Below are 57,671 nucleotides of genomic sequence, written 5' to 3'. Positions count from 1 at the left end.
ACCGTGATTGTGGTGACTGCCCACTATACGGCCTATAGCTATATTGAGCCGTTCGTACAGGTTGTCGCGGGCTTCAGCGCCAACTTTGCCACCGTTCTGCTGCTGATCCTGGGCGGCGCGGGGATTATCGGCAGTGTCCTGTTCGGAAAGCTGGGCAATCGACACGCGTCCGCGCTTGTAAGCGGTGCGATTGGCCTGCTGCTGGCGTGCCTGCTGTTACTGATGCCTGCGGCGGGTAGCGAAAGCCATCTGGCGATCCTCAGCCTGTTCTGGGGCGTGGCGATCATGATTATCGGTCTGGGAATGCAGGTCAAAGTGCTGGCGCTGGCACCGGATGCCACGGACGTGGCGATGTCGCTCTTCTCCGGAATTTTTAATCTGGGAATTGGGGCCGGCGCGCTGGTGGGAAATCAGATCAGCCTGCATGTGTCGATGTCGGCCATTGGCTATCTCGGGGCTGTTCCGGCGTTGATCGCACTGATCTGGTCGGTGCTGATCTTCCGTAAATGGCCGGTCGCGATGGAAGAACAGACCAGCCACGGTTGACGATGAGTTTGCCGGGTAAGGCGTAGCCGCCACCCGGCACTGTTCTCAATGGTACGTCTTCACAATCTCCAGCACGCCGTTAATAATAAACTGCACGCCCATACAGACCAGCAGGAAGCCCATCAGACGGGAGATAGCTTCAATCCCCCCCTTGCCTACCCAGCGCATAATCGCCCCGGAACTGCGTAACGATCCCCAGACGATAAGGGCGATAAGCCCAAAAATGAGCGGCGGCGCAACGGTGATAACCCAGTCAGGGAAAGTCGAACCATCACGCACCGTTGAGGCGGAACTGATGATCATCGCAATTGTCCCCGGCCCCGCCGTGCTCGGCATGGCTAACGGCACAAAGGCGATATTGGCGCTCGGTTCGCTTTCAAGCTCCTCCGATTTGCTTTTCGCTTCAGGTGATTCGTGCGCTTTTTGCGCCGGGAACAGCATCCGGAAACCAATAAAGGCCACGATCAGCCCGCCAGCAATACGCAGGCCAGGAATGGAGATGCCGAAGGTATTCATCACCAGCTGCCCGGCATAATAAGCCACCATCATGATGGCAAAAACGTATACGGAGGCCATCATCGACTGCTGATTGCGCTCCGCACTGTTCATGTTCCCCGCCAGCCCCAGAAAGAGTGCTACCGTCGTTAACGGGTTCGCCAGCGGCAGCAATACCACCAGCCCAAGCCCCACTGCCTTAATCAAATCCAACATAGTGCACCGCAGTCCTTATCCTTATTCAACACCGCAATTATAGGGGGAAACCCTCGTCCGGAGCCATCCGCGTAACGTAACTCTCATTGTCCCGCGCAACCAATAACCTCAGATTATGTAACTGATTTAAAAGCGTACTGAAAAAGTTCCTGAAGCGTTTTAGCAATTCGTGGCATCGGCTGATTCATTCAGTTGACTTATACTTGCCTGAGCAATAATATCTGGCGTGACTAAACTACTTGCCAGGGCAACCATTGTGAAAAGCACCAGTGACCTCTTTAACGACATAATCCCACTGGGTCGTCTTATTCATATGGTTAACCAGAAAAAAGATCGCCTGCTCAATGACTACCTGTCACCGCTGGATATCACCGCAACACAGTTCAAAGTGCTGTGTTCCATTCGCTGCGAAGTGTGTATCACGCCGGTTGAGCTGAAAAAGGTGCTCTCTGTCGATCTGGGTGCGTTAACCCGCATGCTGGATCGTCTCGTCTGTAAAGGATGGGTCGAACGAAGCCCTAACCCGAATGACAAACGTGGCGTACTGGTGAAACTGACCAGCGATGGCGCGGCCATGTGTGAGCAATGTCATCAATTAGTAGGACAAACACTGCACCAGGAACTAACAAAAAACTTAACGGCAGATGAAGTGGCAACGCTTGAGCTTTTACTCAAGAAAATCCTGCCGTAAACAGAAAAAGAGGTATGACGATGTCCAGACGCAATACTGACGCTATCACCATTCATAGCATTTTGGACTGGATCGAAGATAACCTGGAATCTCCGCTCTCTCTTGAAAAAGTGTCTGAGCGTTCAGGTTACTCAAAATGGCACCTGCAACGGATGTTCAAAAAAGAGACCGGTCATTCATTAGGTCAATATATTCGCAGCCGCAAGCTGACGGAGATTGCCCAGAAGCTGAAAGAAAGCAATGAGCCGATCCTTTATCTGGCAGAGCGTTATGGTTTTGAATCGCAGCAAACCCTGACGCGTACGTTCAAGAACTACTTTGACGTGCCGCCTCATAAGTACCGTATTACCAGTATGCCGGGTGAGTCCCGTTATCTTTATCCGCTAAAACATTGCAGTTAATCATCGCCTGTTAAGACGTAACCGAGGAAATCATGAAATTTATCGTCTCCGCCGCCCTCACCTTGCTGGTGCTGGTTTCCGGCCAGAGTTTCGCGGAGCAAACCCCCAGTGCGGGGCAGCAAAATAATCGTGACACCATGATTATGCCGTCCACGCAAAGCCAGTCTCCCTATGACTTCAATCACATGGGCGCTGGCAGCGACAAATCCGACGAATTAGGCGTGCCGTATTACAACCACGACCTGTAATTCGTTTTTGCCCCGCTATGGCGGGGCTTTTTTCTGCCTTAACTCCGCACTCGCGTCGCCCGACGCACCCGTAAGCCAAAGACGTTGATATACAGCCCGGCCATAATCAACCCCGCACCAGACAGTTGCAGCGCGCTGAGCGTTTCGTCCAGTAAAAGTGCGGAGCTGGCAAGCCCGACCACCGGCACCAGCAGCGATAACGGCGCCACGCGCCAGGTTTCATAGCGCCCGAGCAGCGATCCCCAGATGCCGTAGCCAATGATTGAGGCGACTAACGCCAGATAGACCAGCGACAAAATGGTCGTCAGGTCGATCTCCACCAGGCTTTTCAGCATAACCTGCGGACCGTCCAGAATAAACGACGCGGCCATAAACGGCACAATGGGGATCAACGCGCTCCAGACCACCAGCGACATCACTGCCGGACGCGCCTCGTGCTGCATTATTAGCTTGTTGAAGATGTTGCCGCACGCCCAGCTCAGCCCCGCCGCCAGGGTCAGCATAAAGCCCAGCAGGGCGACATGCTGACCGTTAAGGCTGCCTTCTATCAGCACCAGCACGCCAAAGACCGCAAGGCTTATGCCCGCCAGCTGTTTGCCCTGCAAGCGCTCGCCAAAGACAAACGCGCCGAGAATAATGGTAAAGAACGCCTGCACCTGGAGCACCAGCGAAGCCAGACCCGCAGGCATACCGAATTTAATGGCGCAAAAGAGAAACGCAAACTGACCAAAACTGATGGTCAGGCCGTAGCCCAGCAGAAGCTTAAGGGGAATTTTCGGACGGGCAACGAACAGCAGCGCCGGGAACGCCACCAGCAGGAAGCGCAGACCTGCCAGCATCAGCGGAGGCATGTTGTGCAACCCCATTTTGATGACCACAAAATTGAGTCCCCACACCACCACAACCAGCAACGCCAACAGCCCGTCTTTACGCGTCATCTTCCGCCCCTGAATTATTAAATTTTTGTAAACACTTCAAGGTAACAGAAAAAATAGCCCCGCGAGAAGATCATTAATTCTGGTACTGAGGCGAAGCACTTGCGGATAAATTGGGTGCTATACAAGCTGCCGATCCCGTGATAATCCTGTAATAACACAACAAAAAAAGCATAAGCATTTGTCGGGCAGGAAAATGAAACCATCTCTCAGGCGCTCAACCGCAGCGCTGCTGGCGTCGTCATTGTTATTAACAATTGGCCGCGGGGCAACGCTGCCCTTTATGACCATTTATCTCACGCGCGTGTACAACATGAGCGTGGAGAATATTGGCTACGCCCTTACCGTGGCGTTGACCATAGGCGTGGTGTTTAGCCTGGGGTTTGGCATCCTGGCGGATAAGTTCGACAAAAAACGCTATATGCTGATCGCCATCGTGGCCTTTATTGCCGGGTTTGTGGCCATTCCGCTGGTGAATAACGTTACGCTGGTGGTGCTGTTCTTTGCCCTGATTAACTGCGCCTATTCCGTATTCTCAACGGTGCTGAAAGCATGGTTTGCCGACGTGCTGACCACCAGCGAAAAGGCGCGCGTGTTCTCGCTCAACTACAGTTTTCTGAATATCGGCTGGACCATCGGGCCGCCGATGGGCACCCTGCTGGTGATGTACAGCCTGCAACTGCCGTTCTGGCTGGCGGCCTTCTGCGCCGCACTGCCGCTCGGGTTTATCCATTTCTTTGTGCAGAAAAGCGTAGCGTCTGACAGCGTGGAAGAAAAAGCGCCGTGGCAGCCCTCGGTGCTGCTGAAGGACCGGGCGCTGTTCTGGTACACGCTCTCCGGCCTGCTGGCGTCCTACGTGGGCGGATCGTTCGCCACCTGCATTTCCCAGTATGTCCTCGCCGCGTTTGCGGACAGCGATTTCGCAGAAAAGGTGGTGGCCGTTGTGCTGCCCGTCAACGCGGTGGTGGTGGTCACCCTGCAATACGCCCTTGGCCGCAAGATCTCCGCCAGCAACATCCGCCCGCTAATGACTGCCGCGACGCTCTTTTTCATCCTCGGGCTGGGTGGGTTTATGCTCTCGGGGGAGAACCTGATTTACTGGGGGATCGCGGCGGCGATTTTCACCCTGGGTGAAATTATCTATGCGCCGGGTGAATACATGCTGATCGACAATATCGCCCCGCCGGGCATGAAGGCGAGCTACTTCTCCGCGCAGGCGCTGGGCTGGCTGGGAGCGGCGGCGAACCCAATGATCACCGGGCTGATCCTGACGCATCTGCCGCACTGGTCGTTATTTATTATTATGATGGCCGCCATCGTCGCGGCGTGGCTGATGATTTTGCGCGGGATGCGCGTGAAAAGTGAAAATAGCGTGTCGGGTGGCGCTGCGCTTACCCGACCTGGAAAACCCTAATCTTAGGCCGGGTAAGGCGAAGCCGCCCCCCGGCAAAACCAACAGCCTAGTGGTGCAACATCTCTTCCACCACCTGCTCTTTGTACATCTCATTCGGGTAATAGGTCGGCCAGTTATCCATCTCCTTCAGCAGCGCCTCGTGGGAGGTGTTGCCCATGAAGATATGGAAGTGTGAAGAGGCTTTCGGCCCGATGGTATGGTCGCTGAACTGCACAAATTTCGGCGCCTGGCTCGCGTTATCCTTACACTCAAACAGGTAGCGAACGCCCTTTTTCCCCGAAGCATAGGTCAAAATTTTGTAGCCGCTGTAGTCGTAGCGGCAGCTGCTCACCGTCTTACCTCGGTGGAACGCCATCACGTTGTTTTCAATACCAATGGCGTCCACGTCCGTGGCGTAACCCTTGCGGTAGTAAGCTTTCACCTCGTCAGCGGATTTGTCACCCTTCTCTGCTTTCTTTTGGAAAACCGGATCCAGCGAACCATCAAGCAGGAACGGATAAACAGACTGCCAGGTCCCGTCCCAGTCAGACAATTTTCTGTCCCTGACGTCTTTATCCTCAAAGACGCCGTTCGCCGCCTTCTGTTCCGCCTCCGTCATCTGATGACCGTGCGAATGGGCAAAAAGCGAGCCGCTTACCAGCAGCGTTCCCAGAGTCAGCGCAATTTTTCCAGCATGTGCAGCCAAAGCAAAACCCTCATTCCATGTTATAAGAATGAGGATGTTATAGTATAACATCTCAGATCGCAACCAGTCCGCGAACGCCCTCCTGCTCCATATTTTCCCCGCGCCCGTGCTGGACAATACTGCCGCGCGACATCACCAGATAGCTGTCGGCCAGCTCCGCTGCAAAATCGTAAAACTGCTCCACCAGCAGGATCGCCATATCCCCCCGGTTTGCCAGGCTGCGGATCACCTGGCCGATCTCTTTAATTACCGACGGCTGAATACCTTCCGTAGGCTCATCCAGGATCAGCAACCGTGGACGGCTCGCCAGTGCCCGCCCAATCGCCAGCTGCTGCTGCTGACCACCGGAAAGATCGCCTCCGCGACGGTGCTTCATCTCTTTCAGCACCGGGAAAAGCTGCCATATCTCCTCCGGTACGCCTTTTGCACTGCGCGCGGAAAAGCGCGACAGCCCCATCAGCAGATTTTCCTCAACGGTGAGACGGGGAAAAATCTCGCGCCCCTGCGGAACATATGCCACGCCGGACTGCACCCGCTGGTGCGGCTTACTGTGGGTGATGGTTTTCCCCTGCCAGACCACTTCCCCGGTTTTCACCGGGATCAGCCCCATCAGGCACCTCAGCAGGGTGGTTTTGCCCACCCCGTTGCGCCCCAAAAGGCAGGTGACTTCACCGACGGCCGCTTCAAAGTTCACCCCGCGCAGAATATGGCTTCCGCCGTAGTACTGATTCAGCTCGTTAACCTGCAACATGCGTTCTCCTTAGCGTCCCAGATAGACGTCAATCACCTGTTCATTGGCCTGTATCTCGCGAAGCGAGCCTTCTGCCAGCACGCGCCCCTGATGCAGCACCGTGACGTGGTCGGCGATGGTCTCAACGAAGCCCATATCGTGCTCAACCACCATCAACGAATGTTTACCTGCCAGGGTGCGGAACAGTTCGGCGGTGTATTCCGTCTCGGCGTCGGTCATGCCGGCGGCGGGTTCGTCCAGCAGCAGCAGATGCGGGTCCTGCACCAACAGCATGCCAATTTCCAGAAACTGCTTCTGCCCGTGGGAAAGCAGCCCGGCGCGGCGATCGCGCTCGCTGCCAAGCCGCAGCAATAACAGCATTTCGTCAATGCGGTCGCGCTGTTCGCCGCTGAGCGTGGCCCGCAGGCTCGCCCAGACGGACCTGTCGGCCTTCATGGCGATTTCAAGGTTTTCCCATACGGTCAGCGCTTCAAACACCGTCGGCTTCTGGAACTTACGCCCAATCCCCTGCCGGGCAATGGCCGCCGGTTCAAGGGTTGTCAGGTCGATGGACTGATCGTAAATGGCTTTACCACTTTTTGGCCGGGTTTTGCCGGTGATCACATCCATCAGCGTGGTTTTGCCCGCACCGTTAGGCCCAATGATGCAGCGCAGCTCCCCGACGCCGATATTCAGCGAGAGATCGGTCAACGCTTTAAAGCCGTCGAAGCTGACGTTAATGGCCTCAAGCTGCAATACCGGATCGGTCTGCTCGCGGTAACGATCGCCCGGCAGCTGGCGGGTAAAGAGTCCTTCAGAGGGCTGCATTATTTCTCTCCCTTACGCAACAGACCGAACACGCCACGCGGTAAAAACAGCGTGACGGCAATGAAAATCAGCCCCAGAAACAGCTGCCAGTACTCCGGCATCGCCACGGTGAAAAAGCTCTTCGCACCGTTGACCAGCGCAGCGCCGATCACCGGGCCCACCAGCGTGCCGCGGCCCCCCAGCGCGACCCAGATGGCCGCTTCAATGGAGTTGGTTGGCGACATCTCGCCCGGGTTGATAATACCTACCTGCGGAACGTACAGCGCCCCCGCCAGGCCGCACAGCACGGCAGAGAGCGTCCAGACCAGCAGCTTGAAGCCGCGCGGATCGTAGCCGCAAAACGTCAGGCGGTTTTCCGCATCGCGCACCGCCGTCAAAATGCGGCCATACTTACTCTTCGCCAGCGCGTAGCCTGTGCCCAGAGCCAGAAGCAGCAGCATTACGGTCGCGATAAACAGCGCGATCCGCGTCGTGGTCGCCGTGACGGAAAACCCGAGCAGCGTGGTGAAGCCGGTGAAGCCGTTATTGCCGCCAAAGCCGGTTTCATTGCGAAAGAAAAGCAACATCCCCGCATAGGTCAGCGCCTGGGTCATAATGGAGAAATAGACCCCTTTGATCTTCGAGCGGAAAGCAAACCAGCCGAAGACCAGCGCCAGCAGGCCGGGGACCGTCACGATTAAAACCAGCGCCCAGGCGAAATGCTGCGTCCCCCACCAGAACCACGGCAGCTCGCTCCACGACAGAAACGACATAAATGCGGGCAAACCGTCTCCAGCCGCCTGGCGCATCAGGTACATGCCCATCGCATACCCGCCCAGAGCGAAGAATATGCCGTGCCCAAGCGAGAGCATGCCTGCATAGCCCCACACCAGATCGAGGGCCACGGCGACAACCGCGTAGCAGAGGATTTTGCCGACGAGCGTCAGCATCCACGTGGAGACAGCCAGCGGATGCGTGGAAGGCAACAGCGCGAGAAAAGGCAGCACCAGCAGCGCCGCAATCAGCAGGCTGCCGACAATCTGCGTGGTACGCGGTGCGCTGCGCGCCAGTGTTAAGGTCATTGGCTGGCTCATCAGTCTGTCACCCTCCCTTTCAGTGCGAATAACCCCTGCGGACGCTTCTGGATAAAGAGAATAATCGCCACCAGAATCAGGATTTTGCCCAGCACCGCGCCCATCTGCGGTTCAAGAATTTTATTGAAGATGCCAAGTCCAAAGGCCGCCGCCACGCTACCGGCGAGCTGACCGACGCCGCCCAGCACCACCACCAGGAACGAATCGATGATGTACCCCTGACCCAGCTCCGGCCCCACGTTCCCCAGCTGGGACAATGCCACGCCGCCCAGCCCGGCGATGCCGGACCCGAGGCCAAACGCCAGCATATCAACCCGCCCGGTCGGCACGCCGCAGCAGGCCGCCATGCTGCGGTTTTGCGTCACCGCCCGCACGTTCAGGCCCAGACGCGTTTTGTTCAGAATCAGCCAGGTGAAAAACAGCACCAGCAGCACAAAGCCGAGCACCACAATGCGGTTCCACGGTAGCGTCAGGTTGGCGAAAACCTGCACGCCGCCGGACAGCCAGGCCGGGTTCGCGACCTCAAGGTTCTGTGCGCCAAAGGTCATGCGCACCAGCTGGATGAGCATCAGGCTGATCCCCCAGGTGGCGAGCAGCGTTTCCAGCGGGCGGCCATACAGATGGCGTATCACCGTGCGCTCCAGCACCATGCCGATACCTGCCGTCAGGCAAAAAGCCACCGGCAGCGCTATCACCGGATAGAGCGCCAGCCACTGAGGCATCCACTGCGCCATCATCTGCTGCACCATCCAGGTGGCATACGCCCCGAGCATCAGCATCTCGCCGTGCGCCATGTTGATCACGCCCAGCAGACCATAGGTGATAGCCAGCCCGAGGGCGGCCAGCAGCAGCACCGATCCCAACGACAGGCCCATAAAGGCCTGCCCCAGCAGTTCGCCCCACATCAGACGGTGTTGGATACGGTCCAGGCTTTCGGTAGCTGCGGCACGCACCCGCGCATCCGGTTCGGTTTGCGCCTGGGTGAGCGGTGCGAGCGTGGCCTGCACGTCCGGATCGTCAGACTGTCCCAGCAGCTCAACCGCCTTCAGCCGTATTTCAGCCTGTGGGCTCGTCAGCTGAAGGTTTGCCAGCGCCAGCATTAGCGACTGCCGGGTGACATCGTCCGTTTCGCGACCGGCGCGCTGTTGCAGGAAGCCGAGCATCTCCGGCTGGGCATCACGCTGAAGCTGCCGCGCGGCATGACGTCTTTCCGTGACACTGTCACTGACAAGCTGATGGGTCGCCAGCGCCGTGAGGGTCAATACGCGCAGCCGGTTGGTGAGGCGCACGGCTTTGGTTGCCCCTTCGGCAGTTTTTGATGCCCCCAGTGCAACCATGCCGCCGTCGATGCGGGTAAAAGCATGCTTCTGGCTGTCGGTATAAAGATTCTCGGTTTGCAGCGCCTTAAGCAGCGGCAAACGTGCAGGTTCCGGCGCGGCCGCCCACCGGGTCAGCATAGCGGTCTGCTGGCTCCGGGTGGCGGCAACGAAATCATCGGCATCCGATGCCTGCGCCATCCCTGGCAGCAGTCCGGTAAGCCACACAATCGCAATAATGATGCGCATGGCGTTCATGACGTCTCTCCCTGGGTGTTGGCTTAGTTGCTGGCGGTTTTCATCGGCTGGTCAGGCTTTTTGTCGTTCCCGGCGATAAACGGGCTCCACGGCTGAGCGCGTACCGGCTGTTCGGTCTGCCAGACGACGTTGAACTGGCCGTTACCTTCGATTTCGCCAATCATGACGGGCTTATGCAGGTGGTGGTTGGTGGCATCCATGGTCAGCGTAAAGCCGGACGGCGCGCTGAAGGACTGGCCCGCCATTGCCGCGCGCACTTTATCCACGTCGGTCGTACCGGCTTTCTCAACCGCCTGCGCCCACATATGGAGGCCAACGTAGGTCGCTTCCATCGGATCGTTGGTGACAACGGTGTCGGCATTCGGCAGCTTGTGCGCTTTCGCGTAGGCTTTGTAGGCCGCGACGAAGGTCTGGTTGGTCGGGTTATCAACGGATTCAAAGTAGTTCCACGCCGCCAGGTTACCCACCAGCGGTTTGGTATCAATACCGCGCAGCTCCTCCTCGCCGACCGAGAACGCCACCACCGGCACGTCAGTAGCTTTCAGCCCCTGGTTCGCCAGCTCTTTGTAGAAAGGCACGTTGGAATCACCGTTGATGGTGGAGACCACCGCCGTTTTGCCGCCCGCGGAGAATTTCTTGATATTGGCAACGATGGTCTGGTAATCGCTGTGACCAAACGGGGTGTAGACCTCTTCAATATCTTTATCTTCCACGCCTTTTGAGTGCAGGAAGGCACGCAGGATCTTGTTAGTCGTGCGCGGGTAAACGTAGTCCGTACCCAGCAGGAAGAAGCGCTTCGCGCTGCCGCCGTCTTCGCTCATCAGGTACTCCACCGCAGGGATCGCCTGCTGGTTGGGTGCCGCGCCGGTATAGAAGACGTTAGGCGACATCTCTTCACCTTCGTACTGCACAGGATAGAACAGCAAACCGTTCAGCTCTTCAAAGACCGGCAGAACCGATTTACGCGAAACCGACGTCCAGCAGCCAAACACCACCGCGACCTTATCCTGACTCAGAAGCTGGCGGGCCTTTTCGGCAAACAGCGGCCAGTTGGATGCCGGGTCGACCACCACCGGTTCCAGCTTTTTCCCCAGCACGCCGCCTTTGGCGTTGATTTCATCGATGGTCATCAGGGCGACATCTTTCAGGGGTGTTTCTGAGATGGCCATCGTGCCGGACAGAGAGTGCATAATCCCAACTTTGATGGTGTCTGCGGCCTGGACGCCAAAGCTCATGCCCATGGCGACGACGGATGCGGACAGGGCGAACGCTTTAATAAGGGTACGACGGTGCATATTTTCACTCCTGAAAAAGAAAGCTGTGCGAAGACGTCCGTTACCGCCCGGACGCAGAAAAAGTAACGTCAGTTTCAAGAGAGCAAAAAGAGTGCCAGGTTGCAGAGGCTAGATTTTAAAGGGATGCGAGAGAAGGATGACGGGAAACGACTCAGAATGGTACAGCGCTGCACTGTAATAATGCAGCGCTGTGGAGGGCGTTACCAGACGTCGCTGGCGATTTGCGTCACCAGGCGAACTTTATCCCACTGCTGGGCTTCGCTCAGGCTGTTACCCTCTTCCGTGGAGGCAAATCCGCACTGCGGGCTGAGGCAAATCTGCTCTTTCGCGACGTATTGCGCAGCTTCTTCCAGACGCGCTTTCACCCCTTCAGGGTTCTCCAGTTCGCCGTGCTTGGTGGTAATGAGCCCCAGAACCACCTGCTGTTTGCCCGGGCGCACAAAACGCAGTGGCGCGAAGTCGCCGCTACGATCGTTGTCGTACTCCAGGAAGAATGCGTCGACGTTAACCGTGCCGAACAGCACCTCTGCCACCGGCTCATAGCCGCCCTCTGAAATCCACGTTGAGCGGAAATTGCCGCGGCAGACGTGCAGCCCAACGGTCAGGTCGTCCGGCTTGCCTTCCAGCGCTTTGTTCAGCACGTTGGCATAGATGCGGGCCAGTTCGTCGGCATCATCCCCCCGCTCCCGGATCTGGCGGCGCTGATCTTCCGAACAGAGATAGGCCCATACGGTGTCGTCCAGTTGCAGATAGCGGCAGCCCGCGTCGTAGAATGCCCGAATGGCGTCGCGCCAGGTGGTTGCCAGATCGTCAAAGTAGTCGTTCAGGTCCGGATAGACCGTAGCATCAATATCCTTGCGGCCACCGCGGAAGTGCAGCACGCTCGGGCTCGGAATGGTCATTTTCGGCTGCGCGTTGCCGCTGATACTTTTAAGGTAGCGGAAGTCTTCCAGCATAGGATGATCGCCGAAGCCCAGTTTGCCCGTGACGCGCACGCCGTGGGCTTTGGTCTGCACCCCGTTGAACTGAATGCCCTGCTGAGCGTCATAACGCTCCACGCCCTGAAGCCCGTCAAAGAAGTCGAAGTGCCACCAGGCGCGGCGGAACTCGCCGTCCGTCACCACGTGCAGGCCGCAGGCGCACTGCTGCTCAACGACGTGGCGAATGGCCTCGTCCTCGACCGCGCGAAGCTGCCCGGCATCGATCTCACCGCTGGCAAATTGCAGGCGCGCCTGTTTAATGGAATCCGGGCGTAAAAAGCTGCCGACTACATCGGCGCGGAACGGGGCGTGGTGTCGCTGCATGGAAATCTCCTTTGTCTGTCGGCGTTAATTGCCCACAGTGATAATTCATCTCTTGAATCTTTAGACATCTGGATGTCTAAACGTCCTAAGAAGATGTCACACCCCCTGCCTCACGACAAACGAGAAAATTTCATCGGTGTTGAAAAAAATTCATGTTCCAGAACCGGATGATGACGATCCTGCAAACGCGAACTGCTCATCCTCCCAGCCGGTCATGCCCCCGAGCATAATCTTGACCGGCAGACCGAGACGCGCCAGCTTCAGCGCCGCCCTGTCCGCGCCGTTGCAGTGCGGGCCAGCACAATAGACGACAAATAGCGTGCCCGCCGGCCACGCGTTCATCCGCTCTGCGGTAATCTGGCTCCAGGGTAAATGCTGCGCGCCGGGCAGATGACGCCGGGCAAAATGCTCGGGCTTCCCGACGACGTGCAGCAGAGCGAAGTCCTGCTCACCGCTGGATATAGCGTGTTGCACATCGGCGCAGTCCGTCTCTACGCTTAAGCGTCGCAGAAAATGCCCCACGGCTTCCTGCGGCTCGGCAGCCGGAAATTCAGTAACATAGCTCATAAATCTTCCTCATTTATGGTGTTTGTGTTAACACTACTCTATCCCTTAATACAGCCCATGAATGCCTCCGCCTATGCCAGAAAACAGCAAAAAGATGACAAACTTAAGACACACTCCTCCGCGCGCGGTCGTGCTGGCGTATGACGGTTTGTGCACCTTTGAGTTTGGCGTGGCGGTAGAAATCTTTGGCTTGCCGCGCCCGGAGATGGGCGACGACTGGTATCGGTTCGCCGTGGCGAGCGTGGATGAAGGCGAACTCCGGGCAACGGGCGGGATACGCATTCTGGCCGATGGCGATCTGCACCTGCTGGAGACGGCGGATCTGATAGTCGTACCCGGCTGGCGAGGGCTGGACGAACCCGTACCCGAGGCGCTCTGTCAGGCGTTATGCGCGGCGCACGCCGGCGGCTGTCAGCTGCTCTCAATCTGTTCTGGCGTTTTTGTGCTGGCAGCCACGGGCCTGCTCAACGGGCGGAAGGCGACCACCCACTGGCGTTACACGCAGGCGCTGAAATCACGTTTTCCCGCCGTCACTGTGGTTGAGGATGTTCTGTATCAGGACGAGGGGGATATTCTTACCTCCGCCGGCAGCGCGGCGGGGATCGATCTGTGCCTGCACGTGGTGCGCCGGGATTACGGTATGGAGGCGGCAAACCGCGTGGCGCGTCGGCTGGTGATCCCGCCCCACAGAGACGGCTCGCAAACCCAGCAGCTAAGCCGGCCGGTGGCTCAACTGCGGGAAAGTCAGCGCCTGGGACAGCTGTTTGATTATCTTCATCAGCATCTTGCCGTGCCACATACCGTCGGGTCGCTGGCCCTGCGGGTTGGCATGAGTCAGCGTACCTTTCTGCGCCGTTTCCAGGACGCGACCGGAACCACGCCCGCACGCTGGTTATTGAGGGCGAGATTGCAGCGGGCGAAGGATTTTCTCGAAAATAGCCGACTCAGCATCGACAATATTGCAGAACAAACCGGTTTTGGACTCAGCGCCACGCTGCGCCACCATTTCCGCCAGCAATATGCCCTTTCCCCGACGCAATATCGAAAGCGGTTTTTGCAGCCGACCCGATAAAAAGGCAAAAAAAACCGCCATATTCTGGCGGTAAATGCTTGCATGGATAGATTTGTATTTTGGTATCTACGCTCCGGTATTCCATACCGGGATGTGGATCACCTGCAATCTACCACTGTGAGCCTCAACGAAGCATAAACGAATCGATTAACCCGCTTTGGTATTAATTTGCAGATAACGCATCAGCCCCTGCTCGGCGCTCTGGCGGGCATCATCATTAATCGCTTCGAGATAGAACGCGCGAGAGACTCCGTACGGTGCCTGCTCGGATGGGTAAACGGCAAACTGAAAGGTTTTCCCCCTCGCCTTGTTGGTGCAGCCCAGCTCCCAGCGATCTTCACTTACCTGGGTGCTATTACATTCGACGCGGCCGTAATCACTGGTTAAATACGATCCGACGCGGCTTTTCGCTGACTGAATATATTCTGGTTCTTCGTTTGAATAGATGCTGGCAGCAGCACCCACAGCAACCACTACGCCCAGAAGTGATAGCACGATTATTTTTTTCATTTATTAGATCCAATCCTTAGCCAGAAAAATCTTATTGTAAATGATTTCCCCATAAATCTAGCTGCTCTTTTCATACCAGAAATGGGAGTTTACAACGTCAATATTGCTTTTAAGAATAGTCTCAGATGCGCTGTATTGCGATCACAAATTTTGACAGTCTGTTTTCTCAAATTTGAACAGTCAAATAATTACTCTATGAAATTATCCCTACGATAACCCTGCCGTATTTTCGGGGGGATGAAGGATGTTCAGAAAAGGGTTGTCGCTAGTGCTGCTGATAAGCGCTCTGTTCTCAGGGCAGATTATGGCGGAGCACAAAGGACATGAATTTCTGTATGTGAAAAACGCCGACCATCAGCTTCGTCATGAAGCTGACAGCGACGCGTTACGCAGCGAGGCAGAGGAATCTGCGGAGGGGTTGCGCGAGCGACATTCCTGGCAGAAATCGCGCAAACCCGATACCCACTTTCCGGGTTAGCTGCCTTTACGCTTCGGCAGGGTTTTCATCAAGTCGTCAGGGCTGACGGAGGCCACAATGCTGCCAGGCGACGGCATTTTGAAGATGTGATTCTTCATCTTACCGATAACGTGCATTTCACACGGACGGCAGTCGAATTTCAGCGTCAGCACTTCGTCGCCATTCACCAGCTGCATCGGCGTTGCTTTCCAGCTTTTGATATTGCCTTTCGCCTGCTTCGGGCAGAGGTTAAAGGCAAACCGCAGGCAGTGTTTGGTGATCATCACCGGCACGTCGCCCTTCTCTTCATGGGCTTCATACGCGGCGTCAATCAGCTGCACGCCGTGTCGATGATAAAACGCACGCGCTTTATGGTTATAAACGTTCGCCAGGAAGGAGAGATGCGTGTCCGGGTAAACCGGCGCAGGCACCGCTTCGGCCTTACGGCTGCCGCGCGGATAGTTTGCCAGGCGCGCGTCATCCAGCATCTCAGCCGTTTCGCGACGAAACTGATTCAGCAGGCTGTTCGGCACGAACAGCGCATCGGGCAGATTCACCTCAATATTACGCGCGTAATAAATGGTCTGACCCAGCTTCGCCACGCCGTCCTTCAGGCTGTTCAGCGCTTTCTCCGCGTTGTTCGCTACCTCGAACATGCCGTCGAGGGTATGCCTCACGCTGATACCGTCTTCACAGGTCATGGTCAGGATCAGCTGCTCTTCCCAGCCCCCCAGCGCGATATCCACCGCAATGCGGCGCTCGCTGGAGGTCTTGAGCAACGCCTGCTGCCAGTTGTGGTCCAGGTTACGGTTCAGCGCCGCGTTGGGACGGGCTTTGTAGAGATCGGCAGGCATTTCGTTCGGCCAGACCCGATAGCGGTTTTCGCCGGTTTTCTCCACGGTATTGGCGCGGAAACCGACCACTTCACGTTTAATCATCACGTTGAGACCGTCGCCGTTCGCCAGCGGCTCTGTAACCTGAACGTCTAGATGGTCCTTCGCCACCTTCAGCACTTCACCCACCGGCAGGCCGATAAACTTCGGTGAGTCAAACGCGCCGATGTCCCCTTTGCGCGCATTCACAAAGTAATCCGTGCTGCCGCGGTGGAAAGTTTTGTCCGTGGACGGAATAAAGAAATGCTCCGTACGTCCGGCGGAGGCGCGGGCCAGATCAGGGCGATCGTCGATGATGGCATCCAGCATCTGACGATAATGGGCGGTGATATTTTTCACGTAGCTCATGTCCTTGTAGCGCCCTTCAATTTTGAAGGAGCGCACGCCGGCGTCGATCAGCGCGCCGAGGTTCGCCGTCTGATCGTTATCTTTCATCGACAGCAGGTGTTTTTCGAACGCCACCACGCGGCCCTGATCGTCTTTCAGGGTATACGGCAGACGGCAGGCCTGAGAGCAGTCGCCCCGGTTAGCGCTGCGCCCCGTCTGGGCGTGAGAGATATTACACTGCCCGGAATACGCCACGCACAGCGCACCGTGGATAAAGAATTCAATAGTGGCGTCGGTCGCCTTGTGAATATCGCGGATCTGGTTCAGGTTCAGCTCGCGCGCCAGAACAATCTGTGTGAACCCAACGTCCGAAAGGAACTTTGCCTTCTCAACGGTGCGGATATCGCACTGGGTGCTGGCGTGCAGCTCAATCGGCGGGATATCCAGTTCCAGCACGCCCATATCCTGAACGATCAGCGCGTCAACGCCGGTCTGGTAGAGATCGGTTATCAGACGCTGCGCGGGCTCAAGCTCATCATCATGAAGAATGGTGTTCAGGGTCACGAACACCTTCGCCCCGAAACGGTGGGCGAACGGCACCAGTTCGGCAATATCGCGCAGGCTATTGCTGGCGTTATGACGGGCACCGAAGCCAGGGCCGCCAATGTAGACGGCATCCGCACCGTGAAGAATGGCTTCACGGGCAATGGCGGCGTCGCGGGCCGGGCTGAGCAGTTCAAGATGATGGGAGTGCAGGCGCATACTTCGTCGTTATCCGTTATGGTCAAAATGGCGGCTATTGTAGTCAGAAGTCTGTGTCAGTGAAACCGTTTTGCGACGCTTTAGCGGGGATAATGGATTAGAGAGTGAAAATGGACCGTCCGGGCGCTGCTGTTGCGGTACGCGTGCGGTTTGTCGCCGGCAAAACGCACCCCAGAATCAGCATAAATCGTCCGCCAGATGCCGTCGATCTGCATCTCCAGTTCACCGCTTATCACCACCACGTGTTCAATCACCCCGGCTTCGTGCGGGGTGGATTCGCTCAGCGCGCCGGGCGACAGCGTGATGGAGAAATGATCAAACCTGAGCTGGTCGTCCCAGGGGAAAAGCGGCTTCACCACCATCGCCTGCTGCTGCGGATCAAATACCGCCTGCGGGTCGCTCTCTGGGGTAATAAACGCCGAAAAAGGCACGTTCAGCCCGGTGGCGATTTTCCACAAGGTGGAGACCGTCGGGCTGGACTCGTTGCGTTCGATTTGCCCAAGCATCGCTTTCGACACGCCCGTCTCTTCGGCCAGCTTCGACAGGCTCCAGCCCCGCGCCTGACGCAGCGCTTTCAGTGTAGTGGCAAGGTGTTGCGTAATATCCATGGTTCCTCCCGTTGTGCGAAGCATACCACTTGTACGCTATAGCGCACAGTGATACCTTACGCCGGACGTTATAACGCACAACGGAGTTCCCATGCGATCGACTGCCCCTCTCTTTCCTGCCGTACTGGCCGGTTTTGTTGCCGTCCTGGTGGGCTATGCCAGCTCTGCCGCCATTATCTGGCAGGCCGCCGCGGCGGCAGGCGCAACCCCACAGCAAATCGGCGAATGGATGACCGCGCTGGGCCTCGGGATGGGGATCAGCACGCTTGCGTTATCGTGGTGGTACAAGGCGCCGGTGCTGACCGCCTGGTCAACGCCCGGCGCGGCGCTGCTCGCCACCAGCCTGCATGGCGTCACGCTGGCGGAAACCATCGGGGTATTTATGTTTGCAAATGCGCTGATCCTGCTGTGCGGCGTGACCGGCCTGTTTGCCCGGCTGATGAAGCTGATCCCGCACTCGCTTGCCGCCGCTATGCTCGCGGGCGTGCTGTTACAGTTCGGCCTGAAGGCATTCAGCAACATTGAGGGACACCTTTTTCTTTGCGGCAGTATGCTGGCCGCCTGGCTGGTGGCCAAAGCCGTGGCTCCCCGTTACGCCATTGTCGTCACGCTGCTGGTGGGCATTCTCGCGGCCTGGGCCGGAAGTGACGTTGTCACGGATAAGATGACGTTATCGGTTATCATGCCTCATTTTATTGCCCCTGCGTTCACGTTTACCAGCATGATAAGTATCGGATTGCCCTTCTTTCTGGTGACCATGGCGTCGCAGAATGCGCCCGGCTTCGCCACCATGCAGGCTTCGGGCTATCCGCTGGCGGTCTCACCGCTTATCGTTGCGACCGGCGGGCTGGCGCTGGTGTTATCCCCCTTCGGCGTCTATTCCATCTGCATCGCCGCCATCACCGCCGCCATTTGCCAGAGCCCGGACGCCCACCCGGATGCCAGTAAACGCTGGCTGGCCGCGGCGGCCGCAGGCGGGTTTTATCTGCTGGCGGGGGTTTTTGGCGGCTCGATTTCCGGGCTGATGGCTGCCCTGCCGCTGAGCGGGATCCAGACGCTGGCCGGGCTGGCCCTGCTCGGTACGATTAGCGGCAGTCTGTATCAGGCGCTGAATCATGAAGCGGAGCGCGACGCGGCGATCGTCACCTTCCTGATGACCGCCAGCGGCGTCACGATCCTGGGGATTGGCTCCGCCTTCTGGGGGCTGGTACTGGGTGGGTTATGTTACGCGGTCTTTTCACGCCTTCCTCGCGCGTAACTGGGACGGCGTCATCCCCGTCATGCTGCGAAAACGGTTACTGAAGTGGCTGGCGGAGTTGAATCCGCAGGCCAGCGCGATGTCGGTGAGCGGCGTGGTGGTGTGCTGCACCAGCGCTTTGGCCTTCTCCATGCGGCGCTGCATGACGTACTGATGCGGCGCCAGCCCCATCGACTGGCGGAACATTCTGGCGAAGTGATACTCGCTGAGTGCGGCCTGACCCGCCAGCTCCGCCAGCGTTAAGGGTTGCGCCAGATTTTCCTCGATAAAGGCCACTACGTTACGCAGCACAAACGGCGATAACCCGCCGGTGACCACCGGTAACTTCCACTGTACGCTGGAATAATGCTGGACTAAATGCGTCAGCAGTAAGGTCGACGCGGTGCTCAGGGTGAGCTGATTGGCGTTTTGCTGCCAGTCGCAGCCCAGCAAAAACTGACGATAGAGGGCGGTGATTTTCGGATCGCTGCCAAAGATTTTTTCATCCAGCGTCAGTGATAGCGGACGTTTATCCCAGATTTTCTCCCCCACGTCCCGCAGATGTTCATCGGTGCAGTAAAGGTGGACGAACGACAGGTCGTCACGAATATCCCACGTGGATTCGCTCTCTTCGGGCATCAGGCAAAAACGATCCGGCCCGCCGCCATTTTTCCAGCCACCGGGGGTTTTTTGATAGCTTTCATAGCCATCCGCCACGTACAGGCTGAGCGTATGGTGGTTGCTTTTTACGGTGATCGTATCGTGCTTGTTGTACCACGCCGCCAGTTGAATGCCAGAATTGAGCGCGACGGTTTCCCGCAGCACCGCATTTTGTTGGCGTAACGTTTCAAAGGTGTCGTAAACGAGAGACATGGCCGTAAACAGGTGATTAATCAGACTGTCAGTCTATGAAGTGTTGCAGCCTGTTACCAGCGTTCGCGTGAGAAAAAAGCGCAAGAATGTGCAAGTCCGGCGCAAGCGAATGAAAGCCGCCCGCCCGCGCTTTCGTCACACTGGTGTTTTTCGCGGTATGAGAAGAGAGAAACCATGAACGCATTACTCTATGGGCTGGTCGTTGTTATCTGGGGTACGACCTGGATCGCTATTTTTCTGCAACAGGGGCCGGTTCCCGCCCCGGTTTCCATTTTCTGGCGCTTCGCCGTGGCCAGCGCCACGATGATGATTGTCCTCCTCGCCCTTCGCCGCCTGCGCAGGCTGGCGCTGCGGGATCACCTCTACTGCCTGCTTCAGGGCTGCTGCGTATTCTGCTTCAACTTCTGGTGCTTTTACACCGCCGCCGCCCATATCAATACCGGCCTTGAGTCGGTGATCTTCTCGATGGCCGTGCTGTATAACGCCATCAACAGCTTTATCTTCTTCGGCCAGCGGCCGCCCGCACGCTTCTGGACGGCGGCAGCACTGGGGCTTATCGGGATCATCACCCTGTTCTGGAACGATCTGCTCGCCAGCGGCTGGAGCGCGTCGTTGCTCACCGGCATTGGGCTTTCCGCCCTCGGCACCTACGGCTTCTCGCTGGGGAATATGATCAGCATGCGCCATCAGCGCAACGGGCTGGAAACCATGACCACCAATGCCTGGGCGATGCTGTATGGCACCGTCGTGATGGGCCTTATCGCTCTCTTCAGGGGCGATAGCTTTATGCCGGAATGGACGGTGAGCTACGTGGGGGCGCTGCTGTATCTTGCGCTGTTTGGCTCGGTGATTGCCTTCGGAGCCTACTTTACGCTGGTGGGCCGCATTGGTCCCGGTAAAGCCGCGTACAGCACCCTGCTTTTCCCGCTGGTGGCCCTGTCAATTTCAACAATCTACGAGGGCTACGTATGGCATCTTAATGGGATCGCAGGCCTGCTGCTGATTCTGGGGGGAAATATGGTGATGTTTACCAAACCGGAAACCTGGTTCCGACGCCTGCTAACGGCATAGAAAAACGGCCTGCGAAGGTGCAGGCCGTGTTGATTATTTTGCAGTCTGATGAACATCAAACATGGTGGCATCCGTCGCCATGTCATCCACAACCTGTTTCAGCGTGGCGAAGCCTATCGGCGTATTTTCATTTGCCAGCTCTTCACCTTCACCTTTACGAACAACTTTAATTACCGGCTTGTTCGTGGCCGCATCGATCAGCTCGCCTTCAAAGAACAGATGCGTATCCGTGGTGCGATGGCCAGTTGCCATCTGCGTTCCCGCAACCAGCAGCGCGACAGGAATCACTTCATAGAACTGCAAACCTTCTTTGTCCGAGCTCACACCGGTGATGGCACCACGGAAGATCAGGCTATGTTTGCCTGGCGTCGTGACAATCGGCTTACGCTGGCCAATCGCGGTTTTCAGTTTGGTATTGGTATAACTCAACACCTCATCAAGCGTTTTTTGCCCAAGCTGAGTGGTCGGTTTTGGCGCCGGGTAATAGGTAATCGGCGTCCAGATAATGCTGTCGTAATTCGCCTCATTGTAGGAAGGATCAACCCAACGCAGGGTTGGCTTCCCGGTTGCAGATGTCATCTCCTGCAAGCCTGAGTAATCTTTTAAAAAGCCCGAATACTGCTCGGGGGCTGCGACTTTTGACGCGCAGCCTGAAAGGGCCAACAGGCCAGAAAGCACTGCAACTTTAAAAAAAGTCTGAGTACGCATGATGGTATTCCATGTTATCTGCAAGTATGCACTTGAAGTTATAACAAAAAAGGAGGGAACGTGGTGTGGCAAAAAATGACGAAGACAGCACAAATAGCGAAAATAGTGCCCGGCTGAAACCGGGCAGTATAACTATTACTCTTTCAGATCCACTTGCCAGAAGAGGTGCTTACCGAAGGGATCGATTTCATAGCCCGTGACCTCTTTACGGACCGGCTCAAAAATGGTCGAGTGGGCAATCATCACCGCCGGCATTTGATCGTGCATCATCTGCTGCGCCTGCTTGTACAGCGCCACGCGTTTTTCGCGATCGGTTATCGATTTGGCTTCGGCGATCAGGTTATCAAAAGGCTTATAACACCATTTTGCCGAGTTCGACCCGCCGTTGGCGGACGTACAGGTAAACAGCGGGCCGAAGAAGTTATCCGGATCGCCCGTCGCCGTTGTCCAGCCCATCAGCGCGGCCTGATGTTCCCCTCCTTTTACGCGCTTCAGGTATTCGCCCCATTCATAGGTCACGATTTTGGTCTGTACGCCTACTTTCGCCCAGTCCGCCTGGATCATTTCAGCCATCCGTTTCGCGTTCGGGTTATAGGGCCGCTGCACCGGCATTGCCCACAGTTCGATGCTGACGCCGTTAGCAAATCCCGCCGCTTTTAGCAGCGCCTTCGCTTTTTCAGGATCGTATTCGTAGTCTTTCAGCGCGCTGTCGGCACTCCAGACGCCAGGCGGCAGCAGGTTTTTCGCCGCCGTGCCGGTTCCGTGGAACACCGCGTCAATGATGGCGGGTTTATTAATCGCCATCGCCAGCGCCTGGCGCACCTTCAGATTATCCAGCGGCGGCTTTTGCGTGTTAAACGCCAGGAAACCGGTATTCAGGCCGGCCTTGCTCATCAGGTTAATGTCTTTGTTAGCTTTCATGCGCGGCAGATCCGCCGGGTTCGGAAACGGCATCACCTGGCACTCGTTCTTCTCAACTTTGGCAAAACGCACCGAGGCGTCCGGCGTGATGGTGAACACCAGACGATCCAGCTTCGATTTCCCCTGCCAGTATTGCGGGAAGGCGGTAAAGAGGATGCGGGAATCCTTCTGGTACTGCGCCAGCTTAAACGGACCGGTGCCAATCGGCTGCATATCGACCTTTTCTGGCGTGCCCGCTTTCAGCATGGCATCGGCATATTCCGCCGACAGGATGGAGGCAAAATACCACGCCAGGTCAGCGACAAACGGTGCTTCTGGGTGCGCCAGGGTGAAGCGCACGGTGTGCTCGTCAACCTTGTCGATGGCCGTTATCAGGCTGCCAAACTCCAGGCTTTCAAAGTTGGAATAGCTGCCGTTCGAGACGTTATGGTAAGGATGATTCACATCCTTCTGGCGCATAAACGAGAAAATCACGTCATCCGCGTTGAAGTCGCGCGTCGGCGTAAACAGCTTATTACTGTGGAATTTCACACCTTTGCGCAGGTGGAAGGTGTAGATCTTGCCATCCTCGCTCACCTCCCAGCTTTCGGCCAGGCTCGGCACCAGCTCGGTGGTGCCGGGCGTGAAATCGACCAGACGGTTATAAACCGGTACGGCGCTGGCATCCACGCTGGTTCCCGAGGTGTATAGCTGAGGATTGAAGTTTTCCGGCGATCCTTCAGAGCAATACACCAGCGTTTTTGCCGCGACGGTGGAACTGACCGTAAGCGCAGCCAGCGCCAGCGTTATCGTTGTGAATGTGCTTTTCATCATTATTTCCTGTCTTTTTAATTCGACGGCTAATTACTTCTTTTGCCGTTCCATAAATAACATTAAAGTGATGGCGCAAACACATGAAAAATAAATACAGAAGGAAACACTATGGGCTCTGAACTCTCCAGACAATTAACCCGTCGCTTTTTTCGTTATCTCGCCATTACCAGCCAGAGCGATCCAAAAGTGAAAACGTTGCCCTCCACGCCGGGCCAGCACGACATGGCGCGGGAACTGGCGAACGAGCTGGAAAAGCTGGGGTTGGACGACATTGTGATTGATGAATTCGCTACCGTTACCGCCGTGAAAAAAGGCAATGTCGCGGGTGCGCCGCGCATTGGTTTTATTACCCATATCGACACGGTGGACGTCGGTTTATCTCCGGATATTCATCCGCAAATATTAACGTTTAGGGGTGAAGATCTCTGCCTGAATAAAGAGAAAGGGATCTGGCTGCGCGTCAAAGAGCACCCGGAAATTCTGGCTTACCCTAATGAAGAGATTATTTTCAGCGACGGAACCAGCGTATTAGGCGCAGATAATAAAGCGGCCGTCACCGTGGTTATGACGGTACTGGAAAACCTGACGGCCGAGCATAAGCATGGCGATATTGTGGTGGCGTTTGTGCCTGACGAGGAGATTGGCCTGTGCGGTGCGAAAGCGCTGGATTTGAAACGCTTCGACGTCGATTTTGCCTGGACCATCGACTGCTGCGAACTGGGGGAAATTGTTTATGAGAACTTCAACGCGGCAGCGGCTGACATTCGCTTTACCGGCGTAACGGCCCACCCGATGTCCGCCAAAGGGGTGCTGGTCAACCCACTCCTGATGGCCACGGACTTCATCAGCCAGTTCGATCGCCAGCAAACTCCGGAATGCACCGAAGGGCGCGAGGGCTACATCTGGTTTAACGGCATCCAGGCCGGGCAAAACGAAGCGGTGCTGAAAGCCAACATCCGTGATTTCGACAAAGAGGGTTTTGCCGCCCGCAAGCAGCAAATTGCCGATGTGGCGGCGCAAATAGCGGCGCAGCACCCTACGGCAAAGGTGGACGTCCGCATTGAGGACACCTACAGCAATATCAGCAACGCGATTGGTGAAGATCGCCGCGCCATCGACCTGATGTTCGAGGCAATGGAATCGCTCGGTATCGCGCCTAAGCCAACGCCGATGCGCGGCGGCACGGACGGCGCAGCGCTGTCAGCCAAAGGCTTGCTCACCCCGAACTTCTTCACCGGCGCCCATAACTTCCATTCAAAGTTTGAGTTTTTACCGCTGTCGTCGTTCGAGGCGTCCTACCGCACCGCCCTGCAACTCTGTCTGCTGGCCGCGCGTTAAGCGGGCTTGCGCGCAAGCATCGTGGCGAAGCGCAGCTTGATACGGTTCCCGTTGGCATCGGTACGGTGGAGTTCACCCACCTCTTCGTTGTACTTGAGCAGCTCCCAGCCTTGGTAATAGTTGCTCAGTTCACCGGTTTTGAACGCAAACGGGAAGCCAACGGTACACGGATAATCCTCGGTATCCATCGCCGCAACGATCAGGTTATAGCCGCCCGGCCTGGTGCAGCGCTGCATATTGGCGATAAGACCAGGGATGGTTTTCGCCTCAAGGAACATCAATACGACGGTAGAAAGAATAAAGTCATATTCGCCGTCAAAGGTCAGGCTGTTCAGATCCTGAATCGCCGTGTGCGGATTCGTAATCCCTTCCGCCGCCTTAATGCGCTCGATGTTATCGATGCTCATCGGGTTTTTATCCCACGCCGTCACGTCATAGCCGTTGGCCGCCAGGTAAAGGCTGTTACGGCCATTTCCGCAACCGAGATCGAGCGTTTTACCCGGCTTAACAATATTCGCGCTATGTAACACCTCTGAGTGCGTGCGGGTCAGACCATATTTCTCGGTAAAGTAGTTTTCATCGACAGTCATTGTTTTTCCTCAGATTGCATAAGCAGTGCCTTATCAGCGCGCACCAGAAGTTTGCCCTGCATCAGCAAGATAAAAGTACGGACCAGCAGCATCGCGATGATGACGTTGGTGAAAATAAACAGTGGAACAGCAAGGGCGTGAAAGAACCCTGAAGGGCTGCTTTGCCCAAGATGCAAACCGGTGGTCGCCAGCGCCGAGACCCCGAACGAGAAGCTCCAGAACGACGCGTTGAACGGCTGCGACAGATACCACGGCATCAGACGCAGCATAAACAGCAGCTGCAACAGGCCATAGCCAAACAGCATTTTGGCGAAGGTGTCCGCTTCGCCGCCGTTGACGCTAAGCCAGGCGCTACAGGCCACCAGGGCTGGCGCAAGCTGGATCCCGAGCGAGGTACGAAGCGCTGCGGGCAGTTCGCCGGCGCTGCGCAGGCGCTGCAAAATGACCGGCTCCAGGCTCAGCCAGGAAAAGACGCCGGCGCCAAGGAACACCAGTCCGGCATCGTGGAAGCCCAGCGCGCCGCAGGCCATCGCGCTAATAAAATTGTTCGCCACCGTCGGCAGATAGAGGCCCGGCGTTGTCGCCTCTCCCGGGTGCTTACCGCGCCACAGCCCGGCGCTTTGCCAGGCGGCATACGCAAGCTGGATCACCACGCCCACACTAAATAACACCAGCGACACCGGGCGGTACCACGGCACGAAGCCGATGGCCACCAGCATCGTTGTGGCGGGAAACAGGCTGACAAAACTGCTCATCACCGGATGTCGCATCTCTGCCAGCACGCTGCGTGGAAACCGTACCGCACGGGTGAGAAACGCTACGCTCAAAAAGAACCAGATCGTCACCGCCAGCGCCACCAGGATCTCTCCCGGCCAGCGCGTAACCGGCCATACAGTGCTGGCATAACGCCAGGCGAACCCCATGCCAATGGTACCCAATACCATGCCAAAGTACCCGGCGGGCAAGTTAAGAACGCGTTGGTTTTCATTATGCATTTTTTTTAATCTTTAAAATGTATTTGAAATGCCATTTTAAGGGGTTTCCCGTGTGGACGCCAGCACTTCGACAAGCCAAAAGTTTGCTACGTTTAGTGAAAGGCTTTTCAGGGATCAGACGATGACAAAATATCGGCTTAGCAATGAAACCCGTATGTGGCGCTGGCAGGACGGGACCACGCCGTGCACAACGCCCCTCAGACAGATCGTTGCCGTGGACGATTTTAACGATGTTGTCCGCGGGACAAAAGGCGGTTGGGTTGAGGATGAGAACGCCCTCGCACAGGACGGGGATTGCTGGATTTACGATGAAAACAGCGTGGTCTTTGCCGGTGCCCGTGTATCCGGTAATGCCCGCCTTACCCAGCCCTGCATCGTAAGCCACCGCGCACACGTTAGCGGCAACAGCTGGCTGGACGCCGCCGAGGTGAGTCACGGTGCGATAATAAGTGACAACGTCACTATTCAGCACTCTACGGTGCGCGGGGAATGCCGCATCGCAGATGATGCGCGGGTGCTGCATAACAGTATGGTGATCGCAGCCAAAGGGCTTACGCCCGACCGCGAGCAGATCCTGCAAATCTATGACAGCGCAACGGTCAGCCAGTCGCGTATTGTGCATCAGGCGCAAATTTACGGCGATGCCATGGTGACCTGGGCCTTTGTAGAGCATCGCGCGGAGGTGTTCGATCGCGCCATTATTGAGGGCAACGCGCTTAATAACGTCTGGGTGTGCGACTGCGCCAAAGTGTACGGCAATGCCCGCCTGCTGGCCGGTTCAGAGGAAGATGCAATCCCGACGTTGCGGTACAGTTCACAGGTCGCGGAAAACGCCCTCGTCGAAGGCAACTGCGTTATTAAACATCACGTGCTGATAGGCGGCGAGGCGTGGTTGCGCGGCGGGCCGATCCTGATTGACGACCACGTCGTGATTCAGGGCCGGGCGCGTATCAGTGGCGATGTATTGATTGAGCATCAGGTGGAAATTTCAGACGATGCGGTTATCGAGGCGCTTGAGGGTGAAAGCATTCACGTCCGGGGATCGAAAGTGATCAACGGCGACACGCGGATCACCCGAACACCGCTGCTGGGGGCACTATAGCGGGAAAAGCCTGGCGTAAAGATTCACGTCATCGTAGCGGCCATTGAGCATTTCCGCTTCCCGCAGGCATCCTTCCAGCGCAAAACCGTTGCGCTGAGCCACACGGTTACTGTTCTGGTTATCTACGCGACATTTAATGACAAAGCGGCGGATCTCGCCGCGCTCAACGTAATAGCGCATAAACGCCTGGAGCGCCTGAGAGAGAATGCCCTTCCCCTGATGCGCTTCGTCGAGCCAGTAGCCAATGTACCCGGCCTTGTTCGCAGGCTCGATGGCGTTAAAGGAGAGCACGCCCACCAGCGCGTCGTTCATGAAAATCAGGAACATTTTGGCGTAACCGCGCTCGTGCAGCATCTGGTTGCTCTGCACGTTGCGTCGCGTGTCCTCTTCGCTGCCGACATGCTGCGCCCAGTCAAAGGCGGTTTGCAGCCAGGTTTTGTTTTTAATCACGAGGTTATGCAGATCGGCGGTATAACGTTCTTCGACGGCTCGAAGCTCAATATCCTGGTTTACGGGGATAATTTCTGAAGACATAGAACCTCTTATTAATTGCCGGGTGGCGCTAACGCTTACCCGGCACAATCCCAAAATGATTAGCGCATAATCCGGTCGTCAACGTAGTTACGTTTGTCCGGCGCTGGCGGGAAGTATTGATACAGCCAGGTCTCGCTGATGGCGTCGCCCTGACAGCGCAGGAACAGGCGCATATCGACCGGCTCGGTAGAGTCAGAGGTTGGATACCAGTCAAACAGGATGCGATAGCCGTCGAACGGCTCAACGTAGAGGATCTCCACCTGCTTCGCTTCACCGCTGGACAGCGTGATCACCGGCTCAATGCCCTTCGGTGCGGCGGCCTTCAAATCGCCCCCGACGAAGTCAATGGCAAAGCGACGGGCCCACACTTTCGGGTAATTTTCACCCGGCGCCCAGCCCTCCGGGAAGCCTCCCATACCGGTACGTGTCGCGTAGACGTTTGCCAGCGGCGAACGCACCGGTGGCTGCGCGCTCCAGTAGAGACGGTATTTGAAGTCCAGTTCGTCGCCCGCTTGCACCGTCTTCTCCGGCTGCCAGAAGCAGACCACGTTATCGAGCGTCTCGCCGGTTGTCGGGATCTCCATCAGGGCAATGGAGCCTTTGCCCCAGTTATTGCGCGGCTCGACCCACAGGCTTGGTCGCTTGTTATACCAGCCCATGACGTCCTGATAATGGGAGAAGTCACGGTCAAGCTGCAATAAACCAAAGCCTTTCGGGTTCTTATCCTGAAACGCGTTAAATTGCAGCTTTTGCGGGTTGTTCAGCGGTCGGCAGATCCACTCCCCGTTGCCGCGCCACATTGCCAGACGGTCTGAGTCGTGGATCTGCGGGTGAATGGTGTCGCACATGCGGCGCTCGTTGTTGCCGCAGCTAAACATGCTGGTCATCGGCGCGATGCCGAGCTGCTTGATCGCTTTGCGCGCGTAGAGGTGGTTTTCGACGTCCATGATCACCTGGCTCTTCTCGCAATGGATCACGAACTTATAGGCACCGGTAATGCTCGGGCTGTCCAGCAGCGCGTACACGGTAAAGGTGGTATCACCCGGCTTAACGGTTTCAAACCAGAAGGAGGTGAAGTCCGGGAACTCTTCCGGGGTGTCGGTAAAGGTATCCACCGCCAGGCCACGCGCGGAAAGGCCGTACTGGTAGGTATCATCCACCGCACGGAAGTAGCTCGCGCCCAGGAACGAAACGATATCGCGTCGCGCCAGCTCCGGCGCTTTAAACACGCGGAATCCGGCAAACCCGAGGTCGCTCTGCCCTTCCAGCTGGCGGGTATCCACGCCCGTATCGCCGTAGCTGAACAGCTCAGGTCGGAAGTGGATCTCGCGCGCCTGAGAGGTGGTTTGATCCAGCGAGTACATGCGCACGCGGCGGCGGAACCCCATACCCATATGGAAGAACTGGGCGTCCAGCTGACGACCTTCAATGTTATTCCACAGCGACTGCTTCTCATCGTAACGAATGGCGTTGTACGCCTGCGGCGTCATGGTGGCCAGCGTTTCCGGCAGCGGACGCGGCGCGCCGCCCCACGGGGTTTTCGCCAGATCGTGCGCCATGGATTGCAGAACGGAGAAGTCAAAGCGGCGGCTCTGACCGTCGGCAATATCGGAATCAGCAGCATACGCCGCCTGGGAAAACAGAGAAGCAAGGCCAGAAGTGCCGCTCAGGGCAGCCATTGCCAGGGAACCTTTGAGAAAACGTCTGCGATTCATGCCTGAGAAAACGTCCTTATGGTCGTGTGAATGAGTTTCGCGCGCAGCGAAATAACGGCAAGAAAGAACGCACAGCCTAAACAAAAACGGTTAAGAATCCAATTGTTGGCGGGTGATTATCTGAACAAACCAGGAAATATTTTCTGTCGACCAGAACGGCCTGAAAGTGGTGTAAAAAACAGTAAATACACGAAATCATTCATGCTGGATCAAGGCGGCAAGTCTGAGAATCCCCAGGAGCTTACTCAAGTAAGTGACTGGGGTGAACAGACGTAGCCAACGCAGAGGCAGCCTGAAGGATGAAGTGTATTTAAAAGTGTCCCGGCTGGACATCAACAGCCGGGACCAACGAGGCGGTTATTTTACGCTGACATCGATACCCGGGAAGTACTTATCAGCCAGTTTAGCGATCGTGCCATCGGCACGTACTTTATCAATGGCGGCATCAAGCTGCTTTTTGGTGGCCTCATCCCCCTTACGCAGCCCAAAGCCGATACCACTGCCGAGGATCGTGTCGTCTGACACCGGTTTGCCGATAAAGCCAAACCCTTTACCCTGCGGCTTGCTGAGGAAACCCGCCTGCCCGGCCGCTGACATGACCAGCGAGGCGTCGATGCGGCCATTCAGCAAGTCTCCCCACGCCATATTCTGATCTTTATAAGACACCACGGTGACACCGTGCTTTTCCCAGTGCTCTTTGGCGTAGGTTTCCTGAATCGAACCCTGGAGAACGCCGATGGTTTTGCCCTTCAGCCCTTTCGGCGTGGCCTCTACCGCAGAGCCGGCTTTGCCCACCAGCTGGGAGGGAATGCGATAGATGGGCTGAGTAAAGTCAATGCTCTTGCGACGCTGCTCGGTGATGTTCATCGCCGAGTTAATCGCGTCGAACTTTTTCGCCACCAGACCGGGGATCAGCGCATCAAACGAGGTTTCCACCCAGCTGCACTTCAGCGCGGCGGCTTTGCAGATGGCATTTCCCAGCTCTATGTCAAAGCCTTCCAGCTCCCCTGACGCATTGCGGCTTTCAAACGGCGGATATTCCGCCTCCAGACCGTACCGCAACTCGGTGGCGGCGATTGACGAAAATGAACACAGCAGCCCCATGCCGACAACTAACGCGCGTAATTTCATCTTAAACTCCTGAACGTGGTGTGATCCGACACAGGGCCTGGGCACCTGCCCGTAACGTCGCCTCATCTTTCGCAAAAGAGAGACGAATCAGTTTATTGTCCGTGCCATCAGCATAAAACGCCGACAGCGGAATAGTGGCAACCCCGCACTCGACAATCAGCCTTTTCACCATCTCGCTGTCGCGCTCGTCGCTGAAGCCACTGTAATCAGCCAGCAGGAAAAACGACCCTTTGCTCGGCAGCAGCGTAAACGGCGAGTCGGCCAGCAGGCTTTGCAGCAGATCGCGCTTGCGCTGATAAAACGCCGCCAGCGACAGCCAGGTTTGCGGATCGGCCATATGTTCTGCAAACGCGTACTGCATTGGCGTATCGGCAGAGAACATTAAAAATTGATGGACCTTACATATCTCATCCATCAGCTCCGCGGGCGCCACACAATAACCCACGCGCCAGCCGGTCACGTGATAGGTTTTTCCGAAGGAAGAAATTATCACGCTGCGCTCCGCCAGCTGCGGGTGCGTCGCCATCCCGTGGTGTGGCTCGCCGTCAAAAACGACGTGCTCATACACTTCGTCAGACAAAATGATGATGTCGGTGTGGCGCGTCAGCGCCGCCAGCTGGTGCAGATCGGCGGCCGAAAATACCTGTCCGCTCGGGTTGTGCGGCGTGTTGACGATGATCATCCGCGTGCGCGGGGAGATGGCCGCCCGCACGTCGTCCCAGTTTACGGCAAAATCGGGTACCGTCAGCTTAATGGCGATCGGCTTCGCCCCTTGCAAACGGACAATCGGCGCATAGCTGTCAAAGGAGGGCTCGAAATAGATCACATCATCGCCAGGATGAACCAGCCCGCTGATGGCCGAGTAAAGCCCTTCGCTGGCGCTGGCGGTCACCAGCACCTCACTGTCCGGGTCATAGTGCGTACCGTAGAGTGTGGCAATTTTGTCCGCGATGCGCGCCTTAAGCGGCTGTAGCCCGGTCATGGACGCGTACTGGTTATGCCCTGCCTCCATGGCGCGGGTCACGCCGGAGATCAGTTTTGGGTCGCAGGAAAAATTCGGCGCACCCTGAGAAAGGTTGATCGCGTTATGCTGGGCAGAAAGCTGGCCGATAACGGTAAAAATGGTGGTTCCCACATCCGGCAATTTGGAGCGTGTCTGCACCGGCGTTTTCAAAGTCATCCTCTGTCCCTTCTCATGGTGAATGCATAACTATTCAAACAACAACTTCGCTGTCGGGACAATCGAATTGTTGTCATAATAGCCATGACAAAAACGCATAGCTAAGGTGAGATATGTCGCGTCGTTCATTTCCGCTTAATGCCGTAGAGACTTTTTTAGTGACCGCGCGTCACCTGAATCTGACCCATGCCGCAAAGGAGCTTTGCCTGACGCAGGGGGCGGTAAGCCGTAAAATCGCCGCGCTGGAAAGCTGGTTCGGCTTCCCGCTGTTCGAACGCCACGCGCGCGGCCTGCGTCTCTCATCACAGGGAAGCGCCCTGCTGCCGGAGCTGCAATCTGCGTTTGAACATCTGCTGAACGTTGCCGAGCAGGCGCGGACGCACCAGACCGTGATCCGCCTGAAAGCGCCAACCTGCGCGATGCGCTGGCTGGTGCCGCGGCTGCTACAGGTGGAGCGTGAACAGCCGGATCTGCAAATTGCGCTGACCACTACCACCGATCATAACGTCAATTTTAAAACCGAATCCTATGATGCGGCGATTGTGTTCGGGACACACATGAGCGCCGGCGATCTGCTGTTCGAAGAGGCCTTAACGCCGGTAATGAGCCCGCTGCGGGCCGGCTCTGCGCTGGAAACACTCACTTTCCTGCACCCGACGCGGGACAAAACGGACTGGACGCTGTGGCTGGCGAAACAGCCGCGCCCGGCGCCAGCTATGCTCAAAAATCAACACTTCGAAACGATGGATTTGGCTATTACCGCCGCTATTCAGGGGCTGGGCATCGCCATAGCGGATGAAACGCTGGTGGAGGAGGACGTGCGCGCCGGACGGCTGATGCGGCCTTACGATACGAGCATAAGAACCGGGGCGAGCTACCGGCTGGTATTCCGCGACGCACCCGGCCCGGGGAACGGGCTGGATGCGTTTCGCGCCTGTATGCTCAGTCGAGGCTGACGTGGTGTTTCATCACCCGTTTGAAGAGGCTCATACGGGCACGCATGAAGCGGTTTTCAAGCCGAAAGCCTGCATGTTTATTCACACCAATGCGTAACAGCACGTCCCGCCCTTTCCGGCAGGCGGGCCAGCGCGTCGGCCCCGGCAGGCTGTCACGTTTCCCCGCGTCCCGAGCGAAGCTCACCCAGTAGTCCGCCACCCGAGCCGCGAAGGACAGATCACGTTCGTTCACGTACTGTCGCGAGGGCTCAACCTGTCCGAGGGTATCGAACACGTAAGGCACTTCGTTGCCGTGCCATGCGCCGTTGATGTACGTCGCGTGCTCGGCTTCGGCCACATAATCAAACCAGTATCGCCAGCACAGGCCACCCGCTCGCTGCTGCGCCTGCATCACCACGTAGCCCATGGTGGTGAATGCCATGTCGCGGCACACCTGCCTGCCGAGCTCCTCATCGCCCTTCACGCCCGGATAAAGCAGCTTGATCAGCCCCAGACCAAAGCGCTGCTCGCGGCGGAGCTTCTGGATCTGCCCGGCCAGATCGACGCCGAACACCGACATCACGCTGGCTTCGTCGCTGTTCGACCCAATCATCACCGGCACAGGATGTTGACGGGCCGCGAAGAAGACGTCGAGCATGGCTTCAGGCAAAACGCAGTCGCCCACGATGGGCGCAGGCGCGATATTCAGCGGCGAGGTCAGCGGCCAGAACGCCTCCGGCGGGATCGCGCGAAGCTGTTCTGCGGTGGCGTTTTCCAGGCCGAAATGCGCGGCAATCGCTTCGCCTTTACGCATGGCCTGCTCGCGCGGGGTGTCCGGCAGCGTGTACCCGCTTTGCACAATGGCTTTATGGAACAGCCCTCCCGCAAGCGGGGACGCCATCAGCGAGAGTACGCTGCGCGCCCCGGCCGACTCGCCAAATACTGTGACGTTATCGGGATCGCCGCCGAACGCGGCAATATTATCGCGCACCCATTCCAGGGCCTGGATTTGATCGAGCAACGCAAAGTTATGCACTACGCGCTCTTCTTCACCCTCCAGCGCCGGATGGGCAAAAAAACCGAGGTGCCCAAGACGGTAATTTATCGTCACCACCACCGCGCCGCGCTTCGCCAGCGCCCTGCCGTTATACGGAGGCAGACCGCCAGCACCGAGGGTAAATCCCCCACCGTGCAGCCAGACCATCACCGGAAGCGGCGCGGCGCGCGCGATCGGCGACCAGACGTTAAGGTACAGGCAATCTTCAGAGAACTGACCGGGATCGCCGCCGCCCAGCTCCTGGCAGCTTTCGCCGCTCTGCCAGCTGGAGGCAGAGAACGCCGTCGCCGGGCGCACGCCGTCCCAGCGCGCGGGAGGACGCGGCGAGCGCCAGCGCAGGGAGCCAACCGGCGGGGCCGCATAGGGAATGCCGCACCACACGTGCGTATCGTCTTCAGTAAAACCAATCAGTGCGCCGTGGCGCGTTTCAACCACAGGGGCGGAGGGATTTTCCATAACAACCTTCTTTTTCCATCACACCCCAGCAGAGTAACGGTTTCAGAGCAAACCGCAACGCTGTTTGCTGCGCACTTCTGCCTCGTGGTAAAGGGAAAACTCGTCGTGTACCGCACAGCCGAGCGCGGCTTCGAAGGCCTGGCGGCTGGCATTGCCGTGGCTGCGCGCCTGCGTTTCATTGCCGAGATTTGACTGGAATATCCCCGCCGCGCTGACGGGCAGAAAATCTTCATAGGTGATCGGCTGCGCCACAACCCAGCCGCGCTCGATCAGCGGCTGCGGATCGTCGCCCGGACGAAACGCGTGGCGATGCGCCTCCCCCGTCGGGGTCAGACGGTAGCGGAAATAGGCCAGCGCCTGACGACGCAGAAAGATTTCGCTGTCCGGGAAGGCGCTGAAGATCTCGCGCAGATGAAGCTGGTGGGTCAGGTTGTCTTTGCCGGTCCCGGCCTGGTTTAGCAGGCTGTCGTACAGCTCGCGTCCTTTTGGCGTAAGCGCCACGCCGCGCTGCTCAATTTCACCGAAACGCGCGGTATGGGTGCCCTGGTCTTCTCCCGCGAAAAGCACCGGCTCTTCCAGCGCCTTGAAGCTGGTCTGGCGCAGGAGGATCGGCACCTCGCGACGCGGTGGGCCTTCAATCAGAATTTTAGGCTCAATGCCGTACTTCGGCATCAGCTCCTGCACCCGGTCGATATCCAGCGTGCGCGGCGTAAGATGGTTAATATGGCACCCCGGGAAACAGACCACGTCGGCAATCAGGCGATGTTCGTTGCTCAGCGCCAGATAGGTTTCCCGATCCACCGTGGCATGGCGATGCCAGCGGAAGGTTTCTAAGGCTTCCTGCACAAATTCACGCGCCTGCGCCCCGGTAAAGTGCCCCTGCGCATCATGCAGGTCGATCAGTTCAAGGCAGCGCGGCGTAAAGATATTGCGTCGGGAGAGGATCTCCGCCGCCTTTTCGCGCAGCGCAACGTTTTCTATCAGCTCCAGGCGCAGCAGGGAGGTAAAAATGCGAAACGGATTACGGCACAGCGCCGCATCGTCCGTGGGACGAAACGCCGTCGAGTGGACAGGCACGCCCGCCTGGGAGAGATCGTAATAGCTGACCGGGTGCATGCCCATAATGGCGAAGATCCGGCGCAGGGTGGAAAGTTCCTGCGCGGTGCCAACGCGGATCGCACCGTGACGTTCAACATTCAGGCGCGCCAGTTCGTCTGCGTTTGCCAGTTGTTCATGTAAAAGGGGGTTATTTTCCAGAACCGCCAGGTTAACGTCCGCCACCAGTTCCAGCAAGGTGCCGTACTGCGGAACTTCCTGCTGGTACATCGCCGACATAGCCTGCGAAAAGTGTTCCCGAATATCATCAGCCGTGATGGTGTTCGCCATGATGTCATGCCTCCAGTGAATACTACCTGGAGTGTAGAGAAGCCCGTTCCTTTCGTTGGGAAGAATTTAGAAATTGTGATCCAGGCAGACGAGTGGTCAAGGCGTGGGCGTTTTCGAAAAACAGTTGTAACTCAAACAGATCAAATGTTAAAAATATTTTGCTATCAGGTTATCAAATTCAAACATCTTAACTTGTCACCCGCGTCGCTCTGTTTTTAACATCGCCTATGGAAAAAAATGGTCTGTTCAGTCAGCGCATACGCTTGCGCCATTTGCATACTTTTGTGGCCGTCGCTCAACAGGGAACGCTGGGGCGAGCGGCTGAAACCCTTAACCTCAGTCAGCCTGCACTCTCCAAAACGCTGAACGAACTGGAGCAGCTTACCGGAACGCGCCTGTTCGATCGCGGTCGTCTGGGCGCTCAGCTTACCCTGGTGGGTGAACAGTTCCTGACGCACGCCGTTAAAGTTCTTGATGCGCTCAATACCGCTGGTCAGGCGTTAAATCGTAAAGAGGAGCCGGCCAGTGATATCGTGCGCGTGGGCGCGCTGCCGACGGCGGCGCTGGGTATACTGCCTGCGGCGATCGGCCAGTTCCACCGCCAGCAAAAGCACGCCACGCTTCAGGTCGCGACCATGAACAACACCATGCTGCTGGCGGGCCTGAAGTCAGGGGAGCTGGATTTGGGCATTGGTCGAATGTCCGATCCGGAACTGATGAGCGGTCTTAATTACGAACTGTTGTTCCTGGAATCACTGAAGCTAGTGGTGCGTCCGAATCATCCCCTGTTGCAGGATACCGTCACCCTGAGCCGCGTAATGGAGTGGCCGGTGGTGGTTTCACCGAAAGGAACCGTTCCCCGTCAGAATGCGGAAGCATTGCTGCAAATGCAGGGCTGCACGCTGCCGTCAGGATGTATTGAAACGCTTTCTGCGTCGCTTTCGCGCCAGCTGACGGTGGATTATGACTACGTGTGGTTTGTGCCGTCCGGCGCGGTGAAGGACGATCTGCGACGCGGCGTGCTCACGGCGCTGCCGGTCACATCGCCCGGGGCGGGTGAACCGATTGGGATCCTGACGCGGGTGGATGCCCCGCTCTCTGAAGGCGCCCAGGCGCTGCTCAGCGCCATTCGTAAATCAATGCCTCTCTGACCGTAAACGCAGGACCCGCCGCGAGGGCGGGTCTGTTTTATTCAGAACGTTTCCCAGTGATCACCTGAAACGGCCGCCGCCGGGGTTAAGGGCGCGGGCTTGACTGCGGATGCAGCCGCGGTGGTCCGTCCTGCGCGCGTCCCGTTGAGACGAAACGCACCGACGGCTTGCGTCAGGCGTGCGCCCTGCTCTTCCAGCGAGGCCGCCGCCGCCGAGGCTTCTTCCACCAGCGAGGCATTTTGCTGCGTCACTTTATCCATCTCGGAAATCGCCTGGCTCACCTGAACAATACCGCGGCTCTGCTCATCGGACGCCGCCGCAATCTCGAGCATGATATCGGTGACGCGTTTCACCGCCTCGACGATCTCATTCATGGTATTGCCCGCCGCAACCACTTCCCCGGAGCCCTGATCGATAAGCGACACCGATTCATTAATCAGGCTTTCAATCTCTTTCGCCGCGTTCGCGCTGCGGCTTGCCAGCGTGCGGACTTCGCTCGCCACTACCGCAAAGCCGCGCCCCTGTTCACCCGCACGCGCCGCCTCGACCGCCGCGTTGAGCGCCAGAATATTGGTCTGGAACGCGATGCTGTTAATCACGGCGGTAATTTCGGAGATCTTCTTCGAGCTGGTGGAAATATTACCCATGGTTTTCACCACGCCGGAGACCATTTGTCCCCCGCGGCTGGCCTTACCGGAGGCATCTTCCGCCAGCTTACTGGCATGATGCGCGTTATCGGCGTTCTGTTTCACCGTTGCGGTGAGCTGCTCCATGCTGGCCGCCGTCTGTTCAATGGCCGCCGCCTGCTGCTCGGTACGGGATGAGAGATCGGTGTTACCCGCAGAAATCTCGCTGGTTCCCCGGTAGATCTCCTCCGCTCCCTGCCGCACGGTGCCCACGGTGGTAACCAGCGCGTGCTGCATTGTTTGCAGATCGCGCGTCAGGCGGCCAATTTCGCTGCGCCCGGTCGGTTCGTCCGGCAAGGTCAAATCACCTTTTGCGATATTTTCGATACGCGCAGCGGCGCGCTGGAGCGGGCTAATCACCGTGCGGCGCAGCACCACGAAGGTGATGACGGCCAGTGCCAGCGCCAGGCCGAAAGCGCCGAACATAAATACCAGTCCCAGCCGGGTGCGGGTGTGAGCCTGTGCCGTTAGCGCGTTCGCGCGTTCGGTGCGGATTTTAATCGCCTTCAGCAGCACCGCGTTATAGGCATCGTCCAGCGGACGCGCGGTCTCATTTTCGTGGTTGATTATGGCTTCAAACATGCCGTTTTTGGCATATTTCAGCATCGGCTGCATGCCGGCAATGTAGGCGTCGTAGCGGGCTTTCAGATCGCCATCCAGCGCTTCATCAGCCGGGGTGCGAACGGAGCGCTTCATATAGGAAGCAAATCCATCCTGCGACTGTTTGAGGCGGGTTTCGGCTTCAGCGATGTTTTGCTTCATCGCCTCCATTTCGGCAATACGGCTCGCGGCCCCCGCGTGGATCATGTTGATACGGGCCGTGCGTAAATGGTTCGAACTGTTTGACAGCCCGGTGCGCACCTGGATTTCCGCCGTGACATCCTGCTGATCGTTATCGGCCTGGAGCAGGAAATACCCTGCCAGACCCGAGCTCAATGCAAACAGGAGAATAATGCCACCGAGAATGGAGGAAAACAGCGGAACCAGCCGGATGTGATGCAAGAAACCAAGCTTGTGCTGCGTCTGCATCGATGTTGTGTTGTCCATGACCGTCGACTCTCTTATAGGTAAGATGCGTAAAAACACGCCTGTAAAAGAGTCATCGGCACGGACGGGGATAAAATTACGCCTAAAAGCGCCAGACAGGTCACACTTTAGAAAAGATTGGGGAAGAAATGCCAGCGGCAAAAACCGCTGGCAGAATAATCAGTTGTCGCCGAAATGGATAACGGTACGAATGGATTTTCCTTCGTGCATCAGATCAAAGGCTTCGTTGATCTGATCCAGCGGCAGGCGGTGCGTAATGAACGGGTCGAGCTGAATTTTGCCGACCATCGCATCTTCTACCATGCCAGGCAGCTGAGTTCGGCCCTTCACGCCGCCAAATGCCGAACCACGCCATACTCGCCCCGTCACCAGCTGGAACGGACGGGTTTTGATCTCCTGACCCGCGCCGGCCACACCGATAATAATGCTTTCGCCCCAGCCCTTATGGCAGCACTCCAGCGCTGAGCGCATCACGTTGACGTTGCCGATACATTCGAAACTGAAGTCCACGCCGCCGTCGGTCAGCTCAACGATCACGTCCTGAACCGGCTTATCGTAGTCTTTCGGATTGATGAAATCGGTCGCCCCCATTTCACCTGCGAGCGTGAATTTCTCCGGGTTGGTATCTACAGCAATGATACGTCCGGCTTTTGCCTGTACCGCGCCCTGGATGACCGCCAGGCCGATCCCGCCCAGGCCGAACACCGCCACGGTGTCGCCCTCTTTCACTTTCGCCGTATTATGCACCGCACCAATACCGGTCGTTACGCCGCAGCCGAGCAGACAGACTTTATCCAGCGGGGCCTGCGGGTTAACTTTCGCCAGCGAGATCTCGGCGCACACCGTGTATTCGCTGAATGTGCTGGTACCCATGTAGTGATAAACAGGCTCACCGTTGTAGGAGAAACGGGTGGTGCCGTCCGGCATAAGCCCCTTGCCCTGCGTGGCGCGTACGGCCTGACAGAGGTTGGTTTTGCCGGACTTGCAGAACTTACACTCGCCGCACTCTGCGGTGTACAGCGGGATCACGTGGTCGCCGGGCTTCAGGCTGGTGACGCCTTCACCCACTTCCACCACCACACCGCCCCCTTCGTGGCCAAGCACCGCCGGGAATACGCCTTCCGGGTCGTCTCCGGACAGGGTAAACGCGTCGGTATGGCAGACGCCGGTGTGGGTAATTTTGATCAGCACTTCGCCTTTCTTCGGCGGAGCAACATCAATTTCAACGATTTTCAGCGGCTGGCCTGGGCCGAACGCGACGGCTGCGCGAGATTTCATGATGTCTTTCCCTTGTTGTGAGGTGTGTGGGTTTATTTTAGATAAGAGCGCAGCAAATGGCCGACTTCCGCCATCCGAACTGCCCGCTGGTCCGGGGTGGTCTCCCCCGTCACCAGCTCATCTTTGAGGTGAATTTCGACCATTTCCCCCATCAGGCCATTGGCAGCACCGCGCACGGCGGCGATTTGCTGCAAAATGGCGAGACAGGGATCGCCCGACTCCAGCGCGCGCTCAAGGGCATCAACCTGGCCTCGAATGCGGCGGACGCGGGTCAGAATACGTTTTTTATCTTCGGGTGAATGCGGCATACGCCCTCCTGATACTATAGAGGGGTATGGTACCTCGTATGCTATTGCTCTGTAAACCACAAGAAAAAAACGCTGAAATAAGCAAACAGCCTAAACGGTGCAAATGATATTTACGGTTTACTTTTGCCGCTGCGAAACCTATTTAGCTCGTAATGTTAAAAATCCACACTTATATGGCACGATGTGAACAGAAATAACATTCTCGTCACCTAACATACCTGCTACAAACAAAATGGTGGTGTTAATGATTGTACTAAAAAGCTTTTTATTCTTCGTTGGCGCGGCGGCAGCTTGCGCACTTATTATACTGTGTCTTTGGGTTGATATGCGGTTTGTTGGTCATGATATTCCGGAATTATCACTGACGGAAATTATGCAGGAAACGGTATTAGCGACCGTCGTCTTTCTCCATTTTCGTCTGGCAAAAATGGACGAATCCATGCGTTACTGCAATATTCTGGTGGGCGGATTTTTCCTGACGATGTTAATTCGGGAACTGGATGCGCTTTTTGATCTTCTTGCTCACGGGAGCTGGGTATGGTTCGCCCTGATTACCGCTCTGCTGGCCTTAATTCGTCCCGTTATGCATATTCGCGCTACCCTGGAACAGCTGGCAAAATACACCCAGTCCCCCTGGTATGGCATTTTGTTGAGCGGCCTGCTGGCCGTGCTGGTCTTCTCGCGACTCTTTGGCATGCAGGCGCTGTGGCACACCATCCTGGAGCATGGCTATATTCGTGTCGTGAAAAACGCCGTGGAGGAAGGTTCGGAATCGTTCGGCTATATGCTGTGCCTGGCTGCATCCCTTGGCTATTACGTTACCTTTCGCGCTAACGAACGCCAGAAATAATCCCTCGTCCCGCTGCGTATAAAAAGACGGCGAGGGAAATATCCATCATCTTCCCCCTTCGGGAGTAATGGTAGCCGTGTAAGAAAGACATATCCTAAAAATGAGTCATCGGATGCCGATTTTAGTGAATTCCCTCTCACTCTTGCAAACAGCGGCTATCCTTAGATTGTCAACAAAAGGAGGTAAGAATGTCTGATTTCGACACTGATAAAAATGCACAATACGCTGGCGATAAAGCCAAAAACAAACTTGATGAATTGTCCGGCTCTGCACAGCAGCAGTTTGGTGAATTCGTTGATTCGCCTAAACACCAGGTGAAGGGTGCTGCGAAAAAATATGCTGCCCAGGCCAGTGACGCCGTCTCGGACGTGACTGAAGCCGTCAGAAACAACCCGTTAACGGGCTTAATCGCTGCGGGTGCGGTAGGTATCGTTCTGGGACTTCTGCTGGGACGTAAATAATTTCAGGCCCTCCGGGGCCTTCTTTTTTCCCTCTTTTACCGCTTACTTCCCCCTAATTTTGATAGTTCTCATGGCGAAAGCCCGATCCTTACGAAAAACTTGTACAATTTATGTGTACAGATTTAACTGAATGGTATAAATTCGATGCCAGTGATGTTACAAAATTGTTTGTCAACGGTGGAAAATTATGCGTCGCAACCATGCTCCTTCAACAGCAGAAAGCGCTATTACTCTGTATTTTAACAAGGATAACGTGCCAACACAGCAGGAAACCCTTGGTGCCATCGTCAGTGAGATCATCAAAGAAAATGTACAATTGAGCAGAATGACAATTTGTACAAAGCTGCTGCGCAGAATCGAAGAATCAACGTCTGACGTTGAAAAAGCGCACTATAACGGTCTGATTGCCCTCTTCTTCGAGCGTTAACCTGAACACTGTTTTTTAACTTACTAAGTTAGTCATGCTGAGTGAGAATAGAGACTCTGGATGCGATGACTAACCCCATGCTACAGCCTGGCGCGTGTAGCAGAGTGAGATTGAAGCTATGCATAGAACTAAATTTGAACGACTTAAGGATGACCTTATCGGTGAGGCCGTTTTATCCATCATAAAAGAGAACGGACCCATTACCTTTGCGTCTCTTGCTAATCGCCTGCGGGCAATGGCTAACGTTGAATCAAATGATGAACGTAAAAATGCATTGATTGCTGCTGAAGATGAAGTGCGCCAGCGGGTAACCGGCGTATCGCACGATCGTGGAAGAGTGATGGGCGACTATGAAATTGGTCGCATGCGCTCTCTCTTCAGCCACACTACGCTTCTGACACCAGACAAGAAACACTAATTTTAACCGACACGGTGACCACCATGAGTAAAGCGATGACGCAGCAGACGTATAATTTTGAAGCACTGCACGATAAAGGACTGGCAGAACATTTCCTTAACGCCGGAAGGCATCTCAATGGTGAGGCTGAAGTGTTGGGCTCAGCAATACGCTGTATTCTGCTTACCGGTGACAATCTCTCGAATAAAGAGATTATTCTGCAACTGATTCACGCCCTGGAAATTACCGATGAGCCTGAAGCCTGCGATGTCATTCGTAACACGCTTGAAATTGTTGTCGGTTTTACTCGCGATGATATCTGAGAAGTCATTATTGCGGCGGTGAGTGCCTGTTTTTTGCGGGTGGTCGAATACTTAAGTATGTCGTACTACCCGCATAGTGAGGCGTTTAACTGAATAACCGTACCATCCGATCCAGCTCCTCTTCTTTCACTGCCCGTGAAAGGTAATATCCCTGAAATCGCTTAACGCCTAACGCGACAAGTTTTTGAAATTTTTCCTCGCTATCGACGCCTTCCGCAATGCATTCGGTTCCCGTCATGTCGCTATAAACCTGTATCGCTTTTATAATGCTATAGTCTTTGTCGTTAGCCATAAAGTGCTCAACAATATCGCGGTCAAGCTTCAGTCCATCGACATTAATCTGTCTGATGGGCAACATTACATGATATTTTGAAAAACAGTCATCCAGAAAAAGCCGACAACCCTCGGCGCGTAAACGCTGGAGGGTTTCGGGAATATTTTTATCCTTTGTTACGTCTATCGTTTCAGCGAGTTCAAAGACCAGCTTCTCGGCCCACTGCGGTTTTAGTAACATTTCGACGGCCTTTTTTGCCATCCCCGGCAGCGCATTTCCCGAAGCAAGCTGAGGAGGAATATTAACTGAAAAATAATATTTCCCATTGTATTTATTGATACCCGACACAGCCGCATGGATAACAAGCGCCGTCAGCTTGAGCCATATTTCACTGTTTTTTATCCCTCCCAGGAAATGGGCGGGCTTCAGGATCTGACCGTTTTTATTCCAGCGCAAGAGGATTTCAAACCCAACGCTTTTTTTATCACCATCCGTAATAATTTGATAAGCAGCAAAGATTTCTCGCTTATGTAACGCCTGTAATACATCTATTTCCGTTTCCGAAAACGCCTGTGATTTATTCTTTACTGCACAGACTTCATTCCTGAACACGCGCGCGTCGCTAAACCATACCCGAATAAGATACAGTTTACCTAAACCCACCTTCCGATGGGTATAAATCGTTTTATCTGACAGCCCTAACCTTTCACACTGCTCTTTGATCGAAACGCCCCGATAAAAATTCAGCAATACGGTTAACTCGCGATGTGTTAAACCATGCAGACTTTCTTTACCCTCTTTATCCGGTACGTTGCGCAGCAAGCGTAATGGGTCGGTACGCACGTCTGCATTATTTCTTACACAGCCCATTATTTCTGTAATATTCGCTATCCGAATAGTAGAAAGTTTTTTTGTATCATTAACGAGACTTCTCAATGTTGCATAAAGCCATCGCTCAGGTATTGCACCATACAGGGTGACGCTGTAAATTACCGGCAGTGCATTCAGAACGGACACCAGCCGCTTCAGGCTTTCCAGAAAGGCAGCAACGTCACGACCCAGAAAAACGGAAACCACAGGCGATTGATTTTCCATCATTTTTTCAACGTCAGCAGAACATATTTCATCCTCTTCGAAATGGAGCCTCGTGACGTTTACGCCACAGGACTTAAGGAGCAAGCTATACCCCTCGAAGGTGAAACCGCAGGCTGAAATAACAAATCGTTGCTTGTAGCAAGCATCCTGCATAAAAGGTAAAGTTTGAGACATAACCTGCTCCTGAGAATGTAAACACCATTCCCGCATGTGATGAAAGCTCATCTTTTTTTCGCATTGAATAATTTTACCGCACCCCCTTTGGTTAATAAACCGTTATCATTGTTATACGCAGGAACATCTTTGCGTTAATCAACCGACTCATCCATATGCATCATAAATATTACTTTCTTTGCATATAACGACAGTAACCAGGGCTTTCTCAAGGTATAATGAAAATTCCGAAAAAGAAGTCCGGATACTTCATCTCATCGGCTCAGACATAAAAGAGAAAATGCTATGGATAATCACATCTCATCCAGAGCTTTGCTACATCGACGGGATGTCATTAAAAACAACCCGCGATTTAGTGAAGCTATAAGAGAACACTACAGAATCAATGACGCCATTTATAAAAAGCAGCCCTTATTCTACAAAACGATGCTTCAGGAATCACGGTTCAACATAATACTGTCAATGTGTTGTTTTGTTTTTGGTAATCAGGCTGAATCGGTTTCCGAGATTAAGGCGCTATGCTCTCGTTATAATATTGCCAGCCCTAACAGCGTTATTGCGATCATCACCATACTTAAAACCACCGGGCGAATTAAGACCTGGCGTTGTACCGAAGATCGGCGAAAAACAAAAATCGCCCCTACAGAAAAAGGGCTGGATGAGCTTAAGCGCTATATGTCCGGAGCGTTTACCCCTGTAAGCATTCTTTATCCGGCATTTAATATTGATGTTAACCTGATGGACAATGAAATTCTGAGGCACAACTTTTTCCGGCGCGCCGCAGAATATCTTTTCCGCGGATTAACATTCAAAAAAGTGCTTCCGGAGGTAGGCTTGTTCATCGATAAAGATGGTGGCCGAATGATTATGCTTTATCTCTATTTGCAGGCCATTAAAAATAAAACCGCACACGGCGCCACGATAGCGTATTCAGCCAGCACGCTGGCAAAAGAATTTTTCGTTTCGCGTATTCATGTTAACCGGATTATCAAATCGGCGCAGGAGGCAGGTTATCTTAAAGATCGCGGCGATGGCCGGATGTCGGTTTATCCGGCCTTTATCGAGCTTGTCGAAAATTATACCGGACTCTATTTTGCGTACGTCACGCATTACATCAACGTGGTACCGAAAGAACGGCGCCATGCTCTTAACATGACGCCTTCACTCTAAGTCTTACCGGCGTTCGGTTTACTGAACGCCTTTTTTATCTCTCGCGCAGCGCCTCTTTTGCCTTATTCAACGGTTTCAACAGATAATCGAGGACCGATTTACTGCCGGTTTTGATATCGACCGTGGCTATCATGCCCGGGAAAACCGGAAAGGCTTTTCCCTGCTTGTTCGTCAGATGGTTACTGTCTGTACGGATATAGACGCGATAATAATAAACATCCCGTTTCACCTCATCCTGAAGGGTATCCGGGGAGATCATCGTCACCTGACCTTCCAGCCCGCCATAGATCGAGTAGTCGTAAGCGGTAATTTTCACCAGCGCTTTTTGTCCAGGATGGATAAACGCCACGTCGCGCGGCGAAATTTTCGCTTCGATGACCATCCGATCGTCAAGCGGCACCAGGCTCATCAGCTTGCCGTTCGGCGGGATCACCCCGCCCACCGTCGTGACGTCAATGTCCTTTACGATGCCGCGCACCGGGGCATTGAACGTTAAGCGGGTCAGCGAGTCTTCGCGCCCTTTCATGACGGAGCGCTGGGCTTCGATCTCCGCATTCGCCTTCGCCAGCTCTTCGCGCGCGCGGACGTAATACTGGTTTTTCATCTCGGTAATTTTATTCTCAAGCTCGTTCTTCTGGCGCTCGAGACGTAACACCTCCACTTTGCTGGCTGCGCCCTGAACCACCAGCGGACGGGTCAACGCCAGCTCGCGCTGCACAAGTTCCGCTCCCTGACGCAAACCGGCCAGACCTTTCTCCAGGCTCTCGCGGCGTGACTGATAAAGCGCCGTTTCCTGCTTAACCAGTTCGACGTCATCATCCAGCTCCGCCGGGAAGGTCAGCTCCGTGTCGTTAACTTCGGCCTTCAGGCGCGCGGCGGTGGCCAGCGCGGCGTTTAACCGGGATTCACTTTCCAGCACGCTGGATTCGGTTTTGGTGCGGTCGAGCTGTGCAAGCTGCTGACCGCGCTCGACGATATCGCCTTCGCGAACCAGCAGTCTGTGGATAATGCCGCCTTCCAGGGACTGAATCACCTGCTCGTGGGAGGACGGGATCACCTTGCCGCTGCCCGTGGTGACCTCATCCAGTTCGAACAGGCTGGCCCAGATGATAAATACCGCAAGCAAAGCGAACAGCGTCCATGCCACCAGCGACGATCGCGGCAGACGGGGTTCCTTCAACCGGCTGTTAAAGCGGGAGAAATCATTCATGCCACGCCCTCCGTTTTCAGTTTGACGGTGCGCTGCGGCGCCCGCTGCGGGGCCATTCCGTGCTGGCGCAAAATGGCATCACGTGGTCCGTCCATCACCACGCTGCCGTTTTCCAGGACGATGATGCGGTCAACCAGGTCCAGGATCGGCAGCCGATGCGTCGCCACCACCAGCGTCCGACGCTTGCCCAGCCACTGGTGCAGGTGCTGAATAAACTGCTTCTCGCTGACCTCATCCAGCCAGGCGGTGGGTTCATCCAGCAGCAGAATGTTCGGGGAGGTGATCAGCGCGCGGGCCAGCAGTAGCGCCTGACGCTGTCCGCCTGAAAGCCCGGCTCCCCCTTCGTTGATGATATAGTTCAGCCCCATTTTCTGCTTACGCACAAACTCCAGCGCGCCGCTGTTGACCAGCGCCTGATGGATTTCCTCGTCTGTCGCCAGCGGATTGCCCATCAGGATATTGTCACGCACGGAGCCGAAGAACAGCCGCGCCTGCTGGCTGAGCAGCTGCATGTCGCGGCGCACGTCAGCCGGGTCAAGGTGATTCAGGGCAATATCGTCCAGCAATATGCTGCCCTGCTGCGGCTCCTGCATTCCGGCCAACAAATGCAGCAAGGTGCTTTTCCCCGAACCATTACGCCCGAGCACCGCCACGCGCTCACCGGCGCGAATGTGCAGTTTGCTGATGTTCAGCACGGTGAGTTTCTCTTCTTCGTCATAGTAGAAGCCGACGTCTTCCAGCCGGTAATCCCCGCGCAGGTGGGCTTTGTGCACCTTCTTCCCGTGCTGGGGATCGTCAATCGGACGCTGCATCAGGTCGTCCAGCCCCTTTCGGGCCACCTTTGCCGACTGCCAGCGCGACAGCACGCCAGAAATCTGCGACAGGGGCGCGATGGTGCGGGACGCCAGAATCGAGGTTCCCACCAGCGCACCCGTGGTCATGTCGCCGCTGATGACCAGGTAACACCCCACAAGCAGCACCACGGCGTAGACGATAGACTGCACCTCCTGGGTCCAGGTCAGCAGCAGCCCCGTCAGCCAGCGCTGTTTCATGCCGACGCTCGCGGCCACGTCATTGGTGTTATTCCACTGGTTCTGGAACCGCTGCTCGGCGCGCATCAGCTTGATGTCTTCAAGGCCCTGCACCGCTTCCACCAGCGTGGCGTTACGAATGGCAGATTCTCGCATCCCTTCGCTGGAAAGTTTTCCCAGCGGGCGTTGCACCAGCAGGCCGGGAATAAGCAGTAGCGGCACGGCCAGCAGAACGACCAGAACCAGCGGGCCGCCAATCATCCACAGAATGAATACAAACAGCAGGAAGAACGGCAGATCGGAGATGGCCGCAATGGTGGTGGAGGTGATCAGCTCACGCACCGACTCCAGCTCGCGGATCTGGGCGATAAACGACCCTGTCGATTTCGACCGCGCGCCGTTTTTAATCCGCAGCGCGTGGGCAAACACGCGCTCGGAAATACGCAGGTCGGCGCGCTTCCCCACCACGTCCGAAATATGCACGCGCAGCATCCGCATGATGAATTCAAACACGATGGCGAGCATGACGCCGCCAAACAGCACCCACAGCGTGGCTTCCGACTGCGACGGCACCACCCTGTCATACACCTGCATGGAAAAGACCATGCCGGAAAGCGCCAGCACGTTGGCGACCAGCGCCACCAGCATGATGTCGCCGTAACGTCGCCAGTCTTTCAGCGCCAGCTGCCAGAACCAGTTTTTCTCATAGGGTTTGATGTAATCATCCACCCGCGCGTCCGGCGTGGACTCCAGCGGACGCAATACCATCAGCCCCTTTAAGCGCGAACTGAGCTCGTCGCGCGTCAGCGTCGTCTCCAGGCCGCCGTCGCCGCTGAACTGCACGCTGACGTTCCCTTCGTTGTCCATACGGTTGATGACCGCGATTTGCCCGCCGGTGAACTCGGCCAGCAGCGGTAAGCGCCACGGATCGAGCGATACGGCTTCAGCCGCCACCCAACGCATCCCCAGCCCAAGCTGGCGCGCCATCTCTTCGAGCACAAGCTGGCGCGGAGACTGACTTTCATGGTTAATCGTGACCCGAACATGCTCTGCTGAAAAATCCAGCCGATAATACTTCGCGATGATAAGCATGCCCTGCAACCAGGGTTCGTACTGTGGATGTGTCTTCATAATGCTACGTCCTGTTCAGGGCGGTAATTTCGTCCTGAAATGATACCTTTACGGAATGATTTAAAACGGAACGCTTTCTAAACGAACCCGCAAAATAATCTTGTGAAATATAGGGTTATGGCTAGTGATGTAAAGAAACGCAAAAAGCCGCGAGGATCGCTCCCCGCGGCACTGTTTTACGCAATTAACAGCTGATGATTAGCCAGCAGCGTTGCCAGATCCGTCTGCACGCCGTTCAGCGTCAGCAGCGGGGTTGAGGAGAACTGACCGCCCGCCCCGTCCAGGTCAACATGGATCTCAGTATTGCTGCCGTTCTGCACCACGCGGACGTAGTCGGTGATGTTGCCCGCGCCGCTGTCCAGCGTCGCGACGCCGTTCACGTAGCTCGCCGAGCCGCTGCCGGTATAGCCGCTTTCGGAGAGCAGTTCGCGCAGATCGATACGGTCCGTATCCGCAGTTCCTTCCCAGGTGCCGACGGTAAAGCCATTGACCACATCGCTGCCGTTACCGCCCGTCGCATCCGAAGCGTTGATCAGCTTGTAGAGCAGCGTATCCTGGCCGCCGTTGCCGATGTTGAAGGTGTCGTTACCGCCACGGCCTTCAAAGAAGTTATCCGCGGTATTGCCTGTAAAGACATCATCACCGTTTCCACCAGCCAGCCCTTCAATGTTGACAAACCGTGCAGAACCAAAACCTGTATCTTGCATACCGGTCTTACTGAGGTCGATATTCAGCGCTGTCGAGCCAGCGAGCTTGTAATCGACAATATCCATCCCCCCTTCGGCGGACCAGACGTTCACATCGGATACCACGCGGCTACCGCCGCCACCGTTATAGATATGCGTACCGGCCGTTGCGTATAACGTGTCGTTATAACCCGTTCCTACAATACCTACGGAATTGCTTCCATCCGTTGCGGCCTGGGCGCTATCGACGACTGCATCCCCATTTTCAGCGGTCAGCACATAGGCATGGTTCTTCTCTACCGCTTTGAGACCCGCCCAGGAAGCGTTGACGTTCTCGATGGTATTCGTTGTCCCGGAAGAGTCGAAACTGACGGACGAAACACCGCCAAAGTCATTACCATTAGAAAGCAGTACAGCGCTGTAAGACTTGCTCGCATCAAGACCGTAGAAATACACCAGCCCTGTCGAGTCGTTCATGTTCACGCCGCCCTGCGGGTTAATGACCTGTGAACTAACAACCTTACCGGTACTCTCGTCTACCAGCAGTACCGTATTGCCATAGAAGGCGTTAATACCGTTGGCGTCAGAAATACGCAGAATGATGCTGGTTCCATCGTTGATGGTGCTGGTATTTTCGATGTACTCCGTCTTGCCACCCGCCGCGCGGAACACAACCAAATCGCGATCGCCGTCATAATCAAGGTCGAGCGCAAGTGCTCCCGTGGTGACGTTAGTGCTGCCCTGATTTGCGCCCGTTAACAGCGTTTGCGACGACCATTTAACCTGACCAGTACTGGCGTTCACACCGTTGTTAAGCCAGAGCATGCCGATATTGTTGGCGTTAGTGGCAACTGTGCTGCCCGCTGCGCCCGCAATCTCGATCAGATCCATCTTGCCATCACCGTTCCAGTCAACCGCCAGCGAGCTCATGCTGTTTACGCTGTCGCCGAAGGTCTGAACATTCGATCCAGTTCCCACGCCGTTAGCCGCCGCGGTTAAATTCCCGGCACCATCGTTGTAGAAAACGGCACTGGTGGCGTTACCCTGACCGGTTAGCCCTCCCACAAAGAGATCCATATAGCCATCGCCGTTAAGGTCGGCCCAGGTCATTGTGGTGTAGTAGTTACTCGTCGTCCCCTGGTTTCCATAGAAAACCCCCGTCACAATCTGGGTATTGGTCAGCGTATAATTACCGTTAGCATCCACGCCATTGGTCGCTACCACCAGACGGGTATTCACGCTGCTGGAGCCGCCGCCGGAGGTAGAGTTGCTGCCTACCGTGCCGTGATACACAATGTCGACATAGCCATCGTTGTTGAGATCCACGCCAGAGAGATCGCGGCTCATTTGCGCATTGTTATTGTTGGTCGATGCCACACCATCCTGGGTTGTAGCGGTATCAACATAAGCACCGCTTTTGTCAAAGCCAATAATGGTGCCGTCCGTGTTCATTACGATCTGAGTGTCATAGCCCCCCGGTGCGTTGGAATCGTTTGGCGATCCATCGCCGTACACCATGTCGACCAATCCATCGCCATCAATATCAATGCCCATGACGCCGCCGTACCAGCTCCATGTGTTGCCGTTGACATCGTTTGTCTGTCCCGCAACACCGTTAGAACCCACCTGGAAGGTGGTGTAGGTGCCGTCCGCATTGTATTTGAAAGACTGCTGGCCATTTGCATAACTGGTATCTGCACCGAGGATATCCATCAGGCCATCCCGGTCAAAATCGACAAATGTTGACTGCTGCTGTCTGTCCGGACCACTGATTGCGACGGAGCTGAATGAACCTAACGTCGTCGAACTGGTCGCGTTCTGGGTAAAGACCGTTGAGTTGCTGAGGATCCTCCATGAGCCATCTTCAGCCAAAGTCAGTGCCGTGCCTGTATCCTGCGAAGAGGCTGCGGTCGAGGTAAAACTGATCTCCGGCGTCGGTGATACCGTCAGCTCATTCGCGGTGTCATCCGCCGTGATCTGTGTTCCGTCGGCTTTGTAAAGTGCGGCCTTAACATCATATGTACCGAGCGCCAGTGCATCTCCATCAGGGATCTGCACATACCAGGTACTGTTTTTAGGATCAACAACCACAACGCCATTGCGAGAACTGTAAACCACATTGTTGACCGTCACTTCGACGTATTCACCATCGAGGATTTCGAAGTCAACGCGGCCGGTAATAATCGGTGTGGTATCCAGCGTATCCTGCACCTCTACGTACATTTGCAAATCAACGGTGAAGTCAAACACAGGAGAATGTGCGCCTTCGTTGCCAGCTGCATCAACAACGACAGCGTAGAACTCCCCTTTCTGCCCATCTACCAGCGGATCCGTTAAGGCGAATGACCATGAGGTACCGTTTACGTTAGCTTCGCCAAGCAACGTGCCGTCGGCGCTATACACGCGCACCAGCTCGCCGGTCAAAAGTGTGGAAGACAACGTACCGTTCAACACAGGCAAACGGTCGTCTGTTGTCGTGCCAGAACCAAACTCACCGCGTGATGAGCCTACCTCGTCGGTATAGCTAACTATTTTCGCTGTGGTGGTAGACGGCGTAAGATCGACGTTGACTACCTGCTGAGCAGTAGCACCTGTATTGCCCGCTAAATCCACTACCCGAACCTGATAGGTGTGTTCGCCTTCTGGCAGATTGCGAGTGTCGATAAAGCTCCAGCGATTGCCGTACATCGTGACATACTGCCAGGTTAATCCATTGTCGACGCTTATCTGTACATATTCACCGCTGGACAGTGGCGCGCCAATGGAACCATTGATAGTCAGTGACGTATCGTTAGTCAGGAAATCACTGTCGCTATAGCCCGTATCTGTTGAAATACTGTCAATGCTGACGGTAATAGCACTCTCCGGGGCAACGAGATCCACCGTCACCTGCTGTTGTGCAGACCCACCGATGTTCCCGGCTGTGTCTATTACCCGCACATAGTAGTCATAGGTGCCGTTACCCAGCGTACGCCCGTCCACGTAATACCAGCTGCTGCCGGTGACAATCACGTTCTGCCAGGTGACCCCGCCGTCGATACTGATCTGGGCATATTCACCGTCGGCCAGCGTCGCGCCGAGCGAGCCGTGCAGCGTCAGGGACGTATCGTTAGTGATAAAGTCGCTGCTGCTCAGGCCGGTATCGTCGCTGATGCTGTCGATAGCGATCGTTTTGCTGGCGTCCGGCGCGATGGTATCAATGGTCACCACCTGGCTGGCGGTGGCGCTGATATTCCCCGCGTCGTCAATTACCCGCAGCTGGTAGTTGTAGTCGCCGTCGACCAGCGTACGTCCATCGACATAGGTCCAGGTCAGGCCGCTGACGCTCACGTCGGTCCAGGTCGCGCCGCCGTCAATGCTAATCTGCGCATGGTCGCCGCTGCCCAGCGCCGCGCCGAGCGTGCCCTTCAGGCTGATCTGCGTGTCGCTGGTGATGAAGTCGCTGTCGGACAGGCCGGTATCCTGCGTGACGGAATCCACGGTAATGGTCGTCGCCGCTGGCTTCGTCAGATCGATCGCCACGTTCTGGCTGTCCGTTGCCCCCACGTTGCCCGCGTTATCAATCACGCGGACCTGGTACAGATACGTACCGTCGGTCAGAGTGCGGCCATCGGCGTAGCGCCACGTGGTGCCGGTCACCGTCAGGTCAATCCAGGTGGTGCCGCCGTCGAGGCTGATCTGCGCCTTCTCGTTGTTGCCGAGCTGCGCGGTCAGCGAGCCGTTGATCACGATATTGCTGTCGTTGGTGATGAAATCACTCGCGCTCAGGCCGGTATCGTTTTGTAGCGAGTCAATGCTGATCCCCATCGATGGCGCGGTCAGATCGACGGTGACGGTGTGATTGTCGCTGGCGCTGTTGCCGATGGCGTTGCTGACCTGCGCGTTAATCACGTACGAACCGCCGTCTTCCAGCGCGGTAACGTCTGCGCTGCCCACCGTGTAGCTCCAGGTGCCGTCATTCTGCACGGTCGCCGCATAGGTTTTACCGTTCAGCGTGATGGTCACCGTCTGGCCCGCAGGCGCGTCGGTGGTGCCGCTGACGACCAGCGGCGTGCCGTGCTCGGCAGCGTTAACAATGTCATCCTGCGCAAAGGCGTTAATGGCGATCGTCGGGACATCACCGTTCAGCGTCACGTCGTGCGTGGCGCTGCCCGGGTTGCCAGCCTTATCGCTCACCGTGGCGGTGAGGGTGTACTGCCCGTCGCTCAGGCCGAGGAAATCACGCCCCGGCACGAAGACCGACCACGAACCGTCCGCCGCCACGGTCGCCTGATAGCTGTGACCGTTGAAGGTCACGGTTACCGTCTGACCCTGCTCCGCCGTGGTAGTGCCGCGGATGGTCTGGCCCGCCAGCTGCTCGGCGTTGTTTACGATATCGTCATCCGCCACGACGCTGATGGTCACGGTCGGCGCGACGGTATCCACCGTTAAGGTATGCGTCGTCTGACCGCCGTTACCGGCTTTGTCGGTAACGGAAGCGGTGACCGTCAGCGCGCCCTGGCTCAGCGTGCCCAGGTCTGCTGCCGGAACGTCCAGCGTCCAGGTCCCGTCGTTTGCCACGGTTGTGGTGTAAGTTTTGCCGCCCAGCGTGACGGTCACGGTCTGACCCGCCTCAGCGCTGGAGGAGCCGTGTACGGTCAGCGGCTGCTGAGCTTCCGCCGCGTTCAGAACGTCGTCGCCTGACAGCGCGTTCACGCTAATCACCGGCGCGGTGGTGTCCACGCTGAGGGTGTGCGTCGCCGAGGCGCTGTTGCCCGCGCTGTCATGCGCCGACACGGAAACCTGATAGCTCGCGCCATTGGCCAGCGCGCCCACGTCGGCGGCCGGAACGGTGGCCTGCCATGAGCCGTCGCTCTGAATGGTGGCCGTGTAGCTTTTACCGTTCAGGGTTACGGTGACCTGCGTGCCGCTGGCGAACTGCGCGCTGGAGCCATTGATGACCAGCGAAGCGCCCGCTTCTGCCGCATTGATCACGTCATCACCGCTGATAGTGTTGACGGTCAGCGCCACGGAGGCCGTGTTTACCACAACGTCGTGGGTCTGGGTGCTGCTGTTACCCGCGCTGTCGGTGATGGTCGCGCTGAGGGTGACGGTGCCGTCAGCGAGCGCAGAAATATCGCTGGCAGGCACGCCCACGCTCCATTTGCCGCTGGCGTCAACGGTGGTGGTGTACTGGTTCGAGCCGATGGTGATGACCAGCTTATCGCCCACGCTGGCGCCGGTTGCGGTGCCGCTGACGATCTGCGCCTGACCATGCTCCACGCTGTTGATAACGTTATCGTTCGCCACGACGTTAAAGCTGACGGTCGGCGGTGTGGTATCGAGCGTAATCGCTTTCGCCGCGCTGCCCGGGTTACCCGCGGAATCGCTCACGCTCACCTGCACGGTGTAGCCGTTATCGGCCAGTGCGGACAGATCGGACGCCGGTACGTTAACGCTCCAGACGCCGCCCTGCTGAACCTGTGCGGTGTAGCTGTTCCCGCCGAGAGATACGGTCACCGTCTGACCGGCTTCAGCCGTCGTAGTGCCGGAAACGGTCACGCCCGCAGCCGCTTCGCTGCCGTTGATCACGTTGTCATCGGCTACCGTATCAATCGTCACGGTTGGTGCCGTCGTGTCCACGCTGTACTCGCGGCCCGCAGACGCGCTGTTACCGTGTACGTTGTTTACGCTCACCTGCACGCTGGCGTCGCCGTCCTTCAGGCCCGCAAGATCCGAGGAAGGCACGGTCGCCGTCCAGTTGCCGTTGGCATCGACTTTCGCGGTGTAAGACTTGCCGCCAAAGGTGATGGTCACGGTCTGGTTTTCTTCCACGTTGGAGGTGCTGCCGGACAGCACCAGATTCGTCCCTTTCTCCGCCGCGTTAATCACGTCGTCGGTGGCGATAGCATCGATGCTGATAGCCACGGCCGCCAGATCGACATTGACGTCGTGACTGATGGAGACCGGGTTACCTGCGCTACTCTGACCGGCTACGGTGATTGTCACCGTGCCTGCGGCCAGAGCGCCCACGTCCGCCGCCGGGATCGCCGCGCTCCATGAGCCGTCTGCCAGTACCGACGCGGCATAGGTCTTGCCGTTTACGGAAACGGTGAGCGTCGTGCCCGCCGCCAGCCCGTCGCTGGTGCCGGTGACGATCAGATTTTGACCATGCTCAATGCTGTTAATCACGTCGTCGCCCGCCACGATATTCACGCGCAAGCCCGGCAGGCTGGCGTCGATAGTGATATCGCGCTCCCCGGTGCCGGTATTACCATGGCCGTTGGTGACGGTTGCTGACACGGTCAAATCGCCGTTGCCCAGCGCCGTCAGGACGGACTCCGGCACGCTGACGGACCAGGTGAGGTCACTCTGCACCGTCGCGGTGTAGCTGTTGCCGCCGATGTTCACCGTCACCGTGTTACCGGCTTCCGCGTTCGCCACCTTACCGGTGATGGTCTGGCCTGCGGCCACTTCCGCCGCGTTGATGACGTTATCACCCGCCACGGTGTTGATAGTGACGGTCGGCAGCGCGGTGTCGACCAGCAGGTTCGCTGCGCTGCTCACGCTGTTGCCCACGCCGTTGGTGGCGGTCGCGTTAAGGATGTAATTCGCTTCGCCCAGGCCTGCAAGATCAGCAGCCGGAACCGTCAGGCTCCAGGTGCCGTCCGCCGCCGTCGTTGCGGTGTAGTTTTTACCGTTCAGGGTCACGGTCACCACGGTGCCTTCCGCCAGGTTGGCGCTGGTGCCGCTCACGCTCAGATCCTGACCTTTCTCCGCCGCGTTCAGGATGTTGTCACCGCTGATGGCGTTGAAGCTGACCGACGGCAGACCGGTATCGACGGTCACGTTATGGGTGCCGCTGCCGGTGTTGCCCGCCGCGTCGGTAACAGACGCAGTGACGGTCACGGTGCCGTCGCTGAGGCCTGAAATCACGCTCGCCGGGACGCCCACGCTCCAGTTGCCCGCCGCGTCCAGCACGGTGGTGTACGTCTGGCCGCCGATGGTCACGGTCACCTTATCGCCCGCTGCCGCGCCGGTGGCTGTGCCGCTGATAATCTGCGCCTGACCGTGCTCGGCGACGTTAATCACATCGTCATCTGCAATAGCGTGGATGGTTACCGCCGGGACGGTCATATCCACCGTCAGGTTGTGGTTTACCGACGCCGGGTTGCCCGCCTTGTCGCTCACGCTCGCGGTTACGGTCACGCTGCCGTCGCTGAGCGCCGCCAGGTCCGCCGCCGGAACGTTCAGCGTCCAGCTGCCGTTCGTACCGACGGTTGTGGTGTAGTCCTTGCCGTTCAGCGACACGGTGACCGTCTGGCCCGCCTCGGCGGTGCTGGTGCCGGAAACTGTCAGGTCAGACTGCGCTTCCGTGGCGTTCAGGATGTCGTCAGTCGCAATCGTGTTGATAGTGACGGACGGCGCGGTGGCATCCACGCTGTACTCGCGGCCAGCCGAAGCGCTGTTGCCGTTGACGTTGGTGACGCTCACCTGCACGCTGGCGTCGCCGTCCTTGAGGCCCGCCAGATCCGCAGCCGGCACGGTATAGGTCCAGTTACCGTCTGCTTCTACGGTAGTGGTGTAGATTTTACCGTTCAGGCTCAGGGTGACGGTCTGCCCGGCTTCCACGTTGGTGGTCGCGCCGGACAGCACCAGATCCGCCCCTTTCTCCGCCGCGTTGATCACGTCGTCGGTGGCAATGGCGTTGATGCTGATGGCAACAGAGGCCAGATCGACGGTCACGTCGTGGCTGATGGTAATCGGGTTACCCGCCGCGCTGTCGCCGGTAACGCTGATTTTCACGGTGCCTTCCGGCCACGCGCTCACGTCCGCAGACGGAACCGCCGCGCTCCAGGTGCCGTCCGCCAGCACCGTCGCCGCATAGTCTTTGCCGTTCACGGAAACGGTCAGCGCCGTGCCCGGCGCCAGCCCGTCGCTGGATCCGGTGACAATCAGGTTCTGCGCATGCTCTATGCTGTTAACCACGTCGTCGCCCGCCACGATATTCACGCGCAGGCCCGGCAGGTTAGCGTCGATAGTAATGTCGCGCTCGCCGGTGCCGGTGTTGCCGTGGCCGTTGGTGACGGTCGCCGTCACGCTCAGGCTGCCGTTGCCGAGTGCGGTCAGCACATCAGCAGGCACGTTCACGGACCAGCTCAGATCGTTCTGCACCGTCGCGGTATAGCTGTTGCCGCCAATGGTCACGGTTACGGTGTTGCCCGCTTCAGCATTCGCCACGGTACCGCTCAGGGTCTGGCCTGCCGCCACTTCCGCCGCGTTGATGACGTTATCGCCCGCCACGGTATTGATGGTGACG

Annotated in this window: 51 protein-coding genes (2 of these 51 running past the window's edge); 20 read left to right on the top strand and 31 right to left on the bottom strand. The window is 56.6% G+C overall.

Annotation, left to right across the window (positions count from 1 at the left end):
* Positions 1-546, top strand: partial view of a sugar transporter gene (locus INF58_RS07070; protein ID WP_193527358.1) — the 3' end only. It extends 651 nt beyond the left edge of the window; the window shows 546 of its 1,197 coding nt (coding positions 652-1,197); the start codon falls outside the window, past its left edge; its stop codon occupies positions 544-546.
* Positions 547-591: 45 nt separating this feature from the next.
* Here INF58_RS07070 and INF58_RS07065 read toward each other — a convergent pair whose 3' ends face one another.
* Complete coding sequence (locus INF58_RS07065) at positions 592-1,257, bottom strand: MarC family NAAT transporter (protein WP_063866722.1); 666 nt, start codon at positions 1,255-1,257, stop codon at positions 592-594.
* A gap of 256 nt (positions 1,258-1,513) precedes the next feature.
* Between INF58_RS07065 and marR the strand changes: the two genes are divergently transcribed.
* Genes marR through marB form a run of 3 tightly spaced genes read left to right on the top strand, consistent with a single transcriptional unit; the run spans position 1,514 to position 2,597 of the window.
* Complete coding sequence (marR, locus tag INF58_RS07060; protein WP_003857182.1) at positions 1,514-1,948, top strand: multiple antibiotic resistance transcriptional regulator MarR; 435 nt, start codon at positions 1,514-1,516, stop codon at positions 1,946-1,948.
* Between the two features lie 20 nt (positions 1,949-1,968).
* On the top strand, positions 1,969-2,349 hold the full coding sequence (marA, locus tag INF58_RS07055; RefSeq protein WP_001303241.1) for an MDR efflux pump AcrAB transcriptional activator MarA: 381 nt from the start codon (positions 1,969-1,971) through the stop codon (positions 2,347-2,349).
* 32 nt (positions 2,350-2,381) lie between these two features.
* Positions 2,382-2,597 carry a multiple antibiotic resistance protein MarB gene (gene marB, locus INF58_RS07050; RefSeq protein WP_063866723.1) on the top strand — a complete coding sequence of 72 codons (216 nt, stop codon included), beginning with the start codon at positions 2,382-2,384 and terminating at the stop codon, positions 2,595-2,597.
* 38 nt (positions 2,598-2,635) lie between these two features.
* On the opposite strand, the gene eamA is transcribed toward marB, so the two are convergent.
* Positions 2,636-3,535, bottom strand: coding sequence for an O-acetylserine/cysteine exporter (gene eamA, locus INF58_RS07045; protein WP_063451338.1), 900 nt, complete (start codon positions 3,533-3,535; stop codon positions 2,636-2,638).
* 193 nt (positions 3,536-3,728) lie between these two features.
* On the opposite strand from eamA, the gene ydeE reads away from it, so the two are divergent.
* Positions 3,729-4,946: an efflux MFS transporter YdeE gene (gene ydeE, locus INF58_RS07040; RefSeq protein ID WP_255510365.1), complete on the top strand. Its 1,218-nt coding sequence runs from the start codon at positions 3,729-3,731 to the stop codon at positions 4,944-4,946.
* Positions 4,947-4,992: 46 nt separating this feature from the next.
* On the opposite strand, the gene zinT is transcribed toward ydeE, so the two are convergent.
* From zinT to INF58_RS07000, 8 genes are all read right to left on the bottom strand, one after another.
* Entirely contained in the window at positions 4,993-5,631 is a 639-nt protein-coding gene (gene zinT, locus INF58_RS07035; protein WP_063867073.1) for a metal-binding protein ZinT, read from the bottom strand.
* A gap of 52 nt (positions 5,632-5,683) precedes the next feature.
* Positions 5,684-6,382, bottom strand: a complete 699-nt coding sequence (urtE, locus tag INF58_RS07030) for an urea ABC transporter ATP-binding subunit UrtE (RefSeq protein WP_063451340.1) — start codon at positions 6,380-6,382, stop codon at positions 5,684-5,686.
* Between the two features lie 9 nt (positions 6,383-6,391).
* Entirely contained in the window at positions 6,392-7,189 is a 798-nt protein-coding gene (gene urtD / locus INF58_RS07025) for an urea ABC transporter ATP-binding protein UrtD (RefSeq protein ID WP_193527356.1), read from the bottom strand.
* A complete protein-coding gene (gene urtC / locus INF58_RS07020; RefSeq protein ID WP_193527355.1) occupies positions 7,189-8,262 on the bottom strand; it encodes an urea ABC transporter permease subunit UrtC in 1,074 nt (357 codons plus the stop codon). Before urtC ends, urtD begins: the two co-directional genes overlap by 1 nt.
* Positions 8,262-9,836: an urea ABC transporter permease subunit UrtB gene (gene urtB / locus INF58_RS07015; RefSeq protein WP_063866729.1), complete on the bottom strand. Its 1,575-nt coding sequence runs from the start codon at positions 9,834-9,836 to the stop codon at positions 8,262-8,264. Before urtB ends, urtC begins: the two co-directional genes overlap by 1 nt.
* Positions 9,837-9,859: 23 nt before the next feature.
* A complete protein-coding gene (urtA, locus tag INF58_RS07010) occupies positions 9,860-11,131 on the bottom strand; it encodes an urea ABC transporter substrate-binding protein (RefSeq protein WP_063451344.1) in 1,272 nt (423 codons plus the stop codon).
* A 200-nt stretch (positions 11,132-11,331) separates the two neighbouring features.
* Positions 11,332-12,435 carry a cobalamin-independent methionine synthase II family protein gene (locus INF58_RS07005; RefSeq protein WP_193033744.1) on the bottom strand — a complete coding sequence of 368 codons (1,104 nt, stop codon included), beginning with the start codon at positions 12,433-12,435 and terminating at the stop codon, positions 11,332-11,334.
* Between the two features lie 150 nt (positions 12,436-12,585).
* Positions 12,586-13,002 (bottom strand): rhodanese-like domain-containing protein, encoded by a 417-nt coding sequence (locus INF58_RS07000; RefSeq protein WP_063866732.1) that lies wholly within the window; start codon positions 13,000-13,002, stop codon positions 12,586-12,588.
* Positions 13,003-13,075: 73 nt separating this feature from the next.
* Between INF58_RS07000 and ftrA the strand changes: the two genes are divergently transcribed.
* Positions 13,076-14,074, top strand: a complete 999-nt coding sequence (ftrA, locus tag INF58_RS06995; protein WP_193527354.1) for a transcriptional regulator FtrA — start codon at positions 13,076-13,078, stop codon at positions 14,072-14,074.
* 147 nt (positions 14,075-14,221) lie between these two features.
* Here the strand turns inward: ftrA and INF58_RS06990 are convergent, their stop codons facing one another.
* Entirely contained in the window at positions 14,222-14,584 is a 363-nt protein-coding gene (locus INF58_RS06990) for a hypothetical protein (RefSeq protein ID WP_015570547.1), read from the bottom strand.
* 244 nt (positions 14,585-14,828) lie between these two features.
* Here INF58_RS06990 and INF58_RS06985 point away from each other — a divergent pair, with 244 nt between their 5' ends.
* Complete coding sequence (locus INF58_RS06985) at positions 14,829-15,062, top strand: DUF2554 family protein (protein WP_193527353.1); 234 nt, start codon at positions 14,829-14,831, stop codon at positions 15,060-15,062.
* On the opposite strand, the gene INF58_RS06980 is transcribed toward INF58_RS06985, so the two are convergent.
* Both INF58_RS06980 and INF58_RS06975 read right to left on the bottom strand, forming a co-directional pair.
* Complete coding sequence (locus INF58_RS06980; protein WP_193527352.1) at positions 15,059-17,023, bottom strand: U32 family peptidase; 1,965 nt, start codon at positions 17,021-17,023, stop codon at positions 15,059-15,061. The two genes, INF58_RS06985 and INF58_RS06980, sit on opposite strands and share 4 nt — an antisense overlap.
* Positions 17,024-17,103: 80 nt before the next feature.
* Positions 17,104-17,631 carry a helix-turn-helix domain-containing protein gene (locus INF58_RS06975; protein WP_063866735.1) on the bottom strand — a complete coding sequence of 176 codons (528 nt, stop codon included), beginning with the start codon at positions 17,629-17,631 and terminating at the stop codon, positions 17,104-17,106.
* 91 nt (positions 17,632-17,722) lie between these two features.
* Between INF58_RS06975 and INF58_RS06970 the strand changes: the two genes are divergently transcribed.
* Complete coding sequence (locus INF58_RS06970; RefSeq protein WP_193527351.1) at positions 17,723-18,889, top strand: benzoate/H(+) symporter BenE family transporter; 1,167 nt, start codon at positions 17,723-17,725, stop codon at positions 18,887-18,889.
* Here INF58_RS06970 and INF58_RS06965 read toward each other — a convergent pair.
* Positions 18,869-19,741, bottom strand: a complete 873-nt coding sequence (locus tag INF58_RS06965) for a helix-turn-helix domain-containing protein (protein ID WP_193527350.1) — start codon at positions 19,739-19,741, stop codon at positions 18,869-18,871. The two genes, INF58_RS06970 and INF58_RS06965, sit on opposite strands and share 21 nt — an antisense overlap.
* A gap of 174 nt (positions 19,742-19,915) precedes the next feature.
* On the opposite strand from INF58_RS06965, the gene INF58_RS06960 reads away from it, so the two are divergent.
* Entirely contained in the window at positions 19,916-20,812 is an 897-nt protein-coding gene (locus INF58_RS06960) for a DMT family transporter (RefSeq protein ID WP_193527349.1), read from the top strand.
* A gap of 33 nt (positions 20,813-20,845) precedes the next feature.
* Here INF58_RS06960 and INF58_RS06955 read toward each other — a convergent pair whose 3' ends face one another.
* Together INF58_RS06955 and INF58_RS06950 are read right to left on the bottom strand one after the other, a co-directional pair.
* Complete coding sequence (locus tag INF58_RS06955) at positions 20,846-21,520, bottom strand: DUF3313 domain-containing protein (RefSeq protein WP_193527348.1); 675 nt, start codon at positions 21,518-21,520, stop codon at positions 20,846-20,848.
* 135 nt (positions 21,521-21,655) lie between these two features.
* The gene (locus tag INF58_RS06950; protein ID WP_193527454.1) at positions 21,656-23,251 is read right to left on the bottom strand and encodes an ABC transporter substrate-binding protein; all 1,596 of its coding nucleotides are present in this window, start codon (positions 23,249-23,251) and stop codon (positions 21,656-21,658) included.
* Between the two features lie 111 nt (positions 23,252-23,362).
* Here INF58_RS06950 and pepT point away from each other — a divergent pair, with 111 nt between their 5' ends.
* On the top strand, positions 23,363-24,592 hold the full coding sequence (gene pepT / locus INF58_RS06945) for a peptidase T (RefSeq protein ID WP_193527347.1): 1,230 nt from the start codon (positions 23,363-23,365) through the stop codon (positions 24,590-24,592).
* On the opposite strand, the gene tehB is transcribed toward pepT, so the two are convergent.
* Together tehB and tehA are read right to left on the bottom strand one after the other, a co-directional pair.
* Entirely contained in the window at positions 24,589-25,182 is a 594-nt protein-coding gene (gene tehB / locus INF58_RS06940; RefSeq protein ID WP_193527346.1) for a tellurite resistance methyltransferase TehB, read from the bottom strand. The two genes, pepT and tehB, sit on opposite strands and share 4 nt — an antisense overlap.
* On the bottom strand, positions 25,179-26,177 hold the full coding sequence (tehA, locus tag INF58_RS06935) for a dicarboxylate transporter/tellurite-resistance protein TehA (RefSeq protein WP_193527345.1): 999 nt from the start codon (positions 26,175-26,177) through the stop codon (positions 25,179-25,181). Before tehA ends, tehB begins: the two co-directional genes overlap by 4 nt.
* 121 nt (positions 26,178-26,298) lie before the next feature.
* Between tehA and ydcK the strand changes: the two genes are divergently transcribed.
* Positions 26,299-27,279, top strand: coding sequence for a YdcK family protein (gene ydcK / locus INF58_RS06930; protein ID WP_193527344.1), 981 nt, complete (start codon positions 26,299-26,301; stop codon positions 27,277-27,279).
* Here ydcK and rimL read toward each other — a convergent pair.
* Together rimL and INF58_RS06920 are read right to left on the bottom strand one after the other, a co-directional pair.
* Entirely contained in the window at positions 27,274-27,813 is a 540-nt protein-coding gene (rimL, locus tag INF58_RS06925) for a 50S ribosomal protein L7/L12-serine acetyltransferase (RefSeq protein ID WP_193527343.1), read from the bottom strand. The two genes, ydcK and rimL, sit on opposite strands and share 6 nt — an antisense overlap.
* Before the next feature lie 59 nt (positions 27,814-27,872).
* Positions 27,873-29,528, bottom strand: a complete 1,656-nt coding sequence (locus INF58_RS06920) for a glucan biosynthesis protein D (RefSeq protein WP_193527342.1) — start codon at positions 29,526-29,528, stop codon at positions 27,873-27,875.
* Positions 29,529-29,558: 30 nt separating this feature from the next.
* Between INF58_RS06920 and INF58_RS06915 the strand changes: the two genes are divergently transcribed.
* Positions 29,559-29,804 carry a hypothetical protein gene (locus INF58_RS06915; RefSeq protein WP_193527341.1) on the top strand — a complete coding sequence of 82 codons (246 nt, stop codon included), beginning with the start codon at positions 29,559-29,561 and terminating at the stop codon, positions 29,802-29,804.
* Between the two features lie 81 nt (positions 29,805-29,885).
* On the opposite strand, the gene INF58_RS06910 is transcribed toward INF58_RS06915, so the two are convergent.
* Together INF58_RS06910 and INF58_RS06905 are read right to left on the bottom strand one after the other, a co-directional pair.
* Positions 29,886-30,659, bottom strand: a complete 774-nt coding sequence (locus INF58_RS06910; protein ID WP_193527340.1) for an ABC transporter substrate-binding protein — start codon at positions 30,657-30,659, stop codon at positions 29,886-29,888.
* 1 nt (position 30,660) lies between these two features.
* Positions 30,661-31,839, bottom strand: a complete 1,179-nt coding sequence (locus INF58_RS06905) for a pyridoxal phosphate-dependent aminotransferase (RefSeq protein WP_193527339.1) — start codon at positions 31,837-31,839, stop codon at positions 30,661-30,663.
* A gap of 113 nt (positions 31,840-31,952) precedes the next feature.
* Here INF58_RS06905 and INF58_RS06900 point away from each other — a divergent pair, with 113 nt between their 5' ends.
* The gene (locus INF58_RS06900; RefSeq protein WP_193527338.1) at positions 31,953-32,795 is read left to right on the top strand and encodes a LysR family transcriptional regulator; all 843 of its coding nucleotides are present in this window, start codon (positions 31,953-31,955) and stop codon (positions 32,793-32,795) included.
* Here INF58_RS06900 and INF58_RS06895 read toward each other — a convergent pair.
* Positions 32,782-34,287, bottom strand: coding sequence for a carboxylesterase/lipase family protein (locus INF58_RS06895; RefSeq protein ID WP_193527337.1), 1,506 nt, complete (start codon positions 34,285-34,287; stop codon positions 32,782-32,784). The genes INF58_RS06900 and INF58_RS06895 overlap by 14 nt on opposite strands.
* Positions 34,288-34,329: 42 nt before the next feature.
* Positions 34,330-35,673, bottom strand: coding sequence for a VOC family protein (locus INF58_RS06890; protein WP_193527336.1), 1,344 nt, complete (start codon positions 35,671-35,673; stop codon positions 34,330-34,332).
* 227 nt (positions 35,674-35,900) lie between these two features.
* On the opposite strand from INF58_RS06890, the gene INF58_RS06885 reads away from it, so the two are divergent.
* The gene (locus INF58_RS06885; RefSeq protein ID WP_063451367.1) at positions 35,901-36,824 is read left to right on the top strand and encodes a LysR substrate-binding domain-containing protein; all 924 of its coding nucleotides are present in this window, start codon (positions 35,901-35,903) and stop codon (positions 36,822-36,824) included.
* Positions 36,825-36,865: 41 nt separating this feature from the next.
* Here INF58_RS06885 and INF58_RS06880 read toward each other — a convergent pair whose 3' ends face one another.
* The 3 genes from INF58_RS06880 to INF58_RS06870 form a co-directional block, all read right to left on the bottom strand.
* The gene (locus INF58_RS06880; RefSeq protein WP_193527335.1) at positions 36,866-38,557 is read right to left on the bottom strand and encodes a methyl-accepting chemotaxis protein; all 1,692 of its coding nucleotides are present in this window, start codon (positions 38,555-38,557) and stop codon (positions 36,866-36,868) included.
* A 159-nt stretch (positions 38,558-38,716) separates the two neighbouring features.
* Positions 38,717-39,835: an S-(hydroxymethyl)glutathione dehydrogenase/class III alcohol dehydrogenase gene (locus INF58_RS06875; RefSeq protein ID WP_063866753.1), complete on the bottom strand. Its 1,119-nt coding sequence runs from the start codon at positions 39,833-39,835 to the stop codon at positions 38,717-38,719.
* 32 nt (positions 39,836-39,867) lie between these two features.
* On the bottom strand, positions 39,868-40,143 hold the full coding sequence (locus INF58_RS06870) for a metal/formaldehyde-sensitive transcriptional repressor (protein WP_003857256.1): 276 nt from the start codon (positions 40,141-40,143) through the stop codon (positions 39,868-39,870).
* A gap of 244 nt (positions 40,144-40,387) precedes the next feature.
* Between INF58_RS06870 and INF58_RS06865 the strand changes: the two genes are divergently transcribed.
* From INF58_RS06865 to INF58_RS06845, 5 genes are all read left to right on the top strand, one after another.
* The gene (locus INF58_RS06865; RefSeq protein WP_193527334.1) at positions 40,388-40,993 is read left to right on the top strand and encodes a transporter; all 606 of its coding nucleotides are present in this window, start codon (positions 40,388-40,390) and stop codon (positions 40,991-40,993) included.
* A gap of 188 nt (positions 40,994-41,181) precedes the next feature.
* Positions 41,182-41,454, top strand: coding sequence for a YqjD family protein (locus tag INF58_RS06860; protein ID WP_003857263.1), 273 nt, complete (start codon positions 41,182-41,184; stop codon positions 41,452-41,454).
* Between the two features lie 187 nt (positions 41,455-41,641).
* Positions 41,642-41,881: a regulatory protein YcgZ gene (gene ycgZ / locus INF58_RS06855; RefSeq protein WP_003857265.1), complete on the top strand. Its 240-nt coding sequence runs from the start codon at positions 41,642-41,644 to the stop codon at positions 41,879-41,881.
* A 118-nt stretch (positions 41,882-41,999) separates the two neighbouring features.
* Positions 42,000-42,299: a hypothetical protein gene (locus INF58_RS06850; RefSeq protein ID WP_063866755.1), complete on the top strand. Its 300-nt coding sequence runs from the start codon at positions 42,000-42,002 to the stop codon at positions 42,297-42,299.
* A 23-nt stretch (positions 42,300-42,322) separates the two neighbouring features.
* Positions 42,323-42,601, top strand: coding sequence for a biofilm development regulator YmgB/AriR family protein (locus INF58_RS06845; RefSeq protein ID WP_193527333.1), 279 nt, complete (start codon positions 42,323-42,325; stop codon positions 42,599-42,601).
* A gap of 85 nt (positions 42,602-42,686) precedes the next feature.
* Here the strand turns inward: INF58_RS06845 and INF58_RS06840 are convergent, their stop codons facing one another.
* Positions 42,687-44,144: an EAL domain-containing protein gene (locus tag INF58_RS06840; RefSeq protein ID WP_193527332.1), complete on the bottom strand. Its 1,458-nt coding sequence runs from the start codon at positions 44,142-44,144 to the stop codon at positions 42,687-42,689.
* 285 nt (positions 44,145-44,429) lie between these two features.
* Here INF58_RS06840 and INF58_RS06835 point away from each other — a divergent pair, with 285 nt between their 5' ends.
* Complete coding sequence (locus INF58_RS06835; protein WP_193527331.1) at positions 44,430-45,314, top strand: MarR family transcriptional regulator; 885 nt, start codon at positions 44,430-44,432, stop codon at positions 45,312-45,314.
* 34 nt (positions 45,315-45,348) lie between these two features.
* Here INF58_RS06835 and INF58_RS06830 read toward each other — a convergent pair whose 3' ends face one another.
* From INF58_RS06830 to INF58_RS06820, 3 genes are all read right to left on the bottom strand, one after another.
* The gene (locus INF58_RS06830; protein WP_063866758.1) at positions 45,349-46,524 is read right to left on the bottom strand and encodes an HlyD family type I secretion periplasmic adaptor subunit; all 1,176 of its coding nucleotides are present in this window, start codon (positions 46,522-46,524) and stop codon (positions 45,349-45,351) included.
* Complete coding sequence (locus INF58_RS06825; protein ID WP_193527330.1) at positions 46,521-48,686, bottom strand: type I secretion system permease/ATPase; 2,166 nt, start codon at positions 48,684-48,686, stop codon at positions 46,521-46,523. Before INF58_RS06825 ends, INF58_RS06830 begins: the two co-directional genes overlap by 4 nt.
* Before the next feature lie 176 nt (positions 48,687-48,862).
* Positions 48,863-57,671 carry the final stretch of an Ig-like domain-containing protein gene (locus INF58_RS06820; RefSeq protein ID WP_193527329.1) on the bottom strand. 9,200 nt of this gene lie beyond the right edge of the window, so 8,809 of the gene's 18,009 nt are visible here — the last part of the coding sequence; its start codon lies off the right edge, out of view; the stop codon is at positions 48,863-48,865.

This window comes from Enterobacter cloacae complex sp. P24RS (genome assembly GCF_014982165.1).
GTDB lineage: Bacteria > Pseudomonadota > Gammaproteobacteria > Enterobacterales > Enterobacteriaceae > Enterobacter > Enterobacter quasihormaechei.
The sequence above is the reverse complement of the archived record's forward strand: the minus strand, read 5'-3'. Positions and strand labels throughout refer to the sequence as shown.

Excerpts from the sequence above, each read along its gene's own strand:
- INF58_RS06985 (WP_193527353.1), top strand. The coding sequence starts at position 14,829 with ATGTTCAGAAAAGGGTTGTCGCTAGTGCTGCTGATAAGCGCTCTGTTC.
- eamA (WP_063451338.1), bottom strand. The coding sequence starts at position 3,535 with ATGACGCGTAAAGACGGGCTGTTGGCGTTGCTGGTTGTGGTGGTGTGG.
- INF58_RS06835 (WP_193527331.1), top strand. The coding sequence starts at position 44,430 with ATGGATAATCACATCTCATCCAGAGCTTTGCTACATCGACGGGATGTC.
- INF58_RS06860 (WP_003857263.1), top strand. The coding sequence starts at position 41,182 with ATGTCTGATTTCGACACTGATAAAAATGCACAATACGCTGGCGATAAA.
- urtA (WP_063451344.1), bottom strand. The coding sequence starts at position 11,131 with ATGCACCGTCGTACCCTTATTAAAGCGTTCGCCCTGTCCGCATCCGTC.
- INF58_RS06845 (WP_193527333.1), top strand. The coding sequence starts at position 42,323 with ATGAGTAAAGCGATGACGCAGCAGACGTATAATTTTGAAGCACTGCAC.
- INF58_RS06885 (WP_063451367.1), top strand. The coding sequence starts at position 35,901 with ATGGAAAAAAATGGTCTGTTCAGTCAGCGCATACGCTTGCGCCATTTG.
- INF58_RS07000 (WP_063866732.1), bottom strand. The coding sequence starts at position 13,002 with ATGAGCTATGTTACTGAATTTCCGGCTGCCGAGCCGCAGGAAGCCGTG.
- INF58_RS06840 (WP_193527332.1), bottom strand. The coding sequence starts at position 44,144 with ATGTCTCAAACTTTACCTTTTATGCAGGATGCTTGCTACAAGCAACGA.
- urtB (WP_063866729.1), bottom strand. The coding sequence starts at position 9,836 with ATGAACGCCATGCGCATCATTATTGCGATTGTGTGGCTTACCGGACTG.
- ycgZ (WP_003857265.1), top strand. The coding sequence starts at position 41,642 with ATGCGTCGCAACCATGCTCCTTCAACAGCAGAAAGCGCTATTACTCTG.
- INF58_RS06865 (WP_193527334.1), top strand. The coding sequence starts at position 40,388 with ATGATTGTACTAAAAAGCTTTTTATTCTTCGTTGGCGCGGCGGCAGCT.
- INF58_RS06955 (WP_193527348.1), bottom strand. The coding sequence starts at position 21,520 with ATGCGTACTCAGACTTTTTTTAAAGTTGCAGTGCTTTCTGGCCTGTTG.
- ftrA (WP_193527354.1), top strand. The coding sequence starts at position 13,076 with ATGCCAGAAAACAGCAAAAAGATGACAAACTTAAGACACACTCCTCCG.
- tehA (WP_193527345.1), bottom strand. The coding sequence starts at position 26,177 with ATGCATAATGAAAACCAACGCGTTCTTAACTTGCCCGCCGGGTACTTT.
- INF58_RS06970 (WP_193527351.1), top strand. The coding sequence starts at position 17,723 with ATGCGATCGACTGCCCCTCTCTTTCCTGCCGTACTGGCCGGTTTTGTT.
- INF58_RS06895 (WP_193527337.1), bottom strand. The coding sequence starts at position 34,287 with ATGGAAAATCCCTCCGCCCCTGTGGTTGAAACGCGCCACGGCGCACTG.
- INF58_RS06990 (WP_015570547.1), bottom strand. The coding sequence starts at position 14,584 with ATGAAAAAAATAATCGTGCTATCACTTCTGGGCGTAGTGGTTGCTGTG.
- INF58_RS06975 (WP_063866735.1), bottom strand. The coding sequence starts at position 17,631 with ATGGATATTACGCAACACCTTGCCACTACACTGAAAGCGCTGCGTCAG.
- INF58_RS06875 (WP_063866753.1), bottom strand. The coding sequence starts at position 39,835 with ATGAAATCTCGCGCAGCCGTCGCGTTCGGCCCAGGCCAGCCGCTGAAA.
- INF58_RS06920 (WP_193527342.1), bottom strand. The coding sequence starts at position 29,528 with ATGAATCGCAGACGTTTTCTCAAAGGTTCCCTGGCAATGGCTGCCCTG.
- INF58_RS07005 (WP_193033744.1), bottom strand. The coding sequence starts at position 12,435 with ATGCAGCGACACCACGCCCCGTTCCGCGCCGATGTAGTCGGCAGCTTT.
- ydeE (WP_255510365.1), top strand. The coding sequence starts at position 3,729 with ATGAAACCATCTCTCAGGCGCTCAACCGCAGCGCTGCTGGCGTCGTCA.
- INF58_RS06950 (WP_193527454.1), bottom strand. The coding sequence starts at position 23,251 with ATGAAAAGCACATTCACAACGATAACGCTGGCGCTGGCTGCGCTTACG.
- INF58_RS06870 (WP_003857256.1), bottom strand. The coding sequence starts at position 40,143 with ATGCCGCATTCACCCGAAGATAAAAAACGTATTCTGACCCGCGTCCGC.
- INF58_RS06825 (WP_193527330.1), bottom strand. The coding sequence starts at position 48,686 with ATGAAGACACATCCACAGTACGAACCCTGGTTGCAGGGCATGCTTATC.
- INF58_RS06830 (WP_063866758.1), bottom strand. The coding sequence starts at position 46,524 with ATGAATGATTTCTCCCGCTTTAACAGCCGGTTGAAGGAACCCCGTCTG.
- INF58_RS06850 (WP_063866755.1), top strand. The coding sequence starts at position 42,000 with ATGCATAGAACTAAATTTGAACGACTTAAGGATGACCTTATCGGTGAG.
- INF58_RS06910 (WP_193527340.1), bottom strand. The coding sequence starts at position 30,659 with ATGAAATTACGCGCGTTAGTTGTCGGCATGGGGCTGCTGTGTTCATTT.
- marB (WP_063866723.1), top strand. The coding sequence starts at position 2,382 with ATGAAATTTATCGTCTCCGCCGCCCTCACCTTGCTGGTGCTGGTTTCC.
- urtD (WP_193527356.1), bottom strand. The coding sequence starts at position 7,189 with ATGCAGCCCTCTGAAGGACTCTTTACCCGCCAGCTGCCGGGCGATCGT.
- ydcK (WP_193527344.1), top strand. The coding sequence starts at position 26,299 with ATGACAAAATATCGGCTTAGCAATGAAACCCGTATGTGGCGCTGGCAG.
- INF58_RS06900 (WP_193527338.1), top strand. The coding sequence starts at position 31,953 with ATGTCGCGTCGTTCATTTCCGCTTAATGCCGTAGAGACTTTTTTAGTG.
- INF58_RS07065 (WP_063866722.1), bottom strand. The coding sequence starts at position 1,257 with ATGTTGGATTTGATTAAGGCAGTGGGGCTTGGGCTGGTGGTATTGCTG.
- INF58_RS06960 (WP_193527349.1), top strand. The coding sequence starts at position 19,916 with ATGAACGCATTACTCTATGGGCTGGTCGTTGTTATCTGGGGTACGACC.
- INF58_RS06905 (WP_193527339.1), bottom strand. The coding sequence starts at position 31,839 with ATGACTTTGAAAACGCCGGTGCAGACACGCTCCAAATTGCCGGATGTG.
- marA (WP_001303241.1), top strand. The coding sequence starts at position 1,969 with ATGTCCAGACGCAATACTGACGCTATCACCATTCATAGCATTTTGGAC.
- INF58_RS06965 (WP_193527350.1), bottom strand. The coding sequence starts at position 19,741 with ATGTCTCTCGTTTACGACACCTTTGAAACGTTACGCCAACAAAATGCG.
- INF58_RS06890 (WP_193527336.1), bottom strand. The coding sequence starts at position 35,673 with ATGGCGAACACCATCACGGCTGATGATATTCGGGAACACTTTTCGCAG.
- INF58_RS06880 (WP_193527335.1), bottom strand. The coding sequence starts at position 38,557 with ATGGACAACACAACATCGATGCAGACGCAGCACAAGCTTGGTTTCTTG.
- rimL (WP_193527343.1), bottom strand. The coding sequence starts at position 27,813 with ATGTCTTCAGAAATTATCCCCGTAAACCAGGATATTGAGCTTCGAGCC.
- pepT (WP_193527347.1), top strand. The coding sequence starts at position 23,363 with ATGGGCTCTGAACTCTCCAGACAATTAACCCGTCGCTTTTTTCGTTAT.
- INF58_RS06980 (WP_193527352.1), bottom strand. The coding sequence starts at position 17,023 with ATGCGCCTGCACTCCCATCATCTTGAACTGCTCAGCCCGGCCCGCGAC.
- INF58_RS06915 (WP_193527341.1), top strand. The coding sequence starts at position 29,559 with ATGAGTTTCGCGCGCAGCGAAATAACGGCAAGAAAGAACGCACAGCCT.
- urtC (WP_193527355.1), bottom strand. The coding sequence starts at position 8,262 with ATGAGCCAGCCAATGACCTTAACACTGGCGCGCAGCGCACCGCGTACC.
- tehB (WP_193527346.1), bottom strand. The coding sequence starts at position 25,182 with ATGACTGTCGATGAAAACTACTTTACCGAGAAATATGGTCTGACCCGC.
- urtE (WP_063451340.1), bottom strand. The coding sequence starts at position 6,382 with ATGTTGCAGGTTAACGAGCTGAATCAGTACTACGGCGGAAGCCATATT.